Annotated in this window: 52 protein-coding genes, 3 tRNA genes and 1 pseudogene (1 of these 56 running past the window's edge); 34 read left to right on the top strand and 22 right to left on the bottom strand. The window is 67.5% G+C overall.

Annotated features, from left to right (window positions below; genetic code table 11):
- Positions 1–353 precede the first annotated feature (353 nt).
- Entirely contained in the window at positions 354–1,589 is a 1,236-nt protein-coding gene (locus tag ACFOLC_RS01850; protein WP_386757034.1) for an MgtC/SapB family protein, read from the top strand.
- 30 nt (positions 1,590–1,619) lie between these two features.
- Here the strand turns inward: ACFOLC_RS01850 and rimO are convergent, their stop codons facing one another.
- Positions 1,620–2,951: a 30S ribosomal protein S12 methylthiotransferase RimO gene (rimO, locus tag ACFOLC_RS01855; RefSeq protein ID WP_386757035.1), complete on the bottom strand. Its 1,332-nt coding sequence runs from the start codon at positions 2,949–2,951 to the stop codon at positions 1,620–1,622.
- A gap of 151 nt (positions 2,952–3,102) precedes the next feature.
- Here rimO and ACFOLC_RS01860 point away from each other — a divergent pair, with 151 nt between their 5' ends.
- From ACFOLC_RS01860 to ACFOLC_RS01905, 10 genes are all read left to right on the top strand, one after another.
- Positions 3,103–3,768, top strand: a complete 666-nt coding sequence (locus tag ACFOLC_RS01860) for a dienelactone hydrolase family protein (protein ID WP_386757037.1) — start codon at positions 3,103–3,105, stop codon at positions 3,766–3,768.
- Positions 3,765–4,190 carry an HIT family protein gene (locus tag ACFOLC_RS01865; protein ID WP_386757038.1) on the top strand — a complete coding sequence of 142 codons (426 nt, stop codon included), beginning with the start codon at positions 3,765–3,767 and terminating at the stop codon, positions 4,188–4,190. The genes ACFOLC_RS01860 and ACFOLC_RS01865 overlap by 4 nt, the downstream gene beginning before the upstream one ends.
- Positions 4,187–4,891, top strand: a complete 705-nt coding sequence (gene pxpB / locus ACFOLC_RS01870) for a 5-oxoprolinase subunit PxpB (RefSeq protein WP_386757040.1) — start codon at positions 4,187–4,189, stop codon at positions 4,889–4,891. The genes ACFOLC_RS01865 and pxpB overlap by 4 nt, the downstream gene beginning before the upstream one ends.
- Positions 4,888–5,838, top strand: coding sequence for a 5-oxoprolinase subunit C family protein (locus ACFOLC_RS01875; RefSeq protein WP_386757042.1), 951 nt, complete (start codon positions 4,888–4,890; stop codon positions 5,836–5,838). Before pxpB ends, ACFOLC_RS01875 begins: the two co-directional genes overlap by 4 nt.
- Before the next feature lie 37 nt (positions 5,839–5,875).
- Entirely contained in the window at positions 5,876–6,040 is a 165-nt protein-coding gene (locus ACFOLC_RS01880; RefSeq protein ID WP_386757043.1) for a LiaI-LiaF-like domain-containing protein, read from the top strand.
- A gap of 13 nt (positions 6,041–6,053) precedes the next feature.
- Positions 6,054–6,812, top strand: coding sequence for a LamB/YcsF family protein (locus tag ACFOLC_RS01885; RefSeq protein ID WP_386757044.1), 759 nt, complete (start codon positions 6,054–6,056; stop codon positions 6,810–6,812).
- 124 nt (positions 6,813–6,936) lie between these two features.
- Entirely contained in the window at positions 6,937–7,668 is a 732-nt protein-coding gene (locus tag ACFOLC_RS01890; RefSeq protein WP_386757045.1) for a DUF969 domain-containing protein, read from the top strand.
- Positions 7,655–8,620, top strand: coding sequence for a DUF979 domain-containing protein (locus ACFOLC_RS01895; RefSeq protein ID WP_386757046.1), 966 nt, complete (start codon positions 7,655–7,657; stop codon positions 8,618–8,620). The genes ACFOLC_RS01890 and ACFOLC_RS01895 overlap by 14 nt, the downstream gene beginning before the upstream one ends.
- A gap of 50 nt (positions 8,621–8,670) precedes the next feature.
- Positions 8,671–9,327: a pyroglutamyl-peptidase I gene (pcp, locus tag ACFOLC_RS01900; protein WP_386757047.1), complete on the top strand. Its 657-nt coding sequence runs from the start codon at positions 8,671–8,673 to the stop codon at positions 9,325–9,327.
- A 10-nt stretch (positions 9,328–9,337) separates the two neighbouring features.
- A complete protein-coding gene (locus ACFOLC_RS01905; RefSeq protein WP_386757049.1) occupies positions 9,338–9,625 on the top strand; it encodes a hypothetical protein in 288 nt (95 codons plus the stop codon).
- A gap of 64 nt (positions 9,626–9,689) precedes the next feature.
- Here the strand turns inward: ACFOLC_RS01905 and dcd are convergent, their stop codons facing one another.
- Together dcd and apbC are read right to left on the bottom strand one after the other, a co-directional pair.
- Complete coding sequence (gene dcd / locus ACFOLC_RS01910; RefSeq protein WP_386757050.1) at positions 9,690–10,259, bottom strand: dCTP deaminase; 570 nt, start codon at positions 10,257–10,259, stop codon at positions 9,690–9,692.
- A 54-nt stretch (positions 10,260–10,313) separates the two neighbouring features.
- Complete coding sequence (gene apbC / locus ACFOLC_RS01915; RefSeq protein WP_386757052.1) at positions 10,314–11,399, bottom strand: iron-sulfur cluster carrier protein ApbC; 1,086 nt, start codon at positions 11,397–11,399, stop codon at positions 10,314–10,316.
- Positions 11,400–11,556: 157 nt separating this feature from the next.
- Here apbC and ACFOLC_RS01920 point away from each other — a divergent pair, with 157 nt between their 5' ends.
- From ACFOLC_RS01920 to rnfB, 4 genes are all read left to right on the top strand, one after another.
- Positions 11,557–14,409: a TonB-dependent receptor plug domain-containing protein gene (locus ACFOLC_RS01920; protein WP_386757053.1), complete on the top strand. Its 2,853-nt coding sequence runs from the start codon at positions 11,557–11,559 to the stop codon at positions 14,407–14,409.
- Between the two features lie 150 nt (positions 14,410–14,559).
- Positions 14,560–15,009, top strand: coding sequence for a DUF2147 domain-containing protein (locus ACFOLC_RS01925; RefSeq protein WP_386757055.1), 450 nt, complete (start codon positions 14,560–14,562; stop codon positions 15,007–15,009).
- 220 nt (positions 15,010–15,229) lie between these two features.
- Positions 15,230–17,386: a methionine--tRNA ligase gene (gene metG / locus ACFOLC_RS01930; RefSeq protein ID WP_386757057.1), complete on the top strand. Its 2,157-nt coding sequence runs from the start codon at positions 15,230–15,232 to the stop codon at positions 17,384–17,386.
- 194 nt (positions 17,387–17,580) lie between these two features.
- A complete protein-coding gene (gene rnfB, locus ACFOLC_RS01935; protein WP_386757058.1) occupies positions 17,581–18,006 on the top strand; it encodes an Rnf electron transport complex subunit RnfB in 426 nt (141 codons plus the stop codon).
- A gap of 7 nt (positions 18,007–18,013) precedes the next feature.
- On the opposite strand, the gene ACFOLC_RS01940 is transcribed toward rnfB, so the two are convergent.
- The 6 genes from ACFOLC_RS01940 to ACFOLC_RS01965 all read right to left on the bottom strand — a co-directional run bounded on the left by ACFOLC_RS01940 (position 18,014) and on the right by ACFOLC_RS01965 (position 25,625).
- Positions 18,014–19,051 (bottom strand): TraB/GumN family protein, encoded by a 1,038-nt coding sequence (locus ACFOLC_RS01940; protein WP_386757059.1) that lies wholly within the window; start codon positions 19,049–19,051, stop codon positions 18,014–18,016.
- 22 nt (positions 19,052–19,073) lie between these two features.
- Positions 19,074–20,024, bottom strand: coding sequence for a DUF1684 domain-containing protein (locus tag ACFOLC_RS01945; protein WP_386757060.1), 951 nt, complete (start codon positions 20,022–20,024; stop codon positions 19,074–19,076).
- A 1-nt stretch (position 20,025) separates the two neighbouring features.
- Positions 20,026–21,849 carry a DNA mismatch repair endonuclease MutL gene (gene mutL, locus ACFOLC_RS01950; RefSeq protein WP_386757061.1) on the bottom strand — a complete coding sequence of 608 codons (1,824 nt, stop codon included), beginning with the start codon at positions 21,847–21,849 and terminating at the stop codon, positions 20,026–20,028.
- Between the two features lie 70 nt (positions 21,850–21,919).
- Positions 21,920–23,521, bottom strand: coding sequence for an N-acetylmuramoyl-L-alanine amidase (locus ACFOLC_RS01955; RefSeq protein ID WP_386757063.1), 1,602 nt, complete (start codon positions 23,519–23,521; stop codon positions 21,920–21,922).
- A gap of 87 nt (positions 23,522–23,608) precedes the next feature.
- Complete coding sequence (gene tsaE, locus ACFOLC_RS01960) at positions 23,609–24,097, bottom strand: tRNA (adenosine(37)-N6)-threonylcarbamoyltransferase complex ATPase subunit type 1 TsaE (protein ID WP_386757931.1); 489 nt, start codon at positions 24,095–24,097, stop codon at positions 23,609–23,611.
- A 16-nt stretch (positions 24,098–24,113) separates the two neighbouring features.
- The gene (locus ACFOLC_RS01965; RefSeq protein ID WP_386757064.1) at positions 24,114–25,625 is read right to left on the bottom strand and encodes an NAD(P)H-hydrate dehydratase; all 1,512 of its coding nucleotides are present in this window, start codon (positions 25,623–25,625) and stop codon (positions 24,114–24,116) included.
- 67 nt (positions 25,626–25,692) lie between these two features.
- On the opposite strand from ACFOLC_RS01965, the gene queG reads away from it, so the two are divergent.
- The gene (gene queG / locus ACFOLC_RS01970; RefSeq protein WP_386757933.1) at positions 25,693–26,739 is read left to right on the top strand and encodes a tRNA epoxyqueuosine(34) reductase QueG; all 1,047 of its coding nucleotides are present in this window, start codon (positions 25,693–25,695) and stop codon (positions 26,737–26,739) included.
- Positions 26,740–26,941: 202 nt separating this feature from the next.
- Here the strand turns inward: queG and pgi are convergent, their stop codons facing one another.
- The 6 genes and pseudogenes from pgi to pcnB form a co-directional block, all read right to left on the bottom strand.
- The gene (pgi, locus tag ACFOLC_RS01975; RefSeq protein WP_386757065.1) at positions 26,942–28,465 is read right to left on the bottom strand and encodes a glucose-6-phosphate isomerase; all 1,524 of its coding nucleotides are present in this window, start codon (positions 28,463–28,465) and stop codon (positions 26,942–26,944) included.
- A 22-nt stretch (positions 28,466–28,487) separates the two neighbouring features.
- Positions 28,488–28,868 carry an aspartate 1-decarboxylase gene (panD, locus tag ACFOLC_RS01980; RefSeq protein ID WP_386757067.1) on the bottom strand — a complete coding sequence of 127 codons (381 nt, stop codon included), beginning with the start codon at positions 28,866–28,868 and terminating at the stop codon, positions 28,488–28,490.
- A gap of 132 nt (positions 28,869–29,000) precedes the next feature.
- Complete coding sequence (gene panC / locus ACFOLC_RS01985) at positions 29,001–29,849, bottom strand: pantoate--beta-alanine ligase (protein ID WP_386757068.1); 849 nt, start codon at positions 29,847–29,849, stop codon at positions 29,001–29,003.
- A gap of 52 nt (positions 29,850–29,901) precedes the next feature.
- Positions 29,902–30,720 (bottom strand): 3-methyl-2-oxobutanoate hydroxymethyltransferase, encoded by an 819-nt coding sequence (gene panB / locus ACFOLC_RS01990; RefSeq protein ID WP_386757069.1) that lies wholly within the window; start codon positions 30,718–30,720, stop codon positions 29,902–29,904.
- Between the two features lie 58 nt (positions 30,721–30,778).
- Positions 30,779–31,303, bottom strand: coding sequence for a 2-amino-4-hydroxy-6-hydroxymethyldihydropteridine diphosphokinase (folK, locus tag ACFOLC_RS01995; protein ID WP_386757070.1), 525 nt, complete (start codon positions 31,301–31,303; stop codon positions 30,779–30,781).
- Positions 31,300–32,607, bottom strand: a pseudogene (pcnB, locus tag ACFOLC_RS02000) (polynucleotide adenylyltransferase PcnB); the annotation flags it as partial. The pseudogene pcnB and the gene folK, both read right to left, overlap by 4 nt.
- 159 nt (positions 32,608–32,766) lie before the next feature.
- Between pcnB and ACFOLC_RS02005 the strand changes: the two are divergent.
- Together ACFOLC_RS02005 and fdxA are read left to right on the top strand one after the other, a co-directional pair.
- Positions 32,767–32,842: transfer RNA gene (locus ACFOLC_RS02005), tRNA-Glu, on the top strand.
- Between the two features lie 130 nt (positions 32,843–32,972).
- Entirely contained in the window at positions 32,973–33,296 is a 324-nt protein-coding gene (gene fdxA / locus ACFOLC_RS02010) for a ferredoxin FdxA (protein ID WP_386757072.1), read from the top strand.
- Positions 33,297–33,390: 94 nt separating this feature from the next.
- Here fdxA and ACFOLC_RS02015 read toward each other — a convergent pair whose 3' ends face one another.
- Together ACFOLC_RS02015 and dapA are read right to left on the bottom strand one after the other, a co-directional pair.
- Positions 33,391–33,894: a hypothetical protein gene (locus ACFOLC_RS02015; protein WP_386757074.1), complete on the bottom strand. Its 504-nt coding sequence runs from the start codon at positions 33,892–33,894 to the stop codon at positions 33,391–33,393.
- An 18-nt stretch (positions 33,895–33,912) separates the two neighbouring features.
- Positions 33,913–34,833, bottom strand: coding sequence for a 4-hydroxy-tetrahydrodipicolinate synthase (dapA, locus tag ACFOLC_RS02020; RefSeq protein WP_386757076.1), 921 nt, complete (start codon positions 34,831–34,833; stop codon positions 33,913–33,915).
- A 197-nt stretch (positions 34,834–35,030) separates the two neighbouring features.
- Between dapA and ACFOLC_RS02025 the strand changes: the two genes are divergently transcribed.
- The 12 genes from ACFOLC_RS02025 (at position 35,031) to ACFOLC_RS02080 (ending at position 48,745) form a co-directional block, all read left to right on the top strand.
- Complete coding sequence (locus tag ACFOLC_RS02025; protein WP_386757078.1) at positions 35,031–35,591, top strand: glycine cleavage system protein R; 561 nt, start codon at positions 35,031–35,033, stop codon at positions 35,589–35,591.
- 10 nt (positions 35,592–35,601) lie between these two features.
- Entirely contained in the window at positions 35,602–36,090 is a 489-nt protein-coding gene (locus ACFOLC_RS02030; RefSeq protein WP_386757079.1) for a peroxiredoxin, read from the top strand.
- Between the two features lie 94 nt (positions 36,091–36,184).
- Positions 36,185–37,597: a PhoH family protein gene (locus tag ACFOLC_RS02035; RefSeq protein WP_386757080.1), complete on the top strand. Its 1,413-nt coding sequence runs from the start codon at positions 36,185–36,187 to the stop codon at positions 37,595–37,597.
- Positions 37,598–37,721: 124 nt separating this feature from the next.
- Positions 37,722–38,534, top strand: coding sequence for a bifunctional hydroxymethylpyrimidine kinase/phosphomethylpyrimidine kinase (thiD, locus tag ACFOLC_RS02040; RefSeq protein ID WP_386757081.1), 813 nt, complete (start codon positions 37,722–37,724; stop codon positions 38,532–38,534).
- Positions 38,527–39,372 carry an alpha/beta hydrolase family protein gene (locus ACFOLC_RS02045; protein WP_386757082.1) on the top strand — a complete coding sequence of 282 codons (846 nt, stop codon included), beginning with the start codon at positions 38,527–38,529 and terminating at the stop codon, positions 39,370–39,372. Before thiD ends, ACFOLC_RS02045 begins: the two co-directional genes overlap by 8 nt.
- 117 nt (positions 39,373–39,489) lie before the next feature.
- Entirely contained in the window at positions 39,490–40,215 is a 726-nt protein-coding gene (locus tag ACFOLC_RS02050) for a TorF family putative porin (RefSeq protein ID WP_386757083.1), read from the top strand.
- A 10-nt stretch (positions 40,216–40,225) separates the two neighbouring features.
- Entirely contained in the window at positions 40,226–40,318 is a 93-nt protein-coding gene (locus tag ACFOLC_RS02055; RefSeq protein ID WP_386757084.1) for a potassium-transporting ATPase subunit F, read from the top strand.
- A gap of 108 nt (positions 40,319–40,426) precedes the next feature.
- The gene (kdpA, locus tag ACFOLC_RS02060) at positions 40,427–42,181 is read left to right on the top strand and encodes a potassium-transporting ATPase subunit KdpA (RefSeq protein WP_386757085.1); all 1,755 of its coding nucleotides are present in this window, start codon (positions 40,427–40,429) and stop codon (positions 42,179–42,181) included.
- Between the two features lie 49 nt (positions 42,182–42,230).
- On the top strand, positions 42,231–44,249 hold the full coding sequence (gene kdpB / locus ACFOLC_RS02065; RefSeq protein WP_386757935.1) for a potassium-transporting ATPase subunit KdpB: 2,019 nt from the start codon (positions 42,231–42,233) through the stop codon (positions 44,247–44,249).
- Positions 44,250–44,366: 117 nt separating this feature from the next.
- Positions 44,367–44,975 (top strand): potassium-transporting ATPase subunit KdpC, encoded by a 609-nt coding sequence (kdpC, locus tag ACFOLC_RS02070; RefSeq protein WP_386757086.1) that lies wholly within the window; start codon positions 44,367–44,369, stop codon positions 44,973–44,975.
- Positions 44,976–45,148: 173 nt separating this feature from the next.
- Complete coding sequence (locus tag ACFOLC_RS02075; protein WP_386757087.1) at positions 45,149–47,818, top strand: ATP-binding protein; 2,670 nt, start codon at positions 45,149–45,151, stop codon at positions 47,816–47,818.
- 195 nt (positions 47,819–48,013) lie between these two features.
- Positions 48,014–48,745 carry a response regulator gene (locus ACFOLC_RS02080; protein WP_386757088.1) on the top strand — a complete coding sequence of 244 codons (732 nt, stop codon included), beginning with the start codon at positions 48,014–48,016 and terminating at the stop codon, positions 48,743–48,745.
- A 120-nt stretch (positions 48,746–48,865) separates the two neighbouring features.
- Here the strand turns inward: ACFOLC_RS02080 and ACFOLC_RS02085 are convergent.
- From ACFOLC_RS02085 to galE, 5 genes are all read right to left on the bottom strand, one after another.
- Positions 48,866–48,942, bottom strand: a tRNA-Arg gene (locus tag ACFOLC_RS02085).
- 343 nt (positions 48,943–49,285) lie between these two features.
- Positions 49,286–49,378: transfer RNA gene (locus ACFOLC_RS02090), tRNA-Ser, on the bottom strand.
- Between the two features lie 64 nt (positions 49,379–49,442).
- Positions 49,443–49,646, bottom strand: a complete 204-nt coding sequence (gene csrA / locus ACFOLC_RS02095; RefSeq protein WP_386757089.1) for a carbon storage regulator CsrA — start codon at positions 49,644–49,646, stop codon at positions 49,443–49,445.
- A gap of 137 nt (positions 49,647–49,783) precedes the next feature.
- Positions 49,784–52,417: an alanine--tRNA ligase gene (gene alaS / locus ACFOLC_RS02100; RefSeq protein WP_386757090.1), complete on the bottom strand. Its 2,634-nt coding sequence runs from the start codon at positions 52,415–52,417 to the stop codon at positions 49,784–49,786.
- Between the two features lie 219 nt (positions 52,418–52,636).
- Complete coding sequence (gene galE / locus ACFOLC_RS02105; RefSeq protein WP_386757091.1) at positions 52,637–53,704, bottom strand: UDP-glucose 4-epimerase GalE; 1,068 nt, start codon at positions 53,702–53,704, stop codon at positions 52,637–52,639.
- Between the two features lie 277 nt (positions 53,705–53,981).
- Between galE and ACFOLC_RS02110 the strand changes: the two genes are divergently transcribed.
- The 4 genes from ACFOLC_RS02110 to ACFOLC_RS02125 all read left to right on the top strand — a co-directional run.
- Positions 53,982–55,271 carry a nucleotide sugar dehydrogenase gene (locus ACFOLC_RS02110; RefSeq protein WP_386757092.1) on the top strand — a complete coding sequence of 430 codons (1,290 nt, stop codon included), beginning with the start codon at positions 53,982–53,984 and terminating at the stop codon, positions 55,269–55,271.
- A complete protein-coding gene (locus ACFOLC_RS02115; RefSeq protein ID WP_386757093.1) occupies positions 55,271–56,278 on the top strand; it encodes an NAD-dependent epimerase in 1,008 nt (335 codons plus the stop codon). Before ACFOLC_RS02110 ends, ACFOLC_RS02115 begins: the two co-directional genes overlap by 1 nt.
- Positions 56,279–56,354: 76 nt before the next feature.
- Positions 56,355–56,975, top strand: coding sequence for an XrtA/PEP-CTERM system exopolysaccharide export protein (locus tag ACFOLC_RS02120; protein WP_386757094.1), 621 nt, complete (start codon positions 56,355–56,357; stop codon positions 56,973–56,975).
- A protein-coding gene (locus tag ACFOLC_RS02125) for an XrtA system polysaccharide chain length determinant (protein WP_386757095.1) crosses the window boundary here: on the top strand, positions 56,972–56,979 show its 5' end (the start). Its footprint extends 1,567 nt past the window's final position; 8 of the gene's 1,575 nt are visible here — the first part of the coding sequence; its start codon is at positions 56,972–56,974; the stop codon falls past the right edge of the window. Before ACFOLC_RS02120 ends, ACFOLC_RS02125 begins: the two co-directional genes overlap by 4 nt.

Here is a 56,979-nt window from a genome sequence, read left to right on the forward strand (position 1 = left end):
CTCCTCGCGCAACGTCCAGCATCGGCCGACGTATCCGATCCGGAATCGGCCGTAGGTCGCGCTGGGATTATCAGACCACGACGACTGTTACCCCGTCGTAGAGACGCTTAACCGCCGCCAGAGCCGGAATTTCGGCCAGAGATCATGGGCTGTCCGTGTCAGGAGCGCGCTGCCGGGTAATGCGGCATCGAGCCGTGGACTCGCGGCAATCGCTCACGTAGGACGCGTGTTCGGTATCGCGGAAGGCGCCTGCCACGCGATCACGCCCTCGCTACCTCCCACGGCTGTGAAGCCGACAGTTTGATTGCAGCCAATCACCTTAAGATGCGACAGCCCCCAGAAAAACTCCGAACGTGCCCTTCACTCTTGTGCTGCAAGGACTGTTGACCGCCATCGCGATCGGCCTGTTGATCGGCGTCGTGCGCGAACGTCACCACCACGGCGATACCGTCGCCGTGGCCGGTGTGCGCACCCACACCCTCATCGCCATCTGCGCCGCCGTCGCAATCGGTTTCGGCACCGCCGCCTTCATCGCCCTGCTGCTTGCCGTGGCGGCGCTGGCACTGGGCGGGTACCTGCGAACTCGCGCGACCGATCCCGGGCTTACCGGCGAAACAGCCCTGCTCGCGACCGCCCTGCTGGCCGCGTTGGCGCAGCGCGATGCCGCGCTAGCCGGCGGGTTGGGCGTGACTGTCGCGATCCTACTGTTTGCCAAGCGCCCACTGCAACGGTTCGCGCGCGACATCGTCAGCGAGCACGAAGTGCAGGACGCGCTGCTGCTCGCGGCATCCGCGCTGATCGTGCTGCCGATGTTGCCCGACACCGCCATCGACCCATGGGGCGTGCTGGTGCCGTCGAAGCTGTGGCAACTGGTGGTGCTGGTGATGGCGGTGGGCATGCTCGGTCACATCGCCCTGCGCAGTGTCGGCGGGCGCTGGGGACTGCCGGTCGCCGGTTTCTTTTCCGGCTTTGCCTCTTCCACCGCTGCGGTCGCCGGATTCGGTCAGCGCAGCCGCGACGAACCCACGTTGACCGGATCGGCGGCCTCGGCCGCGATCCTGGCCAACCTGGCCTCGCTGGCCCTGTTCGCCGGCATCATCGGCACCGCCGCACCCGCGCTGTTGCGGGCCGGTGCCTGGCCACTGGCCGCGGCCGCGCTGGTGCTGGCCATCACCGCCCTGGTCGGCCTGCATCGACACCAGACCGCCCCGAGCCTGCCGAAGGAGCCATCGGCGCGCGCCTTCCGGCTCAGCCACGCCCTGTTGCTGGCGGCCCTGATCGCCGCAGTGCTGGTGGTTTCGGCCTGGCTGCGCAGCCTGTTCGGCGACGCTGGCGCCCTGATAGCGGCAATGCTGGTGGCACTGGCGGAGCTGCATGCGGCCGCGGCCAGCGTCGCCCAGCTCAGCGCGGCCGGCGATCTCAGCCTCGATCACGCCCGCCTCGGCGTGGCTGGCCTGCTCACCGCCAGCGCGATAGCCAAGACCGTACTGGCGTTTGCCAGCGGCAGCCGCCGCTACGCTTTTGAAGTGGGCGCCGGCCTGATCGGCATGGCCGTGGCCTGCGCGCTGGTGACTTTACTCACGCGCTGAACGCAGCGCGCGGCCCGGTCATTCCCGGGCTCAGTCGTCGAACGCGACTTCGCCGTAGAGGTCGTGCTCGTCGCTGCCCATGATCTCGACATCGACGAACTCGCCCGGCTTGAGGCCGGCCTCGAAACCGTTCTGGATCTGCACCAGGCCGTCGATCTCGGGCGCGTCGGCCATCGAGCGCGCGATCGCCAGTTCGCCGTCGAGTGCATCGACCAGGCAGCGCTGGGTGGTGCCGACCTTGGCTTCGAGCTTGGCCGTGGAGATCTCGGCCTGGCGCTCCATGAAGCGCGCCAGGCGCTCCTGCTTGACTTCTTCCGGCACCGGATCGGGCAGCGCGTTGGCGCTGGCACCATCGACCGGCGAATAGGCGAACGCGCCGACGCGGTCGAGCTGGGCCTCGTCGAGGAAGTCGAGCAGTTCCTCGAACTCGGCCTCGGTCTCGCCCGGGAAGCCGACGATGAAGGTGCTGCGGATGGTGATGTCCGGGGCGATACCGCGCCAGCGCGCGATGCGCTCCAGCGTCTTGTCGACCGCACCGGGCCGCTTCATCAGCTTGAGCACGCGCGGGCTGGCGTGCTGGAACGGGATGTCGAGGTACGGCAGGATCTTGCCGTCGGCCATCAGCGGAATGATGTCGTCGACGTGCGGGTACGGGTAGACGTAGTGCAGGCGCGTCCAGATGCCCAGTTCGCTCAGGCCTTCGCACAACGCCTTCATGCGGGTCTGGTAGGCCTGGCCGCGCCACTCGCGCGGCGCGTACTTCACGTCGACACCGTAGGCCGAGGTGTCCTGCGAGATCACCAGCAGTTCCTTCACCCCGCCCATCGCCAGCTTCTCGGCCTCGCGCAGCACTTCGTCGACCGGGCGCGACACCAGGTCGCCGCGCATCGAGGGGATGATGCAGAAGCTGCAACGGTGGTTGCAGCCTTCGGAAATCTTCAGGTAGGCGTAGTGCTTCGGGGTCAGTTTGATGCCGGTGTCCGGCACCAGATTGATGAACGGGTCGTGCTTCGGCGGCAGCGCCGCATGCACGGCGCCCATCACGCTGGCGTAGTCCTGCGGCCCACTGATCGACAGCACGCCCGGATGCGCCTCGCGGATCTGCTCGGGTTTCTTGCCCAGGCAGCCGGTGACGATGACCTTGCCGTTCTCGGCGATCGCCTCGCCGATCGCGTCCAGCGACTCGGTCACGGCCGAGTCGATGAAACCGCAGGTGTTGACCACGACCACATCGGCCGCGTCGTAGCTGCGCACGATGTCGTAGCCCTCGACCTTGAGCTGGGTGAGGATGCGTTCGGAATCGACCAGTGCCTTGGGGCAACCGAGGCTGACGAAACCGACTTTGGGATTGGCTAGGGACATGACGTGCCGTGCAGGGAGCGAAGAGGAAACACGCCGCTGAAGCCCGCGCGAGAGGCGCGGGCGTGCGAGGGGCGCACAAAGAGCGCGGATTATAGCCTCGGGGCTAGAATCGACCCTGCCCGCTCCCCCGCCAAACTGAACGAACCCCGCCATGGCCCACTGGATCGATCTGGACACCCCGCATGGCCCGGTCCGCGCCTGGCGCGCCGAGCCCAGCGGGCCCTCGCGCGGTGCGGTGCTCGTGCTGCAGGAGATTTTCGGCGCCAATGCGCATATCCGCCACGTCGCCGAGCGCTTTGCCGCTGCCGGGTTCGTCGCGCTGGCGCCGTCGTTGTACGACCCGGTCGAACGCGGTGTCGAACTGGACTACGACGAGCCGGGTACGCAGCGCGGCCGTGCCCTGCGCGAGCAACTTGGCTTCGACCGCGCGATCGACGTGGTGGCCACGGCGGCCGACCTGCTGCACCTGGAGGGCCTGCGCACCGGCGTGGTCGGCTACTGCTGGGGCGGCAGCGTCGCCTTCCTGGCCAATACCCGGCTGGGACTGCCGGCGGTGTCGTACTACGGCGCGCGCAGCGTGCCGTTCCTGGACGAGGCCGCACGCGCGCCGCTGATGTTCCACTTCGGCGAGCGCGACGACAGCATCCCCGCCGCCGCCATCGAGCAGCACCGCACCAGGCAGCCGCACGCACGCACCTACACCTACCCTGCCGGCCACGCCTTCAACCGCGACGTCGACAACCATGCCTACGAGCCCGCCAGCGCCGAACTGGCCTGGCAGCGCACCGTGGATTTCTTCGCGGAGAACCTGCGATGAACCGCAACACGAGCAGCGGCTGGCACCTGCACCCGCAACTGGGTGAAGACACGCATCCGATCGCCCATTTCACCCTCAGTGAATTGCGCCTGATGGACGACGCCAACCACCCGTGGCTGATCCTGGTGCCGCGGGTCGAGGGCGCGGTCGAATGGGTCGACCTCGATGACACCCAGCAGGCCGAACTGACACGCGAGATCGCCCGCGCCAGCCGCGTCTTGCAGGCGGTCTTCAAGCCGCACAAGCTCAACGTCGCCGCGCTCGGCAACCTGGTGCCGCAACTGCATGTGCACGTGATCGCGCGCTTCCAGGACGACATTGCCTGGCCGCGGCCGGTGTGGGGCATGGCCACCGCGCAGCCGTACACCCCAGAGGAACTGGTGGGCCGGATCCAGCGCCTGCAGGCCGCCTTGAACCAGTGAGTGACGTCGCATCGGCGTGCGCGGTCGAGCCCTTGGGCGACGATGCCTGGCTGCTGCGCTTCGGCGATGCCATCGACGACCGCTGCAATGCCCAGGTGCACGCGGTGGCCGCGCACATCCGCGCCGCCGCACCGGCTTGGCTGCGCGACCTGGTGCCGGCGTATGCCAGCCTCGGCGTGTTCTTCGACGACGCGGCCGATGCGGCCGACGTGCGCGACGAACTGCTGGCGCTGGTGCGGACGACCACTGTGGGCCAGTCCGCGCCCGCGACCTTGCGCACGATCGAAATACCAGTGGCCTACGGCGGTGAGTACGGCCCCGACCTGGCATCGGCCGCCGCGGAACTGGGCCTGTCGCCGGAGCAGTTGATCGCCCGCCACGCAGCAGGCGATTACACCGTGGCGATGATCGGCTTCGCCCCGGGTTTCCCGTACCTGTCCGGGCTCGACCCCGCCCTCGCACTGCCGCGCCTGGCCACGCCGCGGGCACGGGTGGCCGCCGGCAGCGTCGCCATCGGCGGCACCCAGACCGGCATCTACCCGCGCGAAAGCCCCGGCGGCTGGCGCCTGCTCGGACGCACGCCATGCACGCTGTTCGACCCTGACCACGACCCGCCGACGCTGCTGCAACCCGGCGACCGCGTGCGCTTTGTCGCCATCGACGCGGCCGCCTTCGCCGCCGCCAGCGGAGCCCGGCGGTGACGCGCGGTTTGCGGGTGCTGCGCCCGGGCCTGCTGACCACCGTGCAGGACAGCGGTCGCCGCGGCTGGCGTCATCTCGGCGTCGCCCATGCCGGCGCACTCGACCCGGCGATGGCACGGCTCGCCAATCGGCTGGTCGGCAATACGCAAGACGCTGCCGTGCTGGAACTCACCCTGCGTGGCCCGACGCTGGAATTTGCGGCGCCAGTCCGGATCGCGTTGCTCGGTGCCGCCGTCGTGGCGCGCTTTGGCGGGGTCACCGTGCCGGCGGGCCGTCCGGTCGACCTGCCCGCCGGCGTGCTGGAACTGGGCGCCGTGCGCGACGGTGCACGGGCCTGGCTGGCGGTGGCGGGTGGCATCGCCGTGCCAGTCGTGCTCGGCAGCCGCAGCACCGACCTGCGCGGCGGCTTCGGCGGCATCGATGGCCGCGCCCTGGTCGTCGGCGACGAACTGCCGCTGGGCGACACCGCGATGCCGGCTTGCGCCACGCCGCGCATCCCCGGCTGGTGGATCCGCCCGGGCGACGACCTCGACCCGCGCCGGCCGATCCGCTACCGGCCGTCGCCGCACCCGCTCGCCGACGCGCTGTCGACACGCGCCTGGCAGGTCAGTCCGAGCAGCAACCGGCAGGGATTGCGCCTGCAGGGCGACGCCCTGCCTTCGACCGCGGCCAACGCGGTGTCCGAACCGGTCGCGCCCGGGACCATCCAGCTGCCGCCTGACGGACATCCCATCGTGCTGCTGGCCGACGCGCAGACCGTCGGCGGCTACCCGCGCCTGGGCCACGTGATCGCCGCCGACCTGCCGCGGCTGGCGCAGCGATTGCCGGGGCAGGCCCTGCATTTCGAGCCCTGCGATGCCGCCACCGCGCAGCGGCTGGCTTGCACAGCACGGGCGCGGATCGCCAGAATCGCACTGATGATCGATGCGCGCCTCGCCACGGTCTGAGCTTCCGACTCACCCCTCATCCACTTCGCGGAACCCCATGAAATCCAATATCGTCGGCGCGCTGGTGCTGGTCGTCATCGGCACCCTCTTCCTGCTCAACAACCTGGGCTTCACCGACATGAGCCTGGGCCGCCTGCTCACCACCTGGTGGCCGGCGATCCTGATCGCGGTCGGCCTGGGGATGCTGTTCAAGCGCGGCTGAGGCCGCCGACGTCATGCACGCACGCATCGACTTCAATTGCGACCTGGGCGAAGGCTGCGGCGACGACGCTGCGATCCTGCCCTTCGTCAGCTCGGCCAACATCGCCTGCGGCGGCCACGCCGGCGACGAGGCGACGATGCGCGCGACGCTGCGCTTGTGCCGGATGCACGGCGTCGCCGCCGGCGCGCACCCGGGCTACGACGACCGCGAGCACTTCGGTCGTCGTCCGCTGGCGCTGGCCCGTGACGAGATCGCCCTGCTGATCCTGTCGCAACTGGCCCGGCTGTCGGCCCTCGCGGCCGATGAAGGCGTGCGGCTGACCCACGTCAAACCGCACGGCGCGCTGTACAACGTCGCCGCCGATGACCGCATCGTCGCCGAGGCGATCGTCGCGGCCGTGACCGATTTCGATCCAGGCCTGGTGCTGTACGGCCTGTCCGGCTCGGACCTGACCGCCGCGGGCGAAGCCGCCGGCCTGCACGTCGCCCACGAGGTCTTCGCCGAACGCGGCTACGGCGGCAGCGGCCGCCTGCTGCCGCGCGACACGCCGGGGGCGGTGATCGAATCGCTCGATGCGGCGATCACGCAGGTGCAGCGACTGGCCACGCGCGGCGAAGTGGTCGCCGACGACGGCCGCGTGGTCGCCCTGCGTGCCGACACCCTTTGCCTGCACGGCGACCGCGCCGACGCGCCCGCGTTTGCCCGCGCCGTGCGCGCGGCGCTGGAGGCCGATGGCATCCGCGTCCTGCCCTTCGGGACAGATGGGCAATGACTCTTCTCGGAACGTCTGGAACCAAGCCGTCATTCCCGCGTAGGCGGGAATCCATGGACTTTGCCTTGGATAGTGCAGCCATTCGCCCCCCCAAAAGAACCAACCTTCGCGGGAATGACGGGCCATGAACTACTGGCCGCTGCTCGGCGTGCTGTGGGTGGTCGTGGGCTTCGTGCTACGAATGAACCCGGTGATCGTGGTGGTCAGCGCCGGCCTGGTCAGCGGCCTCGCCGCGGGCAAGTCGCTGCCGCAACTGCTGGCCCTGCTCGGCGAGAGCTTCGTCTCCAACCGCGCGCTGCTGATGTTCGCGATGACCCTGCCGACCATCGGCCTGCTCGAGCGTGCCGGCCTGCGCGAACACGCCCTGCGCTGGATCGCGCGCCTGCGCGGCCTCACCCTGGCTCGCCTGCTGATCGGTTATCTGGCCCTGCGCCAGGGCCTGAGCACGCTCGGCCTGATCGACATCGCCGGGCATGCCCAGACCGTGCGGCCGCTACTCGCGCCGATGTCCGAGTCGGCCGCCGGGAAAACCCACGGCGAGCTGACGCGCGACGACACCCAGCGCGTGCACGCACTGGCCGCAGCCACCGACAACGTCGGCCGCTTCTTCGGCGAGGACGTGTTTCTCGCGTTCGGTGCGGTGCTGCTGATCCAGGGCTTCTACGCCGGGCACGGCATCGTGCTCGAACCGCTGCAGATCGCCCTGTGGGCCATCCCCACGGCGATTGCCGCGTTCGTGATCCACGCCATCCGCATCGTGCTGTTCCAGCGAGGGATGAGCCAACGCGGGATGAGCCAGCGGGCGCTGACCCCACGCAGCGCAGCAACCCAAGGCCCTGCCGATGCTGTCGATTGAGCACTTCTACTGGCTGCTCGCCGCGTTCCTGCTGTACGCCGGTTGGCGCAACCTGCGCGAGCGCCGCTACGCGCACGCCGCGTTCTGGAGCCTGATCGCCCTGCTGTTCGCCGCCGGTGACACGATCCTGACCGCAAGCAAGGCCGGCGACGCGCTGCCGTCGCAGGTGGCGGGCGCGGGCGTGATCGCACTGGCCCTGCTGGCAACACGCATGCGCCGCGAGCACATCGCCGAGGCCCCCGAAGCCGAGCGCGAGGCCTCGGCGGCGCGGTTGGGTCATCGCCTGTTCGTGCCGGCGCTGCTGATTCCGCTGATCACCGTGGCCGTGGTGCTGGCCGGCGAGCACCTCGCGCTCGGCGCGACGCCGCTGTTCGGCCAGGGCAGCCTGACCCTGATCGGCCTGGCACTGGCCTGCGCGGTCTCGGCCGTCGCCGCCATCGCCGTCACCGGCCAACGTCCGCGCCAGGCAGCCGACGAAGGCCGCCGCCTGCTCGACACCATGGGCTGGGCGGCACTGCTGCCGCTGGTGCTGGCCACGCTCGGCGGCGTGTTCGCGGCCAGCGGCGTCGGCGAAGCGGTCGCCTCGATCGTGTCGGCGGTGATCCCCGCCGACAGCCGCCTCGCCTGCGTGCTGGCCTACGGCCTGGGCATGGTGCTGTTCACCGTGATCATGGGCAACGCGTTCGCCGCCTTTCCGGTGATGACCGCGGGCATCGGCCTGCCGCTGCTGATCCAGCAACACGGCGCCGAACCGGCGATCCTCGGCTCGATCGGCATGCTCACCGGCTACTGCGGCACGTTGATGACGCCGATGGCGGCGAATTTCAACCTGGTGCCCGCCGCCCTGCTCGAACTCGACGACCCCAACGCGGTGATCCGCGCGCAGATACCGACCGCGATCCCGCTGCTGCTGGTCAACCTGGCGCTGATGTACTGGCTGGCATTCCGATGACCCTTCTCACGTCATTCCCGCGAAGGCGGTAATGACGACCTGAAAACCCCATGGCGCGCAAACTCCCCACCGTCCTCCTCACCGGTTTCGAACCGTTTGGCGGCGAATCCAACAACCCGAGCTGGGACGCCGTGCAGGCACTCGCCGGCACCCGCATCCACGGTCATCGCGTGGTCGCACGCTGCCTGCCGGTCGAATTCGGCGCGTCCGTGGACGAGCTGCGCCAGGTCATCGGCGAGGTGAAACCGGTGCTGGTGATCTGCGTCGGCCAGGCCGGCGGGCGCGCGCAACTCTCGCTGGAACGCGTCGCGATCAATGTCGACGACGCTCGCATCGCCGACAACGCCGGCGCGCAGCCGATCGACGAGGCGATCGCCAGCGACGGTCCGGCCGCGTATTTCACCGGCCTGCCGATCAAGGCGATGCTGTCAGCGTTGCGCGAAGCCGGCATCCCCGCCGAGGTCACGCAGACCGCTGGCACCTACGTCTGCAACCATGTCTTCTATGGCTTGATGCACGCGTTGCGAAACGTGCCGCAGGCCCGCGGCGGCTTCATCCACATCCCGTATGCTCCCGCGCAGGCGGCGCTGCACCCGGGCACGCCGAGCCTGCCGCTGCAGATCGTCGTCGACGGCCTGCGCCTGGCGATCGCCACCGCCCTGACCACCGACCTCGACACCCGCTTCACCGCGGGCGCCACCCACTGAGAATCCACCGATGCGCAAGCTACTCGCGACCCTCCTCCTGCTGGCAGTCGCCGCCCCGGCGTTCGCCGCCAGCCAGAGCCATTACGACAAGCAGGCCGGCGACGCCGCGCGCGCCGGCCGCCAGACCATCAGCCTGTTTGTCGACGTCGACCTGGGCGCCCGCAAGACCGGCGCCGCCGGCGAACTCAACCAGGCCCACCAGGCCTTCAACGCCAATGGCTACCAGGTGGTCGACGTGACCGGCTACACCGAGAACGGCGATCTGCAGGGGTTCTTCGTGACTTACAGCCGGCGCTGAGCGGCGGTGCCGGCAACAAAAAGGCCCGCTTCGGCGGGCCTTTTGTATCTATCGTGCAGAGCGCTCAGGTGCGCGGCAGCGTCACCCCGGTCTGGCCCTGGTACTTGCCGCCGCGGTCCTTGTACGAGGTCTCGCAGACTTCGTCGGACTGGAAGAACAGCATCTGCGCCACGCCCTCGTTGGCGTAGATGCGCGCCGGCAACGGCGTGGTGTTGCTGAACTCCAGGGTGACGTGGCCCTCCCACTCCGGCTCCAGCGGCGTCACGTTGACGATGATGCCGCAGCGCGCGTAGGTGCTCTTGCCCAGGCACACCACCAGGGTGTCGCGCGGGATGCGGAAGTACTCGACCGTGCGCGCCAGCGCGAAGGAATTGGGCGGGATGATGCAGACGTCAGACTCGATGTCGACGAAGCTGCCGCTGTCGAAGTGCTTCGGGTCGACGATGGTCGAGTTGATGTTGGTGAACACCTTGAACTCGCGCGAGCAGCGCACGTCGTAGCCGTAGCTGGAAGTGCCGTAACTGACGATGCGCTGGCCGTCGGCCGCATGCTTGACCTGCCCCGGCTCGAACGGCTCGATCATGCCGTGCTGCTCGGCCATGCGACGGATCCAACGGTCGGACTTGATGCTCATGCGGGGTTCCAAGGGGCTGAAGAGGCCGTGGCCGGCGATTGTAAGCGCAGCGGCTCAGTCGCCGAGCAGGGAAGCGGAGATCCCCGGGGTGACCCGTGGCCGTAGCGCCAGCCGGACCGCCAGGTTGCGGGCGGCGGCGCGGTAAGCCTGGGCGGCGGCCGAATCCGGCGCGGCGATCACCACCGGCACGCCGGCATCGCCCTGCTCGCGGATCGTGATCTCCAGCGGCAGGCTGCCCAGCAGCGGTACACCGTATTGCGCCGCCATGCGCGCACCACCGCCCTCGCCGAACACGTGCTCGGCATGGCCGCAGTTCGAGCACACGTGCACCGCCATGTTCTCGACCAGGCCCAGCACCGGCACCTGCACCTTCTCGAACATCTTCAGCGCCTTGCGCGCGTCGAGCGTAGCCACGTCCTGCGGCGTGGTCACGATCACCGCACCGGCGACCGGGATCTTCTGCGCCAGCGTCAGCTGGATGTCGCCGGTGCCCGGCGGCAGGTCGACGATCAGGTAATCGAGCCCTTCTCCATCGGGCCCGCCCCAACGCGTCTCATTGAGCAACTGGGTCAAGGCGGAGGTCGCCATCGGCCCGCGCCAGATCATCGGCGTGTCCTGCTCGACCAGCAGGCCGATCGACATCGCTTCGATGCCGTGCGCGCGCATCGGCTCGATGGTCTTGCCATCGGGGCTGTCGGGACGCCCGCTCAGGCCGAGCATGGTCGGGATGCTGGGGCCGTAGATATCGGCATCGAGCACGCCCACGCGTGCACCATCGGCCGCCAGGGCCAGCGCCAGATTGACCGCAGTCGTCGACTTGCCGACCCCGCCTTTGCCCGAGCCGATCGCGATCAGGTTGCGCACGCTCGGCAGCGGCGACAGATTCGGCTGCACCGCGTGCGAGGTGATGCGTTGCTGGATGTCGAGCCGCGCTAGCGTGCCGCCTTCGGCTTCGACGATGCGCGCCACTTCAGCCTGCAGCCATGGCTTCAGGCCCTCGCAGGCAAAGCCGAGCGTGAGCTCGACGGCAACACGGCCTTCTGCTTCCACCACGCGAATCCGTGCGCCGCTTTCGGCCAACGCGACCTGCGTTTCAGGCAGGAACAATGCGGCGATACGGGATTGCAACAACTCACTCACAACTCATCACCTTTGCCAAATCTGGCGAGAACTTATGGGGCTAGCAAAGCATTGTTAACGACATGTTACGGTCGAACCGTCAAGGGGTTTGACGCAGTTCACGGTCCAGGACGGATCGAACCAATCGCACTGGAAGTTCATTTAAAGGGGATTTTAGATGGCAGTATCCTATAAGCGGCTGCAGCGCAGCCGTCTGAGCACCGCTTTGTTCGCCGCCGTACTGATGCCGATCGCTGGCGCGGCCTTCGCGCAGGACAGCACCGCAGAAGGCAACGAGAGTGCCACCGAGCTGGACAAGGTCACCGTCACTGGCTCACTCATTCCGCAGACGCAGCTCGAGAACTTCACGCCGGTCACCGTGATTTCGGCCGAAGACATCCAGATGCGCGGTTTCACCAGCGTGTCGGATGTGCTGCAGCAATCCACCTACCAGACGGGCGGCTTTCAGGGCGGTCAGACCTCGGCCTCGTTCACCCAGGGCGCCGAAGCTGCCGGTATGTTCGGCCTGGATCCGGGCTACACCAAGTACCTGATCAACGGCCGCCCGATGTCCAATTATCCGGCGCTGTACAACGGCTCGGACACGTTCAACAACGTCAGCGGCATCCCGGTCGATCTGGTCGAGCGCATCGAGATCCTGCCCGGTGGCCAGTCGTCGCTGTACGGCTCCGACGCCATCGCCGGCGTGGTCAACGTCATCCTCAAGAAGCAGACCGACGGCCTGACGGTCAACCTGCGCGGCGGCTGGTACGGCGAAGGCGGCGGTGACACCTTCCGCATGAGCGTGTCCGACGGCTTCACCAGCACTGATGGCCGCTTCAACCTGATCGCCGGCCTGCAGTACGAAGACCGCGACCCGATCTGGGGTCATCAGCGCGACCTGACCAAGCAGTACAACACCGACGGCTATTCGGCCCCGGTGGCAAGCCGTGACTACGTGATCATCAACGGCTCGGCGCGCAACACCTACCTGTTCCTCGACCCGAACAACTGCGAGAACGTCACCGGCCAGTTCGGTGGCACCGAAGGCCTGCAGACCCGTCCTGGCTTCGGCCAGTACTGCGGCTCGTTCATGAGCCCAGGCTACCGCACCATCAAGAACGGCAAGGAGGCCACGCAGGTCTATGCGCACGCCACCTACGACGTCAACGACAACATCCAGTTGTACGGCGACCTGCTGACCAACAACGAAGACGTCGAGTACGCGACGGGCTCCAGCTACACCTGGTGGGGCACCAGCGCCAAGTACGGTTATTACTACGATCCGGACCAGCGCGCCCTACTGAACCTGCAGCGCGCGTTCTCGCCGGAAGACATCGGTGGCCTTGGCTACCGGGACATCATGAACACCGACAAGAACCGGTCCTACCAGGTGACCCTGGGAGGCAGCGGCCGCTTTGGCACCAACTGGGACTGGGATGTCGGCTTCACCCGTACCCAGTACAAGCTGACCGAACGCAACTGGGTCCGTTTCGCCGACGCGATCGACGACTACTTCGTCGCCAACGTGCTCGGCCCGCAGTTGGGCACGCACCGCGGTGTTTATCCGATCTTCCGCCCCAATTACGAAGCGTTCTACCAGCCGATGTCGCCTGCCGACTTCGCCAGCTTCACCGGCTTCGTCAACACCGAGAGCGAAACCGTCGACAACACCCTGCGCGCACAGCTGACCAACGCGTCGCTGTTCTCGCTGCCGGGCGGTGACGCCGGTCTGGCCGTGGTGGTGGAAGGCGGCTCGTCGAGCTGGGACTACACGCCCGACGCGCGCATGCTGCAGGATCCGGACACGCTCGAATCGGAAATCTGGGGCCAGACCTCGGTCAGCGGCTCGGGTGACCGCGACCGCTACGCGGTGACCGGCGAACTGCGCCTGCCGCTGTGGGAGCCGCTCACGGTGACCGTCGCCGGCCGTTACGACGCCTTCAAGGTCGCCGGCAGCACCATCGACAAGCCGACCTACAGCCTGGGTGTCGAGTACCGTCCGGTCGACAGCTTCCTGCTGCGCGGCAAGTACGGCACGGCGTTCCGCGCACCGACCCTGTCGGACGTGTTCCAGGGCATGAGCGGCTACTACACCTCCAGCACCGACTACTACCGCTGCTCGCTGGAAGATCCCAGCTTCACGCCGGGCAACACCGACGACTGCACGTACGACAACCAGCAGTACTTCGGCCAGCAGTCGGGCAACCCCGACCTGCAGCCGATCGAGGCCGACGTGTGGAACCTCGGCTTCGTGTGGGCGCCGATGAACAACCTGTCGCTGTCGGTGGACTACTTCAGCTGGGACATCCGCGACGAAGTCGACCAGCTGAGCAACGACCAGCTGCTGCTGGCGGAGTACTTCTGCCGCACCGGCCAGACCAACACCGCCTCGACGGGTTGCGAGACCGCACTGGCCTGGGTCAAGCGTGGCGCCAACAACGAGATCGAGTCGGTCTACACCCCGAAGGTCAACGTGTCACAGCAGAAGCTGGAAGCGGTCACCGCCAGCCTCAACTACCTGCTCGACGTCGGCAAATGGGGCTCACTGGCCTTCGCCGGCAACTACACCAACAACATCAAGCATACGGTGACCCCGCTGCCCGGCGCGGAGGAGATCGACCTGCTGCGTGATCCGTACTACATGTGGGTGTACGACGCCTATGCGAAGACCCGCGCCGATGCGTCGGTGGGCTGGAACATCGGCAAGTGGACGACGACCGCGTACGCCAACCGGATCGGCAAGACGCCGAACTACCTCGCGTACAGCTCTCAGTCGTGGGACTACGTGAACTCCGCAGGCGCGAAGGCCGGCTGGTGGTCGCCGTACACCACGTACAACCTGAGCCTCAACTACGAAGCCACCGAAAACGTCCGCTTGTCGTTGCTCGTGAACAACGTGCTCAACAAGATGCCGGACTATCAGGCGGCGAACTATCCGGGCACCTCGACCACGCCCTACAACAACTACCTGTACAACCCGTACGGCCGTTCGATGTACCTGGAAATGCGCTACAACTTCGGCAAGTAAGGCGTACATAACCGATGCACCCGACCCCGCCGAAAGGCGGGGTCTTTTTATGTGCGTCGTGCGGACCACCGCCTCTTCCATACGCTAACGGATGCGGTATAAGGGCTGGAGCGTGCCGCGCACGAATCCATCGATCCCTGGGAGGGGAACATGCGTACGAAATTGCTTGCCCTGCTGTTGCTGGCCATGCCGGCCCTTGCCGCTTCAACTGCTGCTTTCGCACAGACCTCGCCGGTCGGCACCTGGACCACCATCGACGACAAGACTCAGAAACCGAAGTCGGTCGTCGAGGTCTACCAGGCCAAGGACGGCAGTCTGGCCGGTCGCGTCAGCGACGTCCTGCAGTCCGATCGCGGTCCCAACCCGGTCTGCGACAAGTGCTCCGGCGACCGCAAGAACCAGCCGGTCAAGGGCATGGTGATCCTGTGGGGCATCAAGCAGAAGGGCGATACCTGGGAGGGCGGCCAGATCCTCGACCCGACCAGCGGCAAGGTCTACTCGGTGAAGGTGACACCGATCGAAGGCGGCAAGAAGCTCGAGGTCCGCGGCTTCATGGGCTTCTCGCTGCTCGGCCGCACCCAGACCTGGGTTCGGCGGTAATCCAGATTTCGCCTGGGTTACCCCAAGGTTTGCCACGGCAAACCTCGGGCTCCAGCCAGTGCGCCCCTCATTCGCGCCTGCGGCGCGAATCGCCCCCTGACTCAGGGGGCTTGTTTATGGTGCTCCGGAACACCTGATAGCTAAGTCGCTCCATTTCCAGTGGAAAGGTGAGCGGAGGCCGCATGCGATAATCGCGGCTCTCTTCGCCGTCCGGTTCCCCATGTCCCGCGAGTTCGTCGTCACCTGCGCCCTGCCCTACGCCAACGGGCCCCTGCACCTTGGCCACCTGGTCGGTTACACCCAGGCCGACATCTGGTGCCGCGCGCAGCGCATGTCCGGCCACAGAGCCTGGTACGTCTGCGCCGACGACACCCACGGCACGCCGATCATGCTCGCCGCCGAGAAAGCCGGGACCACGCCGGAAGCCTTCATCGCCGGCGTCCAAGCGAGCCACGAGCGCGACTTCGCCGACTTCGGCGTCGCTTTCGACCATTACGACTCGACCAACTCCGCGCGCAACCGCACGCTGACCGAGGCCTTCTACGCCAAGCTCGACCACAACGGCCACATCGGCCGGCGTTCGGTCGCACAGCTGTACGACGCGGTCAAGGGTATGTTCCTGCCCGACCGCTACGTCAAGGGCATCTGCCCCAACTGCGGCACGCCCGACCAGTACGGCGACAACTGCGAGAACTGCGGCGCCACCTACTCGCCAACCGAACTCAAGGAGCCGCGCTCGGTGATCAGCGGCGCCGCGCCGGAGCTGCGTGAGTCCGAGCACTTCTTCTTCGAGGTCGGCCAGTTCGAGGATTTCCTGCGCCAGTGGCTGGCCGGCGATGTCGCCGTGCCCGGCGTCAAGGCCAAGTTGCAGGAGTGGCTCAACGCCGAAGGCGGCCTGCGCGCATGGGACATCTCGCGCGATGCGCCCTACTTCGGCTTCCAGATCCCCGGCCACCCGGGCAAATACCTGTACGTGTGGCTGGATGCGCCGATCGGCTACCTGGCGAGCTTCCAGGCGCTGTGCGAGCGCGAGGGCCTGGATTTCTGGTCCTACTTCGCCCGCGACAGCCAGGCCGAGCTTCATCATTTCATCGGCAAGGACATCGTCAACTTCCACGGCCTGTTCTGGCCGGCGGTGCTGCACGGCGCCGGTTTCCGCGCGCCCACGCGCCTGCACGTCAACGGTTACCTGACCGTCGACGGCGCCAAGATGTCGAAGTCGCGCGGCACCTTCGTGATGGCGCGTACCTACCTCGACGCCGGCCTCGACCCGGAAGCGCTGCGCTACTACTACGCAACCAAGACCGCCGGCGGCGTCGACGACCTCGACCTCAACCTGGCCGACTTCGTGGCGCGGGTGAACGCCGACCTGGTCGGCAAGTTCGTCAACCTCGCCAGCCGTTGCGCCGGCTTCATCGACAAGCGTTTCGACGGCCAGCTCGCCGCCGCATTGCCCGACCATGCGATGTATGCGCGCTTCACCGCGCAGCTGGCGCCGATCGCCGAGGCCTACGCGCGTAACGAGGCCGCCACCGCGCTGCGCCTGACCATGGCGCTGGCCGACGAGGCCAACAAGTACATCGACGAGCACAAGCCGTGGGTGCTGGCCAAGCAGGACGGCGCGGACGCGCAGCTGCAGGCGGTATGCACACAGGGCCTGAACCTGTTCCGCGTGCTCAATGCCGCGCTGAAGCCGGTGCTGCCGCGCGTGGCCGCACAGGCCGAGACCTTCCTCGCTGCGCCCGTCGCGACCTGGGACGACGTTGCCGCGCCGCTGCTTTCGCACCGCATCGCCAGCTACACCCCCTTGTTCACCCGCATCGACCCCAAGCACATCGACACCATGATTGACGCCTCGAAGGAATCGCTGAAGACCGTAGACATCGCCGCGGTCCCCCAAGGGGACTTCCTTCGGGGCGTAGGAGTGGCTTCAGCCGCGAAACCCGGCGCGGCAAATACTGGGGAGAAGCTCGCGGCTGAAGCCGCTCCTACAGCCGAAGGGAGTCCTGGTGGGGCAACAGCCGCTGCCACGACTGCGGGGAGCGCCATCATCGGTATCGACGATTTCGCCAAGCTCGACCTGCGCGTCGGCAAGGTGCTGGCCTGCGAGTTCGTCGACGGCTCCGACAAGCTGCTGCGTTTTGAACTCGACGCCGGTGATCTCGGCAAGCGCCAGATCTTCTCCGGCATCCGCGGCTCCTACGGTGAGCCGGACCAACTGGTCGGCCGCAACGTGGTGTTCATTGCCAATCTGGCCCCGCGCAAAATGCGCTTCGGCCTCAGCGAGGGCATGATCCTGTCGGCCGGTTTCGACGGCGGTAGCCTGTTCCTGCTCGATGCCGATAACGGTGCGCAGCCGGGCATGCCGGTGCGTTGAGGCCGTAATCTTGGAGCCCTCTCCCTCCGGGAGAGGGGTTGGGGTGAGGGCCAACGGAGCATCGGCGGCGCAGTTCGCAGCAACGGCAATCAGCTCACACGTTCAACTGCGATCGGTGAAGCTCTGCACTCCCCGCCCCTCATCCGGCGCTGCGCGCCACCTTCTCCCAGAGGAGAAGGATTCAAATCAGAGACATGCCCGACTTCATCGAACGCCTCGACCGCATCCTTCCGCAGACCCAATGCGGTCAATGCGGCTTCGCCGGTTGCCGTCCCTACGCCGAGGCGATGGCGGCGGGCGAGGCGGACATCGACCGCTGCCCGCCCGGTGGCGATGCCGGCGCGCGTGCTCTGGCGCGACTGCTGGAGGTGGCAGCCAAGCCTTACGACCGTAGCCGCGGTGCGCACCAGCCGGCGCCGGTGGCCCTGATCGTCGAAGCCGATTGCATCGGCTGCACCAAGTGCATCCAGGCCTGTCCGGTCGACGCCATCATCGGCGGCGCCAAACACATGCACACGGTGATCGAGCCGTTGTGCACCGGCTGCGAACTGTGCGTACCGGCCTGTCCGGTCGACTGCATCGTGCTGGTGCCGCCGCACAGCGCCGCAACACCGGGCTGACGGCGCGTTATTTCGCCTGTGCCGGCGCGGCGGTGTCCGTGGCAGCCGGCACGACACAAGCCGAGCACACGCGCTCGATCTTGTAGCCCTTGCCGCGCAGCTTCTCGACCACGCCGTCGTCACCCAGCAAATGCAGCGCGCCGACCACGACCAGGGTCTGGTCCTTCTTGACGCCGTCAAGCATCTTCTGGATCTGCGGCACCCAGCTGTCGTTGCGCTCGACGTTGACGATGCGATAGGTCTCGGGGGTCTTTTCGCGCATTTCCACGCGTGTCAGCGTGTCGAGCCGGGCGATGTCGCCATCGCGCCAGGCAGCATGCAGGTCACTGAGTTGCCCCGGCATTTCCTGTGGGCGATCGAGAAAGTCCTTGAGCGCCGCGATCTGCTCGGGCATCGGCGAGGCGTCGAGCACCCGCAACTGCACGTCCATCGACTCCAGCCCGCCGGTGGGCTTGCCGGCCACCAACGCCTGCTGCATCAGGTGCTGGTCGAGCCCCTGGTCGGCGCTGAACCCCATCGACTGCGACACGCCCAGCAGCAGCGACAGGTTGACGAACCACGGCTCATAGCCCTCGAACTGCGCGATCGAGGCGCCGCGCTGCGCCAGGATGCGATTGAATTTTTCGCGCAACGCCGCCGGCAGCACCTGGCTGAGCGTGCGGCCGTCGTCGTAGCCGGCAGCAGCCATGAATTTCTGCCCGGTGGCCGGATCGAGCATCTGCTCCGGCGGTACTTCGAACACGACCCGGCTGGCAACCCCGAATGCCTGGTCGATGTCCGGCGACAGCGGGTAGTCGTCGGCCTTGAGCAGATGGAACGAACCGAGCAGGTAGACCGCGTTGTCCTGGTCCGAGACCTTCCACAGCAACGGCAGTGGCGGTGCTTTGGTCGATGCCGGCGTCGGCGCTGCGCTGCTGGCCGCGGCCGGTGTCGCAGGCCGCTCGGCCTCATGCGGTTCGACAGCGCGCTGTTCGACGGCGAACGCCACCGACATCAGGGCGGCCAAGGCCAGCACGGACAGGCACAGGGTCTTCAGGTGGCGCATCGGCATTGCATCCTTCGCGGTGTCATGGGGTGGCGTAGGCGTAGGTCTTCTCGCCGGCGTTGATCGCCAGGTCGATGCGGTTTTCCGGCGGCGGCAACGGGCAGGTGGCAAACGCGGTGAACGCGCACGGAGGGTTGTAGGACTTGTTGAAATCGAGCACGACCCGGCCGTTGACGTCGGGCTTGGGGGTATCGAGGAAGCGTCCGGCCGGATAGCTGCCATGGCCGCTGGTGCGGTCGGCAAACACCAGGAACAACTGCTCGCCGCCCTCGTCCAGGGCCTCGATGCGGTAGGGCTTGCCGTCACGCGTGAATTCGATCGCACCCGGATTGGGCACCTCATCGGTGGTGCCGATGATGTTGGCGATGGCGATGGTCTTGCCCGGCGGATGGGCGACGAACTTGCCGACGACTTTCCAGTCCTGCGTGCTCGGCCAGTATTCGAGGCCCTTGAAGCCGGCGCGGGTCGGGGCATCGGCATGCTTGACGCGCAGCGCGTAGCGCTCGCCGCGCTTGATGACCGTGGCCACGCCCTTGCCCTCGTCGAAGCCGAGCAGGTTCGGCCCGGCCGGTGCGTCGTCGGCACGCAGGATCACGCTGCCGGTCAACGGTTCGCCGTCGAGAGTGATGGCCACGCCCTTCTCCGGCACGAAGCGCAGCCGGCCGCTGCTGAGGTCGATCATGCCGAAGTGGCCCGGCCCGATGGTCAGGCGGATGCCATTGCCGGCATCGGTGCCGATGTAGTGCGCGCCCGGGTCGATCCAGTGCAGTCCGGTCAGGCTGGTCCAGCCGTCCGGCCTGGTCAGGTCGGCGACGCGCTGGTCGCGCCAGAGCTGCAGGTCGCTGCCGAAGGCCGTGCTCTCGGCCTGGGCCTGTTCGGCCAGGGCGCGCTGCTGCGCATCGGAGCCGGGACCGCTGCAGGCCGTCGCGGCCAGCACTACGGCGATCGCACACGACTTCAGGACAACGGACATCTCAACGCCCTCGCAGGAACCAGCGGTCGATTTCGGGCAGGGTGAAGCGCGCCCAGGTAGGGCGTCCATGATTGCATTGACCGGAGCGTTCGGTGACTTCCATCTCGCGCAGCAGGGCATTCATCTCGGGCAAAGTGAGACGCCGGTTCGCGCGGATGGCACCGTGACAGGCCATCGTCGCCAGCAACTCATCGCGCGCGGCCGCCACACGCCGTGACTCGCCGTGTTCGCGCAAGTCGGCGAGCACGTCGCGCAGCAGCGCCTCGACGTCGCCGTGCGCAAGCAGCGCCGGCACGCTGCGCAGGGTCAGCGCCTGCAGCCCACTGCGCGTGACGTCGAAGCCGAGCGCCGCCAGCGTCGCAGCCTCGCGCTCGGCGACATCGGCCTCGCGCTCGGCCACGGCCAGGGTCGCCGGCACCAGCAGCGGCTGCGTGCGCAGGCCTTCGCCGTCGTGGGCGGTCTTGAGCTTCTCGTAGCCGATGCGCTCATGGGCAGCGTGCATGTCGACCACGATCAGCCCTTCGACACTCTCGGCGAGGATGTAGATGCCGTGCAGCTGCGCGATCGCATAACCCAGGGGCGGCAGGGTGGCATCGGCGCTGACCGGCAGCGATGTGTGCCGCATCGACACCACCGGCGATGGCGACGGTGCACCGTACAGCGCGGCATAGCCGGCACGGGTTTCCTCGACCTGCAAGCCGAGCGGCACCTGCGGTGCATTCCAGTGGTACGACTGCGTCGGCGGCACTGCGGCCGCATGGCCCACCTGCGCGTTGACACCATCTGCGGACGCAGCCAAGCCCGGCACCGCGCCGGCCCGGGTCTCGGCCAGGGCGCCCTGCAGCGTGCGATAGACGAAGTCGTGGATCAGCCGGGCATCGCGGAATCGCACCTCGTGCTTGGCCGGATGCACGTTGACGTCGACGCGGCGCGGATCGAGTTCGAGAAACAGCACGTACGCCGGCTGGCGGCCGTGGAACAACACGTCGGCATACGCCTGCTTGACCGCATGCGCGATGCTGCGGTCGCGCACCGCGCGGCCGTTGACGTAGAGGTACTGCTGGTCGGCGCTGGCGCGGTTGTAGGCGGGCTGGCCGATCCAGCCGTGCAGACGCAGGCCTGCGCCTTCATGGTCCACGCGTAGCGCATTGCGCGCGAATTCCTCACCCAGTGCTTCGTGCAGGCGCGCTTCGGACAGCCCCGTCTCCATCAACGCGCTGCCTTCGCCCTTCCAGCGCCGCGACGGCTTGCCGTTGTGCGAGACACGCAGCTCGACATCGGGCCGCGCCAACGCCAGCTGCCGCAGCCATTCCTCGATGTGGCTCAACTCGGTGCGCTCGGCCTTGAGGAATTTGCGCCGCGCCGGCACGTTGAAGAACAGGTCGCGCACCTCGACGGTGGTGCCCTGCGGGTGCGGCTTGGGCGCGACCGCGCCGACGCGGCCTCCGTCGACGTCCAGCGCCGCGCCGTGCTCGCTGTCGATGCGGCGCGACATCAACGCGAAACGGCTGACCGAGGCGATCGACGGCAGCGCTTCACCGCGAAAACCGAGCGTGGCCACGCCTTCCAGATCGTCGAGCGAGGCGATCTTGCTGGTCGCGTGGCGCGACACCGCCAGCGGCAGTTCGTCAGCAGCGATGCCGGCCCCATCGTCGCGGATGCGGATCAGCCGCACGCCGCCTTCCTCCAGGTCGATGTCGATACGACGGGCGCCGGCGTCGAGGGCGTTCTCGACCAGTTCCTTGACCACGGACGCGGGCCGTTCGACGACCTCGCCGGCGGCAATCTGGTTGATGAGGGTGTCGGGCAGTTGGCGGATCGTCACGGCACGCGCGACACCACGCGGGTGCCGTCGAAAGGATCAGCCGTGATGATAGCCGAGCGACGCTACCGCTTTACGGACTGCCACCGCCGGCGCCGCCGATCGACGCCGAATACTGCGCATCCGCGCGTGCGGCGTAGAACGTGCCCGGTGGCGGCTGGCGGGTGAAGTAGGTATTGACGCCGTCCAGTACCGCCCGTGCCAAGGCCCGCTGGTGCGACGGATCGGTGAGACGCCGCTCTTCGTCGGGGTTGGAGATGAAAGCGGTCTCCACCAGCATCGACGGCATGTCGGAGGTGCGCAGCACGGCGAAGTTGGCGCGCTCGATATTCGGCTTGTGGTTGTTGCCGATGCGCTTGAGCCCGGTCAGCACGTGCGTGGCCGCGTCTTCCGATGCCTTCATGTGGCCGCTCTGGGTCAGATCGAGCAGCACCGAGGCCAGCGTGTTGTTGGCTTGCTCCAGGCGCACGCCGCCGATCAGGTCGGAGGCGTTTTCCTTGTCGGCCAGCCAGCGTGCGCGCTGCGAGGACGCGCCCTTGAGCGAGAGCACGTACACCGACGAGCCTTTGGCGGCGCGGTTCTCGGCGGCATCGGCGTGGATCGAGACGAACATGTCGGCCTTACCCTGGCGCGCCAGCTGCGCGCGCCGCGGCAGCGGGATGAACACGTCGGTATCGCGGGTCAGGTAGGCCTTGAGCCCGGGCGTGGCGTTGACCTGGCGCGCGAGCTCGCGTGCGATCGCCAGGGTCACGTCCTTCTCGCGCTTGCCCGAGGGGCCGACGGCGCCGGGGTCCTGGCCGCCGTGACCGGCGTCGATGGCGATGACCAGCGGCCGCATGCCGCGACCGCGCATCACGTCCTTGATGGTTTTGACCGGGGCCGCGGACGACGCGGCATCGGTGGTCGGAGTCGGCGCAGAAGCGGAGGCACCGACTGCGGTGCCGGGCATCGGCGTGGACTGGCCGGTGGCGATGCGGGTGGGCACGCCGGTCGCGACCGTGGTCGGCACCGGCGGCGCCGCGGGCGTTGGTGTCGGCTGGGCCGGCGTCGCCTGCGGCGGCGTGCTCGGCGGCTCGTTCGCCGTCGACGTCGCGTTGCGGGCGACGATGTCCGAAATCAGCCGGCTGGTGGCGGCGGCGGATGCCGCCCCTTGATCAATCTGCGGTGGCTCGTTCGCCGGCGACGTTGCCGGTTGCGCGGCGTCCGGGGCGTGGGTCGCGGTCGCGATGGCCGGCGCTTCCGTGCGCGGCGCGATCGGAGCGGATTCGGCACCGTCGCCGGGCCATTCCAGCACCAGACGCGGGCCGTTGCCGCCCTGCTCGATGCGCGGCTTCAACACCGCCACCGGCTGCGCCAGGTCGAACACGATACGGGCGGTGCCCGGCGCCGGCTGGCCGGTGCGCACCGCCTTGATGACGCCGGCACTGGCCGGAACGCGGAAACCACGACCGAGACTGGACGCCGGCAGGTCGACCACCAGCCGGTCCGGGCCTTGCAGGCTGATGACCTTGAATTCTGCTTCGCGGTCGAGGGCGATCTCGGCACGGGTGCCGGTGGCGCCGTTACTCAGCTCCAAGCCCTTGATTTCACTGGCATGCGCCAGATTCCAGGCCAACGCGGCCAGCAGCGCGATGCCGAGCAGGAACTTCTGAACGGTGGCCGCCTTGACGCGCATGGCCGTTAGTCAACCACCGGCGCAGCAATTTTGCAAGCACTTTTCCCTTATGAATCCGCGACCTGCCGCAACTTCCTAGGGGATCGTTCAGGAGTCGGCTGCAACCCCCTGCTCGCTGGTGAGGCGCTCTAGCCAGTCGCGCCCGACCGCCGTACCGGCCACCAGCCGTGCCTGCCTCCCCGCCCCGGCGACGGCCAGCTCGACGGTCAGATCCGCTGGCGGCAGGGTGCCGCTCCCGCGTTCGGGCCATTCAATCAGCCACAGGTGCGCTTCCTCGCCATCCAGGCCGAGGAATTCGAGTTCGCCGGCATCGGCAATCCGGTACAGGTCCAGATGCCAGGCCTCACCACCAGTGGCCAAGGGATAACGCTCGACCAGGGTGTAGGTTGGGCTGCGGATCGCGCCCTGCACGCCGAGCGCGCGCAACAACGCGCGGGCGAGCGTCGACTTGCCCGCGCCGAGATCACCCTGCAGATGCACCACGGCGTGCATCGGTCGCGAATGCGCCAGTCGCGCACCAAGCGCATCGGTGGCGGCGCTGTCGGTCAACTCCAACGAAATTGCATCGGGTGCAATCACCACGGCTCCTGGACTAATCACGCACGCTTTCGGGATTGGCAAAATGGCGCAGCCACGGCATCAGATCACTCGGCAACAGGCCGCGCTCGCCGCCCTCGTGCGCAGCGGCGTCGCCAGCGGCGGCGTGCAGCAACGCACCGCAACTGGCGGCATCGAAGGCGCGCAGTCCCTGCGCGCGCAAGGCCGAAATCACACCGCTGAGCACGTCGCCCATGCCGCCCACGGCCATGCCGGGATTGCCGGCGGCGATCACGCGCGGCGTTTCGTGCGCGGCGACGACAATACTGCCGGCACCCTTGAGCACCACCACGCAGGCATAGCGTTCGCACAGGGCGTGTGCCGCCGCAAAACGATCGCACTGCACGTCGGCGGTGGTGCATCCGAGCAGGCGCGCGGCCTCGCCCGGATGCGGCGTCATGACCGCATCGGCCGGCAAGGCGAACGGATGCGCCGCCAGCAGGTTCAGGGCATCGGCGTCGAGCAGCAGCGGCTTGCCGCTGGCCATGGCGCGCTCGAACAGCGCGCGCCCCCATGCGTCCTGGCCGAGTCCGGGCCCGAGCGCGATCACGTCGGCACGCTCCAGCGCCATCTGCAGCGAGGCCGCATCGACAACGCCATGCGCCATCGCCTCGGGCAATCGCGACAGCAACGCGGTGACATGCGACTCGCGCGTGCCGACCTCGGCCAAGCCCGCTCCGCTGCGCAAGGTCGCTTCGGCGCATAGCGCGATCGCCCCACCGCTGCCGTGATCACCACCTATGCACAGCACGCGGCCGTTGCGACCTTTGTGGCTGTCGCGCGGACGCGGCGTCAGCCACCGCGACAGATCGATCGGCGCCAGCCGCTCGGCACGGACCGGCACATCCGTCGTGAAGTTGTCTCCGGCCTGGGTCAACGTCGCCAATGACACCGTGCCGGCATGATCAAGCGCAGCCCCGGTCCGCAGACCGGCCTTGGCCGCGAGGAATTCGATGGTGCGCACCGCGATCACCGCCGGCGAGTGCGCATGGCCACGATCGGCATCGACGCCACTGGGCACGTCCAGGGCCAGCACCGGTGCCGATTGCGCATTGATCGCCTCGATCAGGGCGCCACTGACGGCATCCGGCGCGCGTGCCAGCCCGATGCCGAACAAGGCATCGACCAGCACGTCTGCTACGGGCAACGCGCCCGATTCGAATACCTCGACCGCCCCGCCACTGGCTGCGTAATCGCACGCGGCGCGGCGCGCGAGCTCGCTGCGCGGCGCCTGTCCGGGCAGGTGAACGGCGATTACCGGACGCCCGGCCTCCTGCGCGTGTCGCGCCAGCACGTAGCCGTCACCGCCGTTGTTGCCAGGGCCGCATACCACCACGATGCGCTGCGCCTGCGGCCAGTGCGCCAGCAACTCGCGCCAGGCAGCCTGGCCGGCGCGGCGCATCAGTGCGTAATCGTCGCCCAGCACCTGCGCCGCCCGCGCCTCGACCGAGCGCAAGGCGGCGGCATCGTAGAGGGCGGCGGTGAACGGCGCGGCATCGTGAGGCATCGCACGATTCTATACTTGCCACACCGTGAAACCCGCCGAACACCCGCTGCACCCGATACCCACCGCGATGCCCGACTACGCCGTACTGGCGCGGCGCATCCGCGCGCTGGCACACGAGTTCGGTTTCCAGCGTTGCGGCATCGCCGGCATCGAACTCGGCGACGACGAGGCCCACCTGCGCGATTGGCTGGCGCAGGGGCTGTACGGCTCGATGGACTGGATGGCGCGCCACGGCGAGCTGCGCGCACGCCCCGACGCCCTGCACCCCGGCACCATCCGCGTGATTTCGGTCGGCCTCGACTACGGCCGCGATGCCGACGAAGCCTGGGCCACGCTTGACGCGGGCGAACGCGCCTATGTCGCCCGCTACGCGCTCGGCCGCGACTACCACAAGCTGATGCGCCAGCGCCTGCAACGGCTCGCCGACCGCATCGCCGCGGAGGTGGGTCCGTTCGGGCACCGCGTGTTCGTCGATTCGGCACCGGTGCTGGAGCGCGCGCTGGCGCGCAACGCCGGCCTGGGCTGGATCGGCAAGCACACCTGCCTGATCGACAAGGACGGCGGCTCGTTCTTCTTCCTCGGCGAGATCTACGTCGACCTGCCGTTGCCGGTCGATGCGCCAGCCAGCGCGCATTGCGGCACCTGCCGTCGTTGCATCGACATCTGCCCGACCCAGGCCATCGTCGCGCCGTACCGACTGGATGCGCGACGCTGCATCGCCTACCTCACCATCGAGCACGAAGGCGCGATTCCCGAGGAGCTGCGCGCACCGATCGGCAACCGCATCTTCGGCTGCGACGACTGCCAGCTGATCTGCCCCTGGAACAAGTTTGCGCAGCGCACCGACGAGCCGGACTTCCGTACCCGCAACGACCTCGACAAGGCCACGCTGGTGCAGTTGTTCGCCTGGAGCGAACCGGAGTTCCTTCAGCGCACCGAAGGCACGGCGATCCGCCGCAGCGGCTTTGAGCGCTGGCAGCGCAACATCGCGGTGGCGCTGGGCAATGCGCCGTCGACGCCGGAAGTGGTGGCTGCGCTGCAGTCGCGCCGCGAGTCCGCCAGTCCGATGGTGCGCGAGCACATCGAGTGGGCGCTGCAGCGGCACGGCGTTTAGCTCCTCTCTCTTCGGCGCCCGAAGGGTATCCAGAGCCGAGAGGGGCTGAGGCGAGGGTTCGCTGCGAGCACCAAACCTCGCGTTCGCCCCGTACCCTCATCCGCCCTTTGGGCACCTTCTAAATCAGCGGCAGCCCGGGTAAGCGAAGCGCACCCGGGGCCAATCTCCCGGATGCGGCCTTCGGCCTTATCCGGGCTGCTGGTCAGCGCAACTGGTCGAGCAGCGCCCGGGTCACCGGGTCATCGGCCTGCGCCTCGCCCGCCAACGCCGGTAGCAAGCGGCTCGCGACCTGCTTGCCCAGCTCGACGCCGAACTGGTCGAAGGCGTTGATGCCCCAGACCACCGACTGCAGGTAGACGCTGTGCTCGTACAGCGCCAGCAGCGCACCGAATGATTCCGGCGTAAGTGCGTCGAGCAGGATCATCGTGGTCGGCCGGCCGCCGGCATAGGCGCGGTGCGGGTCGTCGCTGGCCTGGCCGTTGGCGAAGGCCTCGGTTTGCGCCAGCAGGTTGGCGTGCAGTGCGCGATGGTTGTCGGCATACGGTGTATCGCTGCGCACCACACCGATGAAGTCGGACGGCACGATCGAGGTGCCCTGGTGCAGCGCCTGGAAGAAGCTGTGCTGGGTGTCGGTACCAGCGCCACCCCACCACACCGGCACCGTATCGACCTCCACCGCGGAGCCGTCGGTGCGCACCGACTTGCCCAGGCTCTCCATCACCAGTTGCTGCAGGTAGTTGGACAGCAGCTTCAGGCGTTCGTCGTAGGCGTGCACGGCCTGGGTGGCGTAGCCGAGACCGTTGCGGTTCCACACCGCGGTCAGCGCATGCCAGGCAGCGAGGTTTTGTTCGAGCGGCGTGTGCAGCACGTGCGCGTCCATCTGCGCGGCACCGGCCAGCATCGCCTCGAACGCGTCCATGCCGATCGCCAGCGCGATCGGAAACCCGACCGCCGACCACAACGAATAACGCCCGCCAACCCAGTCCCACATCGGCAGGATGCGCTCGGGCGGGATGCCGAACGCCGCGGCGGGACGCTCGACATTGGCCGACACCGCATACAGGCGTCCACCATCCGCCGACGCGTGCTCGCCGAGCCAGTCGCGCAGGATCGCGCCGTTGAGCAGCGTCTCCTGCGTTCCAAAGGTCTTGGAAATGAGCACTGCAGCCGTGTGGCGCGGGTCGAGCCCGGCCAGCACGCGCTGCGCGGCATGGCCATCGACATTGGAAAGGAAATGCACGCGGAACCGACCCGGCGCCGCGCCGGTCAGCGCATCGACCGCCAGGCGCGGCCCCAGATCGGAGCCACCGATGCCAACGCTGACGACATCGGTGACGTCGCCGGCAGCCAACGCATCGATCAGCACACGCATGCGCGCCCGCGCTTCCACGGCCTGCGCGTGGGCCGCGCGTGCGGTCGCCGTCGATGACAGGTCACCACGCAGCGCCGTGTGCAGCACGGCACGGCCTTCGGTGAGGTTGATCTTCTCGCCGTCGAACAGCGCCTGCAGCTTGTGCCGGGCACCGGCCTGTTCTGCAAGGACAAACAACGCGGCCAGCGCATCGCGGTCGTAATGCTGGCGTGCGAAGTTGGCGTAGATCGGGCCGACGCGCAGGGCGAAATCCTGCGCGCGGGCCGGATCATCGACAACGAGCTTGTGCAGCGGAGTTTGAACAACACGCCCTGCCTGGGCGAGAAGTTGGCTCAGACGGGGTTCGTGGCTCATGCGCTGCCTGGAAGTGGAGGGATCAGGCGGCCTGAGCCGGCATCGAGCGGTTGGTGTGCGTCAACGCATTGCTGCGGTCGACGTAGACACAGGTCGGCTTGTGCTTGGCGGCTTCGGCCTCATCGCAGACGCCGTAGGCGCAGATGATCACCAGATCGCCCGGCTGCGCGCAGTGCGCGGCGGCGCCGTTGACCGAGATCACGCCACTGCCTTCCTCGCCGCGGATGGCGTAGGTGACGAAGCGCTGGCCGTTGTTGACGTTGTAGATGTGGATCTGCTCGTACTCGCGGATGCCCGAGATATCGAGCAGACGGCCGTCGATCGCGCAGGAGCCTTCGTAGTGCAGCTCGGCGTGGGTGACGGTGGCGCGGTGGATCTTGGCCTTGAGGACGTTGAGTTGCATGTTCCTGACTCCGACCGCGGACGTGCGGGCGTGAAAATCGAAGTCTAGCAGCGCATGGCGCACTGCAACATCACCCCCAGCCCCGGATTGGCGACGCCGCTGGAACGGTTCAGACCGCCACCGCAGCCGCGATCAGGCCTCGAATTCGAGATTGTCGATCAACCGGGTCCGGCCTAGGCGGGCCGCAATCAGGGCCACCCGTGCCCCGCCCTCGCCATCGGCGGGGACGGTCAGGTCCAGGCCTCGGATCACGGCGTAATCCGGCACGAACCCGGCGGCGGCCAGGCGTTCGTGGGCCTCGGCCTCGATCGCCCCGCGCGGCCGGCCGGCCTGGGCCGCCTCGCGCATCGCCTGCAGGCAACGGTGGATTTGCGCCGCCTGCTCGCGCTCGGGCGCCGACAGGTACTGGTTGCGCGAGCTCATGGCCAGGCCACTGCCCTCGCGCACGATGTCCGCGCCGATCACTTCGATCGGGAAAGCCAGATCGCGGACCAGGTAGCGGATCACCGCCAGTTGCTGATAGTCCTTGCGCCCGAACACCGCCACGTCCGGCTGCACCTGGTTGAACAACCGCGACACCACGGTGGCCACGCCGTCGAAATGACCGGGGCGGTGCGCGCCTTCCAGGGTTTCGCTGACCGCCGGCACCTGCACGCGCACGGTCGCCTCGACGCCGTAGGGGTACATGGTCGCCACCGAAGGCAGCCACACCGCATCGCAACCGGCCGCCTCCAGGCCATGGGCATCGGCCTCGGGCGTGCGCGGGTACTGGGCGAAATCCTCGTTCGGACCGAACTGGGTCGGGTTGACGAACACGCTGGCAATGACGCGATCGGCGTGCGTGCGCGCCAGCCGGACCAGCGAGAAGTGGCCGTCGTGCAGGTTGCCCATGGTCGGTACCAGGGCAACGCGCAGTCCTTCCCGGCGCCACTGCGCCACGCGCGCGCGCAGCGCGGCCAGCTCGGTCACGGTTTCGATCATGGCGGTTCGACGGACGTTTGACGCGTAGGTGTTCGAGACGGGGGTACGCCGGTCAGGCATAGGAGTGCTCGGCGTCGGGGAAGCTGCCGCCGCGCACGGCCTGTGCATAGGCCTGCACCGCACCGGCGATCGAGCCGCCCTGCGCCAGGAAATCCTTGACGAAGCGCGGCCGGCGATGGCCGGAATTGACCCCGAGCAGGTCGTGCAGCACCAGCACCTGGCCATCGCACTGCGGGCCAGCACCGATGCCGATGGTCGGGATAGTGAGGTCGGCGGTAATCGCCGCCGCGACCGGGGTGGGCACGCATTCCAGCACCAGCAAGCTGGCGCCGGCCTCGGCGACCGCGCGTGCATCGGCACGCAGCTTGGCAGCCGCCACTTCGTCGCGGCCCTGGACCTTGTAGCCGCCCAGGCGCAGCACCGATTGCGGGGTCAGGCCCAGGTGGGTGCAGACCGGGATCTCGCGCTCGACCAGGAAGCGGATCACCTCGAGCTTGTGCCCCGCGCCCTCCAGCTTGACCATCGCCGCCCCGGCCTGCAGCAGCTGCACCGACGCATCGAGTGCACGCTCGGGCGTGGCGTCGGCCTGGAACGGCAGATCGGCGATCAGCAGCGCCTTGTTCAAGCCGCGCGCGACGCAGGTGGTGTGGTAGGCGATGTCCGCGGTGGTGACCGGCAAGGTGCTGTCGTGGCCCTGCACGACCATGCCTAGCGAATCACCGACCAGCACCAGGTCGACGCCGGCGGCGTCCATGGTGCGGGCGAAACCGGCGTCGTAGCAGGTCAGCATCACCAGCTTGCAGCCGTCGCGCTTGGCATCGGCCAGGGCCGGCACGGTCCAGGGTTTGTCGTTGGGGGTTCCGGCGTACATGGGCTGGGGCCTGCCTGCTGTTAGAGCCTACTGGCGCGGCCGACCTGGGCGCGGGCGCTCAGGTGTCTGCCGTGGGGTCGGCATAGGGTAACGCCTGGATGTCGCCGGCATCGATCCTCGCCAATGCCTCGTGTGCCAGACCGATGTGCGCAATCACCGCATCGGGTGCGATCTCGACCAGCGGCACCAGCACGAACGCGCGCTCGTGCAGGTGTGGATGCGGCACGTGCAGGCCGGGTTCGTCGACGACCGCATCGCCGTACAGCAGCAGATCGAGGTCAAGCGTGCGCGGGCCCCAGCGGTCACTGCCATCGGCCCGGCGATCGCGTCCGGCCCGGTGCTCGATCGCCAGCAGCCCCGCCAGCAAGGCCGGTGGCGTCAGCGAGGTTTCCAGCATCGCCACGGCATTGATGAAGTCGGGTTGCTCGGTCACGCCCCAAGCCGGCGTCCGGTACAGGCGCGAAGCACGCAGCAATCGCGTCTGGGCCAGCGTGTCGAGCGCAGACAGAGCCGTGCGCACGGTACCGACACTGTCGCCGAGGTTGCTGCCGAGGCCGACAAACGCGACCGTGACCGGGTTCATTCGCCTGCGGGAGCCTGGCCACGCCGCCGGCGCCGGCGCTTGCGCGGTGCGACTTTTTCGCCCTCATCCGCGCCCTCGTCGATGGCACGCGCCTCGATCTGGGCGGCGAGCTCGTCGCCAGACTTGGCCTGCGCGTCGCGCCAGAAGGCGACATCATCGGCATGCTCGTCCGAAGCCGTCAGGCGCAGCACCAGGAAATCGAACGCCGCGCGGAAGCGTGGGTGCGACAGCAGGCGGAACACGCGCTTGCGCTGGCGCTGCGAGAAGCGCGACTGCAGCAGCCAGATCTCCTGCATCGGCAGCGAGAAGCGGCGCGGCAACGCGATCGTATTGAGCTGGTGCACGGTCACGCGATCGGCGGCGCGGCGTTGCGCCTCGGCCGCATGCACGCCCTGCGCCTGCAGCGCCATCAATGCGCGGCAATAGGCCGGCCACAGCAGCAGCGCGAACAGGAACGCCGGCGATACCGGCTCGTCATTGGCGACCCGTGCGTCGGTACCCTTCAGGCCTTCCAGCAGCATGCGCCGCAAGGCGCCGCTGCGATTGGACGCCAGCGCCGCGGCGGTTTCCGGCAACAACGCCGGCAACAGGCCATGGCGCTCCAGGCCGAGGAAGCTCGCGACCGCGTGGCCGGACAGGAACAGCTTCAGGCATTCCTCGAACAGACGCGCCGGTGCGGCCTCGGCCAGCAACGGCGCCAGCTGCGGGATCGGGGCCGCGGTGGCCGCCTCGATCTCGAAACCGAGCTTGGCCGCCAGCCGTACCGCGCGCAGCATCCGCACCGGGTCTTCGCGGTAGCGGGTTTCCGGATCGCCGATCAGGCGCATCAGGCGATTGCGCACATCCTCGAAGCCGCCGGTGTAATCACGCACCGAGAAATCCTCGATGGCGTAGTACAGCGCATTGGCAGTGAAGTCGCGACGGATCGCATCGTCCTCGATCGTGCCGAACACGTTGTCGCGCAGCAGTCGGCCGCCTTCGTGCTGTTCGCGGTCGCCGCTGCCGTCGTCGCTGTTGGCGCGGAAGGTCGCGACTTCGATGATCTCGCGGCCGTAGACCACGTGCGCCAGGCGAAAGCGGCGTCCGATCAGGCGGCAATTGCGGAACAGCCCCTTGACCTCATCCGGCGTGGCGTCGGTGGCCACGTCGAAGTCCTTGGGATGGCCGCCGGCCAGCAGGTCGCGCACCGCGCCACCGACCAGGTAGGCGCCGAAGCCGGCATCGCGCAACCGGTACAGCACGCGCAAGGCGTTGGGGCTGATGTCCTTGCGCGAGACGTTGTGCTGGTCGCGCGGGATGATCCGCATCATGGCATTGGGAGATTGGCTGTCTGGCTGCATCGAGCGGGCGTCGCCGCGTTCCGGAAAAAAACGTGAGTGACCGTTGCCGGCGGCAACAGCGGCGCATATACTAGCAGGCCGCGCCACGTTGAGAGTCTGGCGCGGGGCCCACCGCTTCACCCTGCTCCCATCGTCTAGAGGCCTAGGACACCACCCTCTCAAGGTGGATACACGAGTTCGAATCTCGTTGGGAGTACCAGATACGGACAAAGCCCGCGCAGCGATGCGCGGGCTTTGTCCTTTCTGCACCTGTCCGCGGCTAGGGCCAGCCGGCGCGAGTCGCTACAATATTGGTCTGCCCCCAGCGCTTTCACCACGGATCCAACACCATGCCCTTCGTCGTCACCGAGAACTGCATCAAGTGCAAGTACACCGACTGCGTCGAGGTGTGCCCGGTCGACTGTTTCCACGAGGGCCCGAACTTCCTGGTGATCGACCCGGACGAATGCATCGACTGCACCCTGTGCGAGCCGGAATGCCCGATCAATGCGATCTACCCCGAGGACGACGTGCCGGCCGGGCAGGAAGCTTTCGTCGCGCTCAATGCCGAACTGGCCAAGGCCTGGCCGGTGATCACCACCCGCAAGGACGCCCTGCCCGACGCCAAGGACTGGGAAGGCAAGACCGGCAAGCTCGACCAGCTCGAACGCTGACCCGGGCGCGTCTCGCTGCAGCCATAGCCGAGGCGGACCCCGCAATGAAAACGGGCGCCCACGGCGCCCGTTTTCGTATCCGGTGGCGGTCGGATTACTCGTTGACCAGCGCCGTGCGCAGCGTATCGATCAGCTTCTTCGGGGCGTCACCGGCCGCGGGCAAGCCGCGCGGATCAACGGCCGAGATGTAGGCGCCGACATCGGCACCGGCCACACGCACCAGGAAGTTGCTGCCCTGGTAGTTGACGTCGTAGACGCCCAGCGCCTGGGCGCTGCTGGCGACTTCGACGCCCTGCACTGCGGCCAACGCCTCGCCGACCTTGGCGAACACCTCGTCGCGGGTGCCGACCATGGTGAAACCGATCGAGGTGGCGGCCGGCGCGGTCGAACCCGGCACCGCGGCCGGGACCGGCACGTTCACCGCGGTGTCGGTACGCGGCAGGTCGAGGTCCGGCGGCACTTCCAGCGGACGCGTCTCCGGGCTCTGCGCGTACAGGTCATTGCCCTTGCGGAACCAGCTGCAACCGGAGCCGACGACGACACCGACCAGCAACAGGCCGGCAACGGCGGCGCGGGACATCGAAACATAAGAACGCATGTGAATCTCCTGCAGGGTTCAGGCCGCGAGCGGGTCGCGGCAGGTTTGTTCGAGTTCGCGGACCAGGTCGGCGATTTGGCCCGCCGCCTCGTGGTGAGGGGCGGACAAAGGTAACAGCGGCAGGCGCAGGCCGTGGCCGATGCCCTGCCGCGCCAACAACGCCTTGACCGGGATCGGATTGGATTCGACGCCGAGAAATTCGTAGGCGGCGCTCATGCGCCCGTCCCATGCCTCGGCCTCGCTGCGCTTGCCGGTCCGGGCCAGGTCGGCGAGGCGGCGGAAAGCCGCCGGCAGCACGTTCGAGGCCACCGAGACAATGCCGTCGGCGCCGGCGAGCATGGCCCGGCACGCGGTCGGGTCGTCGCCGCTGAGCACGGTGAAGCCGTCGTCCTTGAACGCCAGCAATGCCGCCATGCGCTCGGGCTCGCTGCGCGCTTCCTTGATACCGACGATGCGCGGATGGTCGGCCAGTTCGGCCACGGTCTCCGGCAGCAGATCACCACCGGTGCGGCCGGGCACGTTGTAGAGCACGATCGGCAATGCGCCGTCGTCGGCGATGGCACGGTAGTGCGCGACCAGACCAGCCTGGGTCGGGCGCACGTACGGCGGTGTCACCACCAGCGCGGCATCGGCGCCGAGCGCGGCGGCGCGGCGGGTCTGCTCGATGGTCTTGGCGGTGTTGGACTGGCCGGTGCCGGCCAGCACCGGCACATTCCGGTTGCCCGCATGCCCACCGACGAATTCGATCGCACTGCGCAGCAGCGTGTCGAACTCGGCGTCGTACAGCGCGGCGGCCTCGCCGGTGGAGCCGGCCACGACCAGGGCCTGGGTGCCGCCGTCGAGCTGCAGCTGGAGCAGGAGCTGCCAGGCGTCGAGGTCGAGTTCGCCGGCCGTGTCGAACGGCGTCGCCAGCGCGGTGATGCTGCCGGTAAGTCGCAAGGTGTTCAGTCCCGTGGGAGTCGGTATTTCGTTGAATCCCCGCACATGGGTGTGCGGGCCATTGATCAGGGACGATCGTAAGGGAATGTTACTTGCGGCCCGAAAGCACGGGCAAGTATGCTGCCGTCAAGCCGCAGCCCGTACGCGGGCCGCCGTTCAGTCTCCGAGCTCCACAGCTCCATTACGCAGGCGCCGCCTTGACCGATTCCGCATCCCGGCCGTCGCCGAACGAAAATCACCTCCTGATCAACGCCTATACGACGCATCCGGAGTCGCCACTGTTGTCGGTGACGCGCCGGATCACCGACTCGGGCTGCAACCTGGTCGATGCGCGCCTGGCCACGGTAGGCCGCGATGTCTCGGTGACCGCGCTCGCCGTCGGCTCCTGGGACTCGGTCGCCAAGCTCGAGGCGATGCTGACCCGGCTCGAGCGCGAGGAAGGCATCAAGCTGGTCTGGTACCGCACCGGCCCCAAGGCGATGCAGTCCAACCTGCTGCCGTACGTGGTCGAGGTCGTGGCCGCGGACAAGCCCGGCATCCTGTTCCAGCTCGCCGACTTCTTCGACCGCCAGGGCATCACCATCGAAAGCCTGCACTGCTCGCGCTACCGGGCCATGCAGACCGGTGCCGACATGTTTTCGGCCCAGGTCACCATCGGCGTGCCGGCGAGCATGCACATCGCCGCGCTGCGTGATGACTTCCTCGAGTTCTGCGACCACCTCAACCTCGACGCCATCATGGACCCGATGAAGTTCTGAGAAGGCAGCGATGACCGCACTCGATACCGGCGACCGCATTCCCAAGTCCGTTTCCGAGCTGCCGCTGGCCCTGTCCAGCGGCGCGACGGTCCAGCTCAAGGACTACGCCGGCCAATGGCTGGTGCTGTATTTCTACCCGAAGGACAGCACGCCGGGCTGCACCACCGAGGGCACCGACTTCAACGCGCTGTTGCCCAAGTTCAAGAAGCTGGGCGCGACGGTGCTGGGCGTGTCGCGCGACTCGATCAGGTCGCACCAGAACTTCTGCACCAAGCAGGGCTTCAAGTTCGACCTGGCCAGCGACGCCGACGAGGCGCTGTGCCAGGCCTTCGGCGTGATCAAGGAAAAGAACATGTACGGGCGCAAGGTGCTCGGCATCGTGCGCAGCACCTACCTTATCGACCCCAAAGGCGTCATCGCCCAGTCATGGCAACCGGTGAAAGTCCCCGGCCATGCCCAGGCCGTCCACGACACACTCAAGGCTGCCGCAACGCAGTGATCACCCCAGCGTTCAACCCGTTCCGCCGTCCCGCCCCGCGGGCCACGGCGGCGCTGCCCTGCCCCTTCCTCAGGTCATCTGCCAGGAAATCCGAATGACGCGAAGCAAGCGCATCTACGTGCTCGACACCAACGTCCTCATGCACGACCCCACCGCGCTGTTCAAATTCGAAGAGCACGACGTGTTCCTGCCGATGCAGGTCATCGAGGAGCTCGACAACGGCAAGAAAGGCACCTCCGAGGCCAGCCGCAACGCACGCCAGGTCAGTCGCTTCCTCAACGAGCTGATCGAGGCTTCAGGCAGCGACAAGATCCACGACGGCATTACCCTGCTCCGGCCGAAGGGCCTACAACTGCGCGGCGTGCAGAGCATCGGCAAGCTGCGCTTCCAGACCCGCGACTTCGACGCCGGCAAGCGCTTCGGCGCGGTGATCCCGGACAACCACATCCTCGGCTCGATCCTGTCACTGAAGGAGTCCGACCCGGGCGTGCCGGTGGTGTTCGTGTCCAAGGACATCAACCTGCGCATCAAGGCTTCGATCGCCGGGATCGTGTCGGAGGACTACGAGAACGATCGTGCGCTCGACGATTTCAGCCTGCTCTACACCGGCGCGACCGCGCTGCCGGAGGACTTCTGGCAACGCCATGGCAAGGACCTCAAGTCCTGGACCGAGAAGGGCCGCACTTATTACGAGATCTCGCGCAGTGAGGACGACCGCGGGCGTGATGACGACTGGCATCCGAACCAGTTCCTGTACCTGCCCGGCGACGACGAGTCCGAACTCAAGGTCGCCAAGGTCACCGACGCCAAGGTCACGCTGCAGATCGTCGACGACTTCCGCCACAACCAGCACGCCGTGTGGGGCATCACCGCGCGCAACCGCGAGCAGAATTTCGCCCTCAACGCGCTGATGGACCCGGAGATCGATTTCGTCACCCTGCTCGGCACCGCCGGCACCGGCAAGACCCTGCTGGCGCTCGCCGCTGGTCTGGCGCAGACCATGGACCAGCAGCGCTACCGCGAGATCATCATGACCCGCGCCACGGTCAGCGTCGGCGAGGACATCGGCTTCCTGCCCGGCACCGAGGAAGAAAAGATGACGCCGTGGATGGGCGCGCTGACCGACAACCTGGAAGTGCTCACCCACAACCAGGAAGGCGGTAGCTGGGGCCGCGCGGCAACCAACGACCTGCTCGCCTCGCGCATCAAGATCCGCTCGATGAACTTCATGCGCGGCCGCACGTTCCTGAGCCGCTGGCTGATCCTGGACGAGGCGCAGAACCTCACCCCGAAGCAGATGAAGACGCTGATCACCCGTGCCGGCCCCGGCACCAAGATCGTGTGCCTGGGCAACGTCGAGCAGATCGACACGCCTTACCTGACCGAGACCACCTCCGGCCTCACCTACGCGGTCGACCGCTTCAAGAACTGGAACCACAGCGCGCATGTGACCCTGCGTCGGGGCGAGCGTTCGCGGCTGGCGGATTACGCCTCCGAAGTGCTGTAGCCGCTATTGCTCTTTGTAGGAGCGGCCTCAGCCGCGAGCTCTCCGGTTGTCGAATACAAAATCAAGAGCCCGCGGCTGAAGCCGCTCCTACAAAAGCGTGTGCGCGCCGATGCACAATGGCGCCATGGACGACCAACGCCCCATCTGCGCACTAACCATCGCCGGCTCCGACTCCGGCGGCGGCGCCGGCATCCAGGCCGACCTCAAGACCTTCGCCGCGCACCGCGTGCACGGGCTCAGCGCGATTGCCGCGCTCACCGCGCAGCACACCCGCGGCGTGACCGCGGTGGAGGTGCCGCCGACGGCATTCCTGCGCGCGCAGATCGACGCCTGTTTCGACGACTTCGCCATTGGCACGGTCAAGCTCGGCATGCTCGCCAACGCCAGCGTGATCCATGCCGTGACCGATGCGCTCGAGCACTACCGCCCGACGCACGTCGTGCTCGATCCGGTGATGATTGCCACCTCGGGGGCGCGATTGCTCGAGGCAGCCGCGCTCGACGCGCTGCGCACGCGCCTGATCCCGCTGGCGACCCTGATCACACCCAACCTGCCCGAGGCCGAACTGCTGCTCGGCACGCCCATCCCCGACATCACGGCGATGCGCGAGGCCATCCACGGCCTGCAGCGGCTTGGTGCGCGCGCGGTGCTGCTCAAGGGCGGTCATCTGCCCGGCGACGGCGACGTCGTCGACCTGTTCGCTCAGGGGCAGGAGGACGTGTGCGAGATCGCACACCCGCGCCTGCGCATCGATGCGCACGGCACCGGCTGCACCCTGGCGTCGGCCGTGGCCGCCAACCTGTGCCGCGGCCGTTCATTGCAAGCCAGCTGCATCGCCGCGGCCGACTACGTGCACGCGGCGCTGCGCGGCGGCTATCGACCTGGACGCAGCGAGGTCGTCGTGCTTGATCACTTTGGAGCGGCACCGCATGGCTGAGGCGTGGCAAGCACACGGATTCGACACTCAGGCCGATGACGGCCATCGCTGGCAGGTGTTCGCGCGCGTGCCGGCGCAACCGCGGGCGAGCCTGCTCTGGCTGCCGGCGCTGGGTGTCGCCGCCAAGCACTACCTGCCGTTCGCCGAGGCCTTGGCGGCCGGCGGTATCGCCGTATTCGTGCACGAATGGCGCGGAAACGGCAGCAGCAACCTGCGTCCGGGCCGGCGTGACGACTGGGGCTATCACGAACTACTTACCCGCGACCTGCCCGCCTCCGAGGCATTGCTCGAACAACAAGCCCCCGGTCTGCCGCGCATCGTCGGTGGCCACAGCCTCGGCGGTCAGCTGGCGTGCTGCCATCTCGCCCTGTCACCGGAGCGTGCGCGGCAGCTGTGGCTGGTCGCCAGTGGTGCGCCGTATTGGCGTGCCTTTCCGTTGCCGCACCGATTGTGGTTGCCGCTGGCCTACCGCTTCCTGCCGTGGTTGGCGCAGCGCCGCGGTTCGCTGCCGGGCCGGCACATCGGTTTCGGTGGCGAGGAAGCGCGCGGGCTGATCCGCGACTGGGCACGCACCGGCCTCAGCGGCCGTTATCGGGCGGCCGGCCTGAAGATCGACCTGGAAGCCGCAATGGGCGCGCTGGTCGACCTGGACGTCCGCGCCGTGGCGATGCAGCGTGATTGGCTCGGCCCGGAGTCCTCGTTGCGCTTCCTGCTGTCGAAGCTGCGCCACGCGCGCGCCACGGTCGACATTCTCGACAGCACGCAGCTGGGCACCCGCGCCGACCATTTCGCCTGGATGAAGCAACCCGAAACGGTGGCGGCGACATTGCTGCGCTGAGCAGCTTTTACGCCGAATTTACGCCGCCGGCGCGGCAGGGAATGGAGGCTTTACTGGGCATCTCCAGACAATGACGGCGTGGCCAATCGGGCCTCGTCCTGTTTTCTGGATACCTGCATGTCCCTGCATCTTTTCCGCTCGCGCGAAGCGTCCATCCCGCTGCTGTTTGCCGCCTGCGCGGGCATCGGCCTGCTCGCCCTGGGCGCACGCGCCGAGGCCGCCACGGTCACCGGCAACGCCACCCTGACCACCGACTACGTCTGGCGCGGCACCACCCAGACGCAGGGTGATCCGTCGGCACAGGCCGGCTTCAAGGTCGCCAGCGAGTCCGGTTTCTACGGCTCGGTCTGGGGTTCGAACGTCGAGTTCGCCCCGGAAACCCACGCCAGCAGCGAGATCGACTACACGCTCGGCTGGGCCGGCAACGTCGCCGATGACTGGGCGCTGGACGTCAATGTCCTGTACTACCAGTACCCGTCGACCACGGTCGACCTCAACTGGGTCGAGCTCAACGGCACCATGACCTGGAAGAGCAACTACTGGCTGCAGCTGGCCTACTCGCCGGAAGCCCTCGGCAGCGACGAGAACGGCATCTACACGCAGGTCGGTGCGCGCTTCCCGATCAACGACCAGTTCCGCATCGAGGCCGCCGCCGGTTACTACTACCTCGACGACGTCTACGACGACAGCTACCTGCACGGTCAGCTCAGCGCGATCTGGGCGGTCAAGGCACCGCTGGAACTGCGCCTGACCGCGCATGCCACCGATTCGAGCGCCGAGGACATCTTCGGCGATGAGTTCGCAGGCAACCGCATCGAAGCGGCCCTGCAAGCGTCCTTCTAAGGAGACGACGATGCCTGGCTGGCTGGCTCTGGTGTGCAGCATCGCGGTGGTGGTTGCCGCCGCGTACCTGCTGTACGTGGTTCTTCGACCCGAAGATTTCTAAAACACTGCCGTCATTCCGCGCATTCGCGGGGCTCCGGCGTCTTCTTCGGCAAAACCGTGAAGGCGCTGGACTCCCGTACCCGCACGAATACGGCTTGAGAGCACAACAATGATCGAGACTGTTCTTGTCATGGTCCTGGTGATCGGCCTGGGTTGGCCGCTGGGACACTACCTGGCCCGCGTGATGCGCGGCGAACGCTCCTGGCTGGACCGCGTGTTCGGGCCAGTCGAAAGCCTGATCTACAAGGCAGTCGGCACCGATGCGAAGCGCGGCATGACCTGGCGCGGTTACGCCAAGGCGTTCGCGTTGAGCAACCTCGTGGTCGGCCTGGTGGTCTGGGTGCAGTTCATGGTCCAGGCCTGGCTGCCGCTCAACCCCGATGCCATTCCGAACATGCGCTGGGACACCGCGCTGCACACGATGGTGTCGTTCCTGACCAACACCAACCAGCAGCACTACTCGGGGCAGGCCCAGCTCAGCTACCTGTCGCAGATGATCGGCATCGTCGGCCTGCAGGTGGCCACGCCGGTCATGGGCCTGGCAATGGTGGTGGCGACGCTGCGTGGCTTGTTCGGCGGGCGCCAGGAAATGGAACAGACCGCCGCCAGCGGTACCCAGGCCATCTCCGGTCATGGCGCTGTGCGTGAAGGTGAGGACCGCGACGTCGGCAACTACTGGGTCGACGTGACCCGCGCCACGTTGCGCTTCCTGCTGCCGCTGTGCCTGATCTGGTCGGTGCTGCTGACCTCGCAGGGCGTGCCCTCGACCTTGCAACCCGGTCCACAGATCACCCCGGTCGATGCCAGCGTCGAGATGAAGACGCAGAAGATCCCGCTCGGCCCGGTCTCGCCGATGGTCGCCATCAAGCAACTCGGTTCCAACGGTGGCGGCTGGTACGGCCCGAACAGCGCGGTGCCGCTGGAAAACCCGACGCCGCTCTCCAATTTCCTCGAAATGCTGGGGATCATGCTGATCCCGGTCGCGATCACCTTCATGGTCGGTCCATTCACGCGTCGGCGACGGCTCACGGCCATGGTCTTCGGCACCATGCTGCTGATGTCGCTGGCCTCGACTGGATTGTCGTTGTGGTCGGAGGCGTACTCCACCACCACCGCCGATCCGGCGCTGATGGAAGGCAAGGAAGTGCGCCTGGGCGCCGAAGCCTCGGCGCTGTGGTCCTCGGTCACCACACAGGTCAACAACGGTTCGGTCAACTCGATGCACGACTCGCTGGCGCCGCTGACCGGTGGCGTGGCGATCGTCAACATGCTGATCAACTCGATCTGGGGCGGTATCGGTTGCGGCCTGCAGCAGTTCCTGGTCTACCTGATGCTGGCGGTGTTCCTGGCCGGCCTGATGACCGGACGCACGCCGGAACTGTTCGGCCGCAAGATCGAGGCGCCTGAAGTGAAGCTGCTGGCGCTGCTGATCCTGCTGCAGCCGATCGTGTTGCTCGCCTTCACCGCTATCACGCTGGCCGTGCCGGAATGGACCGGAAACTCCAATCCGGGCTTCCACGGCATCAGTCAGGTGTTCTACGAGTACTCCTCGGCCTACGCCAACAACGGCTCCGGCTTCGAAGGACTCGGCGACGCGACCTACTGGTGGAACCTGAGCTGCGCGCTGGTACTCGCACTGGGCCGCTTCCCCGCGTTGATCGTGCCGCTGGCCGTCGCCGGCCTGATGGCGAAGAAGCGCGTGGCCCCGGAGAGCAGCGGCACCCTGCACGTGGAAACGCCGACCTTCTCGCTGACCCTGATCGCAGTGATCGTGATCCTGACGGTGCTGCAATTCATGCCCGCCCTCGTACTGGGCCCCATCGCCGACCACCTGGCTTTGACCAGCTCGGCAACGGGACTCTGAGGTAACAAACGTGACTGACACTATTCAAATCCCTCCGGGTAATTCCCATCTGGGTGCGGCCCGCCGCCAGGCCGTCGCTGGTCTCGACGCCGCGGCGCTTCGCACCACACTGATCGAGTCGTTCCGCAAACTGTCGCCGCGGCAAGCGGTAAAAAGCCCTGTCATGGCGGTCGTGCTGCTCGGCACGGTGCTGTCGGCGCTGATCACCGTGGCCACGCCAGGCAATGCGGCCTTCGGCATCGCGGTGACGGCGATCCTGTTCGTGACCGTGCTGTTCGCCAACTTCGCCGAAGCCGTGGCCGAGGCACGTGGCCGTGGCCAGGCCGCCTCGCTGCGTGCGGCGCGGCGCGACCTGGTCGCCCGTCGGCTGGACAACGGCAAGGGCGAAAGCCGCATTGCCGCGGCCTCGCTGAAGCCGGGCGACCGCGTGATCGTCTCCGCTGGTGAATTGATCCCCGCCGACGGCGAGATCGTCCACGGCGTCGCGACCATCAACGAAGCGGCCGTCACCGGCGAGTCCGCACCGGTGCTGCGCGAGGCCGGTACTGACCGCTCCGGCGTGATCGGTGGCACCAAGGTGCTGTCGGACGAGATCATCGTCCAGGTCAGCGCCGAACCGGGCCACAGCTTCCTCGACCGCATGATCGCGCTGGTCGAGGGCGCCAATCGCCAGAAGACGCCGAACGAGATCGCGCTGACGATGCTGCTGGCAGCGATGACACTGACCTTCCTGGTCGTGGTCGCCACCCTGCCCGCGCTGGCCGGTTTCGTCGACGCCAAGCTCGATCCGCTGCTGCTGATCGCGCTGCTGGTGTGCCTGATCCCGACCACCATCGGCGGCCTGCTGCCGGCCATCGGCATCGCCGGCATGAACCGCGCGCTGTCGGCCAACGTGCTGGCCAAGTCGGGCAAGGCGGTGGAAGTGGCCGGTGACGTCGACGTGCTGCTGCTCGACAAGACCGGCACGATCACCCACGGCGATCGCCAGGCCACCGCGTTCCACCCGCTGGCCGGTATCGATGCCTCGCAGCTGCGCGACGCGGCGCTGCTGTCGTCGCTGGCCGACCCGACCCCGGAAGGCAAGTCGATCGTGCGCCTGGCCCGCGAACTCAAGAGCACCGTGCCCGAGCCCGAGCACGCCAACTACGTGCAGTTCACCGCGCAGACCCGCATGTCCGGTGTCGATCTGGGCGACCGGGTCATCCGCAAGGGTGCCGGCGACTCGATCGGCCAGCACGTGCAGTTGCTCGGCGGCCAAGTCGTACCGGAACTGGCCGCGCGCATCGAACAGGTCGCTCGCGGCGGCGCTACCCCGCTGGTGGTCGCCGAAGGCCGCCACATCCTCGGCGTGATCGAGCTGTCGGACGTGGTCAAGTACGGCGTCAAAGAGCGCTTCGCTCGCTTGCGTGCGATGGGCGTGCGCACGGTGATGATCACCGGCGACAACCCGCTCACCGCTGCAGCCATCGCCGCCGAGGCCGGCGTCGACGATTACATCGCCGAAGCCCGCCCGGAAGACAAGCTCGCCCGCATTCGTGCCGAACAGGCCGGCGGCCGGCTGGTGGCGATGGTCGGCGACGGCACCAACGATGCCCCGGCGCTGGCCCAGGCCGACGTCGGTCTGGCGATGAACTCGGGCACGCAGGCGGCCAAGGAAGCCGGCAACATGGTCGATCTGGACAGCGATCCGGCCAAGCTGCTGGCGGTGGTCGAGGTCGGCAAGCAGCAGCTGATCACTCGCGGCGCGCTGACCACGTTCTCGCTGGCCAACGACGTGTCCAAGTACTTCGCGATCCTGCCGGCCTTGTTCGCCGCCGCCATCCCGTCGATGGCCGCGCTCAACATCATGCAGCTGTCCAGCCCGCGCAACGCGGTGCTGGCGGCGCTGATCTTCAACGCGATCATCATCCCGGCGCTGATTCCGCTGGCCCTGGCCGGGGTGCGCTTCAAGCCGGCCAGCGCGGTGTCGTTGCTGCGTCGGAACATGCTGATCTACGGCGTCGGCGGTGTGCTGCTGCCGTTCGTCGCCATCAAGCTGATCGACCTCGTCCTTGTGGCATTGGGGTGAGCGGACGCTGCTTGCGAGCCACTGGCTCGCGCGTCTGCGAACGCCCAAGCGCCATGCGCTTGGGCCGGGGCGATCCGCGATAGGTCACGTCATTTTTTGTGCTGGAAGCAAATTCCCATGAATGTAAACACAATCATCCAAGCCCCATCTGCAATGCTCGAAGACGGCACCTCGCTGCGTGCGAGCCTGCTGTTCACCGTGGTGATCCTGCTCGGCTTCGGTTTTCTCTACTCGCTGGTCGGTGCCACCCTGGGGCGCGTGCTGTTCCCGCAACAAGCCACCGGCAGCATCATCACGATCGATGGCAAGGAGCGTGGCTCGGCCCTGGTAGCCCAGCCGTTCGGCGACGCACGCTACTTCCAGCCGCGTCCGTCGGCAGCCGGCTACGACCCGATGGCCGCGGCCGGCAGCAACATGGCACGTACCAACCCGGACCTGCGCAAGCGCATGGCCGAGCTGACGGCCGAAGTGGCCGCACGTGAAGGCATCCCCGTCAGTGACGTCCCCGCCGAGCTGATCACCCAGTCCGGTGGCGGCCTCGATCCGCACCTGTCGCCACGCGGCGCCCAGGTGCAGATCGCCCGTGTCGCGAAGGCGCGCGGGCTCAGCGAGGCTGACGTCACCGCGCTCGTGGAGGCACACACCGAGCAAGCCCAATACGGTTTGCTCGGACAGCCGCGGGTCAACGTGCTGCAGCTCAACCTGGCCCTCGACGCAAAGCGCTGACAGGCAATGCCCCATCATCCCCGCCTTGGCGGGGATGATTCTTTTTCTGACACGCCCCCGCCTTGGCAGGGATGATTCTTTTTCTGACACGCCCCCCGCCTTGGCGGGGATGATTCTTTCTTTGACACGCCCCCACGAAGCGGGGCCGATGGCTTTACAGGCACAATGACCGCATGAGTGACGCCCGCAGCGACGCGCTTCGTCAACAGCAAGCCGATGCCCTGATCGGAGAACTGCAACGTCAAGGCGCCGGCCGCCTGACGATCTTCCTCGGCGCCGCCCCCGGTGTCGGCAAGACCTACACGATGCTCAGCCGCGCGCGCGAACTGCAGCGCCGCGGCCTCGATGTCGTCGTCGGCCTGGTCGAGACCCACGGCCGCAGCGAGACCAGCGCCCTGGTCGAAGGCCTGGAGGTGCTACCACGCAAGCGGCTCGACTACACGCCCAGCAATGGCCGAAGCCGCGTGCTCGAAGAACTCGACCTCGACGCCCTGCTCGCGCGCAAGCCGAAGCTGGCGCTGGTCGACGAACTCGCCCACCGCAATGCCCCGGGCAGCCGCCACGAGCGGCGCTGGCAGGACGTCGTTGAACTGCTCGACGCCGGCATCGACGTCTACACCACCATCAATATCCAGCATCTGGAAAGCCTCAACGACGTGGTGCACCGGATCACCGGCGTGCGCGTCAGCGAGACCGTGCCCGACGCGGTGTTCGACCGCCTGCGCGACATCGTCCTGGTCGACCTGCCACCGCGCGAGCTGATCGAGCGCCTGCAGCAGGGCAAGGTCTACGTGCCCGAGCAGGCCGCGCACGCGCTGCAGGCGTTCTTCTCGCCCAGCAACCTCACCGCGCTGCGCGAGCTGGCGATGCAGACTGCCGCCGACCGTGTCGACAGCGACCTGCGCGAGGCACAGACCGCGCGCGGCCTGCCCGGCGTGCCGCTGCGCCGCGGCGTGATGGTGGCGATCGACGGCCGCGGCCAGTCCGAGTACCTGGTGCGCGTGACCCGTCGCATTGCAGAGCGCCGCGACGCGCCGTGGACCGTGGTCACCGTGCAGGCCAGTGCGGTGCCGGACGAAGCGCAGCAGCTTGAACTCGACCGGGCCTTTGCCCTCGCCCGCCGCCTCGGCGGCGACGCGGTGGTGGTGCACGGCGGCAACGTCGTCGAGGCCCTGCTCGACCACGCCGGCCGCTCCGGTGCCAGCACCATCGTGCTCGGCCGCACCCGCGAGCGGCCGTTCGCGCGCATGGTCAACCGCACGCTCACCCAGCAGTTGATCCAGCGCGGCGCGCATTACGAGCTGACCATCGTCAGCACGCCCGAGGCACGCGCCAAGGCGCGGCGCTCGGTGCACCAATTGGGCGGCTACCTGACCCGCAACGACGCGGCCCTGGCGGTGATCGCCGCAACTGTGGCCACCGCGCTGGGCTGGATCGCCGAGCGCTGGATCGGCCTCGACGACCTGTCCCTGATCTTCATCGTCGCGGTGGTGCTGGTCGCCGCGCGCACACGCATGGCCGCGGCCGTGATCGCTGCCGGGTTGTGCTTCCTCGCCTACAATTTCTTCTTCATCGAGCCGCGCTTCACCTTGCTGATCGGTGCGCGCCAGGGCGTGACCACGGTGGTGCTGTTCCTGGTCGCCGCGCTGGTGGCGGGGCGCCTGGCCTCGAAGCTGCGCATGCAGGTGCTGGCATTGCGTGCCGCCAACGCGCAAGCGACCGCCTTGCAGACGCTGGGCCGACAACTGGCCGCTGCGGCCGACCGGGGCCAGGTACTGCAGGCCGGCCGCGAGGCACTCAAGCGATCGCTCGGGGCCGACGTGATGATCCGCATCGGCGATCAGGCGCTGCACGGCGAAGGCGCGCCGGCGATGAGCGACAAGGACCGCGCCGCGGCCGACTGGGCACTCAAGCATGGGCAAGCCGCCGGCCGCTACACCGACACGCTGGCTGGGTCGGAATGGTGGTTCCTGCCCCTGGCGATCGATGGCAGCCAGGGCGGCGTGGTCGGCCTGCGCTTTCCATCGCAGCAGCATCGTCTTGGCGCCGAGCAACGGCGCCTGGCCGAGGCGATGGCGGAAGACATCGCCCAGGCCCTGGTCCGCACGCGGCTGGTCGCCGACCTCGAGGACGCGCGCATCGGCAACGAGACCGAACGCTTGCGCTCGGCCCTGCTGTCGTCGGTCTCGCACGACCTGCGCTCGCCGCTGGCGGCGATCATCGGCGCCGCCAGCAGCCTCGACAACTACGCCGAGGCGATGAGCCGCGAGGACCGCCACAGCCTGCTCGAGACCATCCGCATCGAGGGCGAGCGCCTGGACCGTTACATCCAGAACCTGCTCGACATGACCCGCCTCGGCCACGGCGGCCTCACCCTCAACCGCGACTGGATCGGCGTCGACGAGCTGATCGGTTCGGCCGTCGCGCGCCTGCAGCGTTACGAACCGGGCGCGCGTTTCGAGGTCAGCATCGAACCGGGACTGAAACCGATCTGGGTGCATCCGGCCCTGGTCGAGCAGGCACTGTTCAACGTGCTGGAAAACGCCGCCAGGTTCTCGCCGGCCGGTCAGAAGGTCGCCGTGGAAGCGAAGCTGCTCGACGACGGACAACTGCGCATCGACGTGCGCGATCGCGGCCCGGGCATCCCCGAGGACGAGCGCAAGCGCATCTTCGACATGTTCTACAGCGTTGAGCGTGGCGACCGCGGCCGCCAGGGCACCGGTCTGGGCCTGGCGATCTGCCAGGGCATGATCGGCGCGCACGGCGGCAGCGTGGAGGCGCATCCGGGCATGGATGGGCGCGGCACCACGATCCGGATTACCCTGCCGCGTATCGAGCCCTAGGCGAGTTCAAGCGACCCGAATCCAGGAAGGATTCGTCATCCCCGAGTAGACGAGGCTTTTTTTGCCAGCCGGAGGGCTGCACCATCCAAGGACTTCCGCCTTTGATGGCAACGGGGCGAGTCCACATACTGAAGCCACGTCCCTGATTCCCGCCTGCGCGGGAATGACGGGCAAAAGTCAAAATAAGCAGACTCCATGAGCGATGCCCGCCCCCCCGACAACGCCAGCACACCGCCGCCTCGCGTCCTCGTTGTCGACGACGAACCGCAGATCCGCAAGTTTCTCGATATCAGCCTGCGCGCGCAGGGCTACGTGGTCGAAACGGCCGAGACCGGCGGCGGTGGACTGGAAGCCCTCGCCACCCACGGTGCCGACCTGGTGATCCTCGACCTCGGCCTGCCCGACCGCGATGGCCACGAGGTGCTGCGTGAATTGCGGCAGTGGTCGTCGGTGCCGGTGATCCTGTTGACGGTGCGCGCCGGCGAAGCCGAGAAGGTCGCCGCGCTCGATGCCGGTGCCAATGACTACGTCACCAAGCCGTTTGGCGTGCAGGAACTGATGGCGCGCGTGCGTGCGCTATTGCGCTCCCACACCGCTTCAAACGAGGCTGCACCGGTGTTCGATGACGGCCACCTGCACATCGACCTGGCCCGCCGCGAGGTGCGTCTCGACGGCGAACTGGTGGCACTGGCACGCAAGGAGTACGCGCTGCTGGCCCTGCTGTTGCTGCACGCCGGCCGCGTCGTCACCCAGCCGCAATTGCTGCGCGAATTGTGGGGCCCCACCCACCAGCACGACACGCACTACCTGCGCATCCTGGTGGGAAAGCTGCGACACAAACTCGGCGATGACGCCGCAGCGCCGCGTTGGATCGCGACAGAACCGGGCGTCGGCCTGCGCTTCATCGAGCGCGTTCCTCCGCCTTGATCTGCGCTGCAAACGGGATCGCTGGCATCGCCACCGCGAGTCACGGCACGCGCGTTATGCATGCATAAAAAGGCACAAGGGCCAATGAGCGTTAACCCATTGACCCTTGTGCTTTTGTAGTGGTGCGCCCGGAGAGATTCGAACTCCCGACCACCAAGTTCGTAGCCTGGTGCTCTATCCAGCTGAGCTACGGGCGCTCAGTCGGAAAATTATGGCGTCTCGTTACCGATTCGTCAAATATTTTCCGAAACTTTTTTCTGTCGATCGATGCATGCATCCGTGCATGACCGACAGAGCGAATCGTCCAAGGACGATGCGCCAATCTGGTTGAGGACGATGATGGAACGAGGCAGGAGTTTCCTGCATCCGTTCGCATGACCGGCGCGCAATGCACGACGGGAATGTCACGAACTCAACCAGCAAAACTGGCGGAGACTGAGGGGTGAGGCCTGGCGTTTGCGAGCCACTGGCTCACGCCAGGGTCGAACGCCATCGCGCGTGAGCACGATGGCCGGTAATCCAAAGTCGTAGCCATGGTAATGGCGGAGACTGAGGGATTCGAACCCTCGATGGAGCTTTTGACCCCATACTCCCTTAGCAGGGGAGCCCCTTCAGCCACTCGGGCAAGTCTCCGCGACGTAAAGCGTTGCGGGCGCAAAGCATAACGGCTTGCTCCGCGCGCGGCAAACAATTTGTGTCAGCCGCCTGCGTTCTTGCCCGAATCGTCAGCGGGCTCTTCGCCTCGCTGGATGCGCTGGTAGATCTCTTCGCGATGTACTGCGACATCTTTCGGTGCGGTAATTCCGATACGCACCTGGTTACCCTTGACGCCGAGCACGGTGACAGTCACCGAGTCGCCGATCATCAAGGTTTCACCGACGCGACGCGTCAGGATCAGCATCTAACATCTCCTATGGCCGGCAGTTCCCTACCGACAATGCGGCGCTCCCGGGAGCGCCTCCAGTTCGTACACAAACGTGAACCATAGTAGCGGCCGGTCAAACCGGGCCGCAACCGCAAAAGGTCACTGTCTGCCGTTCAGATAAGCTTCTGTTCAACCCAGCCCGTGACACCGGCCAAGGCCCCGGCCAGAGCCGGACCGTCATCGCCGCCGCCTTGGGCCATGTCGGCGCGACCACCGCCCTTGCCATTGATCTGACTGGCAACGTGGGCGATCAGTTCCCCCGCCTTGACCTTGCCAGCCGCGCTTCCATTCACTCCGGCGACCAGTGCCGCCTTGCCGTCGCTGGCACCCGCCAACACGATTACGGCATCGCCCAGTTGTTGCTTGAGGCGATCGACCGCCTCGCGCAACGCCTTGGCATCAAACCCTTCGAGCCGGGTCGCCACCACCTTGACCCCATGGACCTGCGCCGCCGAGGCGCCCAGGTCGGAGGTCGCGCCGGTGGCGGCCTTGGCCTTGAAGGTATCGAGTTCGCGCTCGAGCTTATTCTGCCGCTCGAGCAGGGCCCGCAGTTTCTCGGACACGTCCGCTGCGTTGCCGCCCAGCAGTCGCGCTGCTTCCTCCAGGCGGCGTTCCTCTTCGTCGACGTAGTCGAGCGCGCCCTGCCCGGTCTGCGCCTCGATGCGGCGCACCCCGGCAGAGACACCGCCCTCGGAGACGATCTTGAACAAGCCGATATCGCCGGTGCGCGACACATGGGTGCCGCCGCACAGCTCGGTCGAAGCCTCGCCCATGCGCAACACGCGCACGCGGTCGCCGTACTTCTCGCCAAACAGCGCCAGGGCGCCGAAGTCGAGCGCTTCCTGCATGCCCATGTGATGCACTTCGACGGCCGCGTTGTTGCGGATCTCGGCATTGACACGGCGTTCGATCTCGGCCAACTCGGTCGCGCTGAGCGGAGCGAAATGGGCGAAGTCGAAACGCAGCCGGTCCGGCGCGACCAATGAGCCCTTCTGGGTGACGTGATCACCGAGCACGCCGCGCAGCGCGGCGTGCAGCAGGTGCGTAGCCGAATGGTTGAGCACGGTGGCGTCACGGCGGGCCGCGTCGATCGTGGCACGCACGCGATCTCCGCGCTTGAGCGTGCCGGCGGCGAGCGTGCCGAGGTGGCCGTGGAACTGGCCGGCGAATTTCTGCGTGTCGCGCACGACGAAACGGGTCGTGCCGGCATCGATTTCGCCAGCGTCGCCGACCTGGCCGCCGCTTTCGGCATAGAACGGGGTGCGATCGAGAATCACCACCGCTTCGTCGCCGGCGGCGATCTGCTCGACCGGGCGGCCGTCGCACAGCAGCGCCACGACTTCGAGGTCGTCCTCTGCCAACTGTTCGTAACCCAGGAACCGGGTCGGCGACAGCTGCGCGGCCAGCTCGGCCGGCATCGTGGTGGCGTTGCCAAACTTGCCGGCCTCGCGCGCCTTGCGGCGCTGCTCTTCCATCGACTGGTCGAAACCGGCCATGTCGACCGACAGGCCGCGCTCGCGCGCGATGTCGGCGGTCAGGTCGACCGGGAAGCCGTAGGTGTCGTACAGGCGGAACGCATCGGCACCCGGGATCACACCTTGGGAGCGAGCCGCAACCTCGTCGAAGATGCGCATGCCCGAATCCAGCGTCTCGGCAAAACGCTCCTCCTCGGCGAGCAGTGCCCGCTCGACGAACTCACGCTTGGCCGCCAGCTCCGGATAGGCGTCACCCATCACCTCGACCAGCGGCGCGACCATGCGGTGGAAGAACGGTCCCTTCTGGCCGAGCATCCAGCCGTGGCGCAGGGCGCGACGGATGATCCGGCGCAGCACGTAGCCGCGGCCTTCGTTGCTGGGCAGCACGCCATCGACGATAAGGAACGAACAGGCGCGGATGTGATCGGCGATCACGCGCAGCGATTTGTTGCCCAGGTCGTTGGTGCCGGTGAATTCGGCCGCCTTGACGATCAGGTGGCGGAACAGATCGATCTCGTAGTTGCCGTGCACGTGCTGCAGCACGGCAGCCAGGCGCTCCAGGCCCATGCCAGTGTCGACGCACGGCGCCGGCAGCGGCACCAGGGTGCCATCGGGCTGGCGGTCGAACTGCATGAACACCAGGTTCCAGATCTCGATGTAGCGGTCGCCGTCCTCGTCGGGCGAACCCGGCGGGCCGCCGAAGTGCTGCTCGCCGTGGTCGTAGAAGATCTCGGTGCACGGACCGCAGGGGCCGGTGTCGGCCATCTGCCAGAAGTTGTCGGAAGCGTACGGCGCGCCCTTGTTGTCACCGATGCGGACGATGCGCTCGGCCGGCACGCCGATCTTGTTGTGCCAGAGGTCGTAGGCCTCGTCGTCGGTGTGGTAGACCGTGACCAGCAGGTGCTCGGCCGGCAGGCCCCAGACCCCGGTCAGCAGTTCCCAGGCCCAGGCGATCGCCTCGGCCTTGAAGTAGTCGCCGAACGACCAGTTGCCCAGCATCTCGAAGAAGGTGTGGTGGCGCGCGGTGTAGCCGACCTGGTCGAGGTCGTTGTGCTTGCCGCCGGCACGCAGGCAGCGCTGCACGTCGGCCGCGCGCACGTAGCCGGGCTTCTCGCTGCCGAGAAACACGTTCTTGAACTGGACCATGCCCGAGTTGGTGAACAGCAAGGTCGGGTCGTTGGCGGGCACCAGCGGTGCCGACGGCACGATGGTGTGGCCTTTGCCGCGAAAGAATTCGAGGAAATCGCTGCGGATTTCGGTAGTGGTTTTCATGCTTGACGCGGAAGGCGAAGGGCGGGTCGGAGTCGCCGCACACCCGTGGCCTGCGGCCCTTGACACATTGGGGCCGCCATCTCGAGCAGACAAGCAAAAACCGGGAAGTCAACAAGCATAGCAGCCTGCGCGGGCCTTAGCGCGCCCGTCAGGCAGTCTGAACCATCAAAGGGCGCCGGGCAGGCGGCTCGGGCGATGCCCACCCTGCCCGCTCCAGAGTCAGGGCGCGTGAACGACCCTGCGGACGGCCCCGGGCTCGCCGCGCAGGTGGCCGCGCCGCCGCTCCACCTGTGGCGGAACGGCGAGCTGGCGGCGGTCCCGCATGGGGCTGGCATAGCCCTGCGGGTGCCGCGATTGCCAATGCCAGGCGTCCCGGCACATGGCAACGACGTCGCACTGTGCCCGCCAGCCCAGTAGCCGTTGCGCCAGCGACGGGTCGGCATAGACCGCCGCGACGTCGCCAGGACGGCGATCCACGACCTCGTAGGGAATCGCGCGGCCCGACACCTGCTCGAACGCCTGCACCAGCTCCAGCACGCTGACCCCCTGTCCCGTGCCCAGATTGACGGTCAGGTTGCCCTCACTACGCAGCAGGTAGTCCACGGCATCCACGTGCGCCCGGGCCAGGTCGGTGACGTGGATGTAGTCGCGCACGCCGGTGCCGTCCACGGTCGGGTAGTCGCCACCGAAGACCCGCAGCCGGTCGCGCCGCCCCACCGCCACCTGGCAGATGTAGGGCATCAGGTTGTTGGGCGTGCCGCCGGGGTCTTCGCCGATCAGGCCCGAGACGTGTGCGCCGACCGGATTGAAGTAACGCAGGTTGGCGGCACGGAACGAGGCATCGGAACGGCACAGGTCTTCGATCAGCTGCTCCATCACCAGTTTGGTGCGGCCATAGGGATTGGTGACCTGCAACCGGGCATCCTCGCGCACCGGCACCCGTTCCGGATCCCCGTAGACCGTCGCCGACGAACTGAACACCAGCCGCCGCACGCCGGACGCGCGCATCGCCTGCAGCAGATTGATCGTGCCGCTGATGTTGTTCTCGAAGTAATCCAGCGGGCGTTCGCAGGATTCACCGACGGATTTGAGTGCGGCGAAGTGGATCACCGCATCGAACCGGTGGCGTGCCAGAAGCTCCATGATCGCGGCCTTGTCGCACAGGTCCACCTGCTCGAACCCGATCGGCGCACCGATCACATGACGCAGACGCCAAAGCACCTGTTGCGAGCTGTTGACCAGACTGTCGGCGATGACCACGCGGTGGCCGCGTTCGGCCAGTGCCACGCAGGTGTGGCTGCCGATGTAGCCCGCGCCACCGCAGACCAGAATGCGCAGCCGGAGTTTGTCGTGCATGTGCAGCAGATCCCTGGCCGCGCCCCGGCCCCCTTGATCTCCATCAACGCAAACTGGATGTCAGAACGTCCATCGCCAACGACAGCGATGAAGCACGCGGCCGCTGGCCGGACGCAGGACAAATCGCCGTTAACACCGAGACACCACGTCCAGCAGACGCACGAGCACAACGAATGAAGAGTCGACCTGAGGGGAGGTCTGCTTGCCCATGAACGCCCCGTTGCCGTCCATGGATCAAGTGCGGATCGCAGTGATCGGTCTGGGTTACGTCGGTTTACCGCTCGCGGCCGCTTTCGGAAGCCGTCTGCCGACCCTGGGGTTCGACATCAACGCCGAGCGCGTGGCCGAACTCGAACGACATCACGACCATACCCACGAAGTGTCCGCCGAAGCCCTGCGCGCGGCTCGCCTGCTCACGCTCAGCAGCGACCCGCAGGCGCTAGCTGGCTGCAACGTGTTCATCGTGACCGTGCCGACGCCGATCGACGAGTACAAGCGCCCCGACCTGCGACCGCTGGAATCGGCCAGTCGCGCGGTCGGGCGCGCGATCGGCCGCGGTGGTGTCGTGATCTACGAATCCACGGTCTATCCCGGCGCCACCGAAGAGATCTGCGTGCCGATCATCGAGCGCGAATCGGGGTTGGGCTTCAATCGCGATTTCTATGCCGGCTACAGCCCCGAGCGGATCAACCCCGGCGACCACCAGCACCGGCTGGAAACGATCATGAAGGTAACTTCGGGCTCGACCCCGGAGGCGGCCGCCCTGGTCGATCGCCTGTACCGGCAGATCGTCAGTGCCGGCACCCACCAGGCCTCCAGCATCCGCGTGGCCGAAGCGGCCAAGGTGATCGAGAACATCCAGCGCGACGTCAACATCGCGCTCATCAACGAACTGTCGCTGATCTTCCATCGTCTCGACATCGACACCCAGGAAGTGCTGGCCGCGGCCGGCACCAAGTGGAACTTCCTGCCGTTCCGGCCCGGCCTGGTCGGCGGCCATTGCATCGGCGTGGACCCGTATTACCTGACCCACAAGGCGCAGCAGATCGGCTACCACCCGGACATGATCCTGGCCGGACGTCGCATCAACGACGGCATGGGCGGTCATGTCGCGTGCCGGGTCGTCAAACTCATGCGCCAGCGGCAGATCCAGACCGCCCAGGCGAAGGTGCTGGTGCTGGGGCTGGCGTTCAAGGAGAACTGCCCGGACCTGCGCAACACCCGTGTGGTCGACATCGTCAACGAGCTGCGCAGTTACAACGCCCAGGTCGATATCCACGACCCGCGGGTCAGCCGGCGCGAGGCCCAGGCCGAATACGGCATCGAGCTGATCGCCGAGCCGGAGCCTGGCAAGTACGACGCGGTGATCCTCGCCGTGCCGCACCGCGAGTTTGTCGAACTCGGACCCGAACGCATCCGGGCGCTGGGCACCCCCGGCGCGGTGCTGTTCGATGTCAAGCAGGCGCTGCCACGCGCCAGCATCGACGGCTGCCTGTAATGCGGGTCCTGGTCACCGGCGCGGCAGGCTTCATCGGATCGCACCTGAGCGAGCGCCTGCTCGCCCGCGGCGATGAAGTGTTCGGTTTCGATGATCTCAACGCCTACTACGACCCACGCCTGAAGCAAGCGCGGCTGGCGCGGCTGATCCCGCACCCGAACTTCGGCTTCGTGCGCGCGGCACTGGAAGACCAGGCCGCCCTGAACGCCGCTTTCGCCGACTTTGCGCCGCAACGGGTGGTCAACCTGGCCGCCCAGGCCGGGGTGCGCTATTCACTGGAGAACCCGCGCGCGTACATCGACAGCAACATCGTCGGCTTTCTCAACGTGCTCGAAGCCTGCCGACACCGTGGCGTCGAGCACCTCGTGTACGCCTCGTCCAGTTCGGTCTACGGCGCCAACCGCAAGCTGCCTTTCAGCGTCGAGGACGGCGTCGACCATCCGGTCAGCCTGTACGCCGCCACCAAGAAGTCGAACGAGCTGATGGCGCATACCTACAGCCATCTGTTCGACCTGCCCACCACCGGATTGCGCTTTTTCACCGTGTACGGGCCGTGGGGACGGCCGGACATGTCGCTGTTCCTGTTCACCCGCAAGATCCTGGCCGGTGAACCGATCGAAGTCTTCAATCACGGCCGCCACAGCCGCGACTTCACCTACGTCGACGACATCGTCGAGGGTGTCATCCGCAGCCTGGACCGGGTGCCGGCACCGGATCCGGACTACGACGCGATGGCGCCCACGCCCGCCCGATCCTCAGCGCCTTACCGCGTCTACAACATCGGCAACCACCAGCAGGTCGAACTGCTGCGCTACATCGAGGTGCTGGAGCAGTGCCTGGGTCGCAGGAGCGAACGCCTGCTGCTGCCGCTGCAGCCAGGCGACGTGCCCGACACCTACTGCGATGTCGAGGCACTGCAGCGTGACACCGGTTACGCGCCGTCCACTCCGATCGAAGTTGGCGTGAGCCGTTTCGTCGAGTGGTACCGCTACTTTTATCAAGTCTGATTCGAGTCTGGATGCACCGCCTTGGCCGGGCCGGCAACGGCAGCACGTTTGCAAGGACGGAACACGGGGGTAAACCATGAAACACTTTTTCCACGGCCTGATGGCCATCGCGCTGTCCCTGCAGCTGGCCGCCTGTGCTTCATCCGGCGGCAGCGAGACGGCTCCTCCGTCCACCGAGACGCAGGCGGTCGATACCTACCAGATCGGCGTTGACGACCTGGTCCAGGTGTCGGTCTGGCGCAATCCGGACCTCGGCGTCATCGTGCCGGTGCGCCCCGACGGCAAGATCTCCGTGCCACTGGTCGGTGACGTCGTCGCTGGCGGCCGCACTCCCGACGTGGTGGCCAAGGACATCCAGGAACGGCTCACCGCCTACATCCGCGACCCGCAGGTCGCCGTGATCCTGACCGAGCTGCGCAGCCACGAGTACCTGTCGCGCGTGCGCGTCACCGGTGCGGTACGGCAACCGGTGTCGATCCCCTACCGCCAGGGCATGACCGTGCTCGATGCGGTGCTGGCCGCCGGCGGCGTCACCGAATTCGCGGCCCCCGACCGCTCCGGCCTGTACCGCAAGGAAGGTGAAAGCACCACCAACTACGCTGTGCGCCTGGACCGCATCCTCAATCGCGGTGACCTGACGACCAACTTCAAGGTCGCGCCGGGCGACGTGATCACGATCCCGGAGCGTGCCCTGTGAGCAA

Source organism: Lysobacter cavernae, assembly GCF_042648505.1.
Lineage (GTDB): Bacteria > Pseudomonadota > Gammaproteobacteria > Xanthomonadales > Xanthomonadaceae > Lysobacter_L > Lysobacter_L cavernae.

Coding starts and splice junctions, on each gene's coding strand:
- rimO (WP_386757035.1), bottom strand. CDS start 2,951: ATGTCCCTAGCCAATCCCAAAGTCGGTTTCGTCAGCCTCGGTTGCCCC.
- ACFOLC_RS01860 (WP_386757037.1), top strand. CDS start 3,103: ATGGCCCACTGGATCGATCTGGACACCCCGCATGGCCCGGTCCGCGCC.
- ACFOLC_RS01865 (WP_386757038.1), top strand. CDS start 3,765: ATGAACCGCAACACGAGCAGCGGCTGGCACCTGCACCCGCAACTGGGT.
- ACFOLC_RS01880 (WP_386757043.1), top strand. CDS start 5,876: ATGAAATCCAATATCGTCGGCGCGCTGGTGCTGGTCGTCATCGGCACC.
- ACFOLC_RS01885 (WP_386757044.1), top strand. CDS start 6,054: ATGCACGCACGCATCGACTTCAATTGCGACCTGGGCGAAGGCTGCGGC.
- ACFOLC_RS01890 (WP_386757045.1), top strand. CDS start 6,937: ATGAACTACTGGCCGCTGCTCGGCGTGCTGTGGGTGGTCGTGGGCTTC.
- ACFOLC_RS01895 (WP_386757046.1), top strand. CDS start 7,655: ATGCTGTCGATTGAGCACTTCTACTGGCTGCTCGCCGCGTTCCTGCTG.
- pcp (WP_386757047.1), top strand. CDS start 8,671: ATGGCGCGCAAACTCCCCACCGTCCTCCTCACCGGTTTCGAACCGTTT.
- ACFOLC_RS01905 (WP_386757049.1), top strand. CDS start 9,338: ATGCGCAAGCTACTCGCGACCCTCCTCCTGCTGGCAGTCGCCGCCCCG.
- dcd (WP_386757050.1), bottom strand. CDS start 10,259: ATGAGCATCAAGTCCGACCGTTGGATCCGTCGCATGGCCGAGCAGCAC.
- ACFOLC_RS01920 (WP_386757053.1), top strand. CDS start 11,557: ATGGCAGTATCCTATAAGCGGCTGCAGCGCAGCCGTCTGAGCACCGCT.
- ACFOLC_RS01925 (WP_386757055.1), top strand. CDS start 14,560: ATGCGTACGAAATTGCTTGCCCTGCTGTTGCTGGCCATGCCGGCCCTT.
- metG (WP_386757057.1), top strand. CDS start 15,230: ATGTCCCGCGAGTTCGTCGTCACCTGCGCCCTGCCCTACGCCAACGGG.
- rnfB (WP_386757058.1), top strand. CDS start 17,581: ATGCCCGACTTCATCGAACGCCTCGACCGCATCCTTCCGCAGACCCAA.
- ACFOLC_RS01940 (WP_386757059.1), bottom strand. CDS start 19,051: ATGCGCCACCTGAAGACCCTGTGCCTGTCCGTGCTGGCCTTGGCCGCC.
- ACFOLC_RS01945 (WP_386757060.1), bottom strand. CDS start 20,024: ATGTCCGTTGTCCTGAAGTCGTGTGCGATCGCCGTAGTGCTGGCCGCG.
- ACFOLC_RS01955 (WP_386757063.1), bottom strand. CDS start 23,521: ATGCGCGTCAAGGCGGCCACCGTTCAGAAGTTCCTGCTCGGCATCGCG.
- ACFOLC_RS01965 (WP_386757064.1), bottom strand. CDS start 25,625: ATGCCTCACGATGCCGCGCCGTTCACCGCCGCCCTCTACGATGCCGCC.
- queG (WP_386757933.1), top strand. CDS start 25,693: ATGCCCGACTACGCCGTACTGGCGCGGCGCATCCGCGCGCTGGCACAC.
- pgi (WP_386757065.1), bottom strand. CDS start 28,465: ATGAGCCACGAACCCCGTCTGAGCCAACTTCTCGCCCAGGCAGGGCGT.
- panD (WP_386757067.1), bottom strand. CDS start 28,868: ATGCAACTCAACGTCCTCAAGGCCAAGATCCACCGCGCCACCGTCACC.
- panC (WP_386757068.1), bottom strand. CDS start 29,849: ATGATCGAAACCGTGACCGAGCTGGCCGCGCTGCGCGCGCGCGTGGCG.
- panB (WP_386757069.1), bottom strand. CDS start 30,720: ATGTACGCCGGAACCCCCAACGACAAACCCTGGACCGTGCCGGCCCTG.
- folK (WP_386757070.1), bottom strand. CDS start 31,303: ATGAACCCGGTCACGGTCGCGTTTGTCGGCCTCGGCAGCAACCTCGGC.
- fdxA (WP_386757072.1), top strand. CDS start 32,973: ATGCCCTTCGTCGTCACCGAGAACTGCATCAAGTGCAAGTACACCGAC.
- ACFOLC_RS02015 (WP_386757074.1), bottom strand. CDS start 33,894: ATGCGTTCTTATGTTTCGATGTCCCGCGCCGCCGTTGCCGGCCTGTTG.
- ACFOLC_RS02030 (WP_386757079.1), top strand. CDS start 35,602: ATGACCGCACTCGATACCGGCGACCGCATTCCCAAGTCCGTTTCCGAG.
- ACFOLC_RS02035 (WP_386757080.1), top strand. CDS start 36,185: ATGACGCGAAGCAAGCGCATCTACGTGCTCGACACCAACGTCCTCATG.
- thiD (WP_386757081.1), top strand. CDS start 37,722: ATGGACGACCAACGCCCCATCTGCGCACTAACCATCGCCGGCTCCGAC.
- ACFOLC_RS02045 (WP_386757082.1), top strand. CDS start 38,527: ATGGCTGAGGCGTGGCAAGCACACGGATTCGACACTCAGGCCGATGAC.
- ACFOLC_RS02050 (WP_386757083.1), top strand. CDS start 39,490: ATGTCCCTGCATCTTTTCCGCTCGCGCGAAGCGTCCATCCCGCTGCTG.
- ACFOLC_RS02055 (WP_386757084.1), top strand. CDS start 40,226: ATGCCTGGCTGGCTGGCTCTGGTGTGCAGCATCGCGGTGGTGGTTGCC.
- kdpA (WP_386757085.1), top strand. CDS start 40,427: ATGATCGAGACTGTTCTTGTCATGGTCCTGGTGATCGGCCTGGGTTGG.
- kdpC (WP_386757086.1), top strand. CDS start 44,367: ATGAATGTAAACACAATCATCCAAGCCCCATCTGCAATGCTCGAAGAC.
- ACFOLC_RS02075 (WP_386757087.1), top strand. CDS start 45,149: ATGAGTGACGCCCGCAGCGACGCGCTTCGTCAACAGCAAGCCGATGCC.
- ACFOLC_RS02080 (WP_386757088.1), top strand. CDS start 48,014: ATGAGCGATGCCCGCCCCCCCGACAACGCCAGCACACCGCCGCCTCGC.
- csrA (WP_386757089.1), bottom strand. CDS start 49,646: ATGCTGATCCTGACGCGTCGCGTCGGTGAAACCTTGATGATCGGCGAC.
- alaS (WP_386757090.1), bottom strand. CDS start 52,417: ATGAAAACCACTACCGAAATCCGCAGCGATTTCCTCGAATTCTTTCGC.
- ACFOLC_RS02110 (WP_386757092.1), top strand. CDS start 53,982: ATGAACGCCCCGTTGCCGTCCATGGATCAAGTGCGGATCGCAGTGATC.
- ACFOLC_RS02115 (WP_386757093.1), top strand. CDS start 55,271: ATGCGGGTCCTGGTCACCGGCGCGGCAGGCTTCATCGGATCGCACCTG.
- ACFOLC_RS02120 (WP_386757094.1), top strand. CDS start 56,355: ATGAAACACTTTTTCCACGGCCTGATGGCCATCGCGCTGTCCCTGCAG.